This window comes from Desulfothermus okinawensis JCM 13304 (genome assembly GCF_054654515.1).
Map to the genome: position 1 here is coordinate 1 of NZ_BAAIEW010000020.1, position 57,671 is coordinate 57,671.

46 protein-coding genes (1 of these 46 running past the window's edge) are annotated in these 57,671 nt (G+C 35.7%); 23 read left to right on the forward strand and 23 right to left on the reverse strand.

Annotation, left to right across the window (positions count from 1 at the left end; genetic code table 11):
- Both ACYQ0O_RS08625 and ACYQ0O_RS08630 read right to left on the reverse strand, forming a co-directional pair.
- On the reverse strand, window positions 1–1,449 hold a 1,449-nt coding region (locus ACYQ0O_RS08625; protein WP_459892142.1), incomplete at its 3' end, for a hypothetical protein.
- Window positions 1,450–1,519: 70 nt separating this feature from the next.
- Window positions 1,520–1,858: a hypothetical protein gene (locus ACYQ0O_RS08630; RefSeq protein WP_459892144.1), complete on the reverse strand. Its 339-nt coding sequence runs from the start codon at window positions 1,856–1,858 to the stop codon at window positions 1,520–1,522.
- A 129-nt stretch (window positions 1,859–1,987) separates the two neighbouring features.
- Between ACYQ0O_RS08630 and cooS the strand changes: the two genes are divergently transcribed.
- From cooS to ACYQ0O_RS08675, 9 genes are all read left to right on the forward strand, one after another.
- Window positions 1,988–4,009 carry an anaerobic carbon-monoxide dehydrogenase catalytic subunit gene (gene cooS / locus ACYQ0O_RS08635; RefSeq protein ID WP_459892146.1) on the forward strand — a complete coding sequence of 674 codons (2,022 nt, stop codon included), beginning with the start codon at window positions 1,988–1,990 and terminating at the stop codon, window positions 4,007–4,009.
- A gap of 171 nt (window positions 4,010–4,180) precedes the next feature.
- Window positions 4,181–5,539: a sulfate adenylyltransferase gene (sat, locus tag ACYQ0O_RS08640; RefSeq protein WP_459892148.1), complete on the forward strand. Its 1,359-nt coding sequence runs from the start codon at window positions 4,181–4,183 to the stop codon at window positions 5,537–5,539.
- A gap of 25 nt (window positions 5,540–5,564) precedes the next feature.
- Window positions 5,565–5,921 carry a DUF6955 family protein gene (locus ACYQ0O_RS08645; RefSeq protein ID WP_075069658.1) on the forward strand — a complete coding sequence of 119 codons (357 nt, stop codon included), beginning with the start codon at window positions 5,565–5,567 and terminating at the stop codon, window positions 5,919–5,921.
- A gap of 233 nt (window positions 5,922–6,154) precedes the next feature.
- A complete protein-coding gene (aprB, locus tag ACYQ0O_RS08650) occupies window positions 6,155–6,640 on the forward strand; it encodes an adenylyl-sulfate reductase subunit beta (RefSeq protein ID WP_075069657.1) in 486 nt (161 codons plus the stop codon).
- Between the two features lie 66 nt (window positions 6,641–6,706).
- Window positions 6,707–8,704 carry an adenylyl-sulfate reductase subunit alpha gene (aprA, locus tag ACYQ0O_RS08655; protein WP_459892150.1) on the forward strand — a complete coding sequence of 666 codons (1,998 nt, stop codon included), beginning with the start codon at window positions 6,707–6,709 and terminating at the stop codon, window positions 8,702–8,704.
- 279 nt (window positions 8,705–8,983) lie between these two features.
- Window positions 8,984–10,222 carry a CoB--CoM heterodisulfide reductase iron-sulfur subunit A family protein gene (locus tag ACYQ0O_RS08660; RefSeq protein WP_459892152.1) on the forward strand — a complete coding sequence of 413 codons (1,239 nt, stop codon included), beginning with the start codon at window positions 8,984–8,986 and terminating at the stop codon, window positions 10,220–10,222.
- A 2-nt stretch (window positions 10,223–10,224) separates the two neighbouring features.
- The gene (locus tag ACYQ0O_RS08665; protein ID WP_075069656.1) at window positions 10,225–12,531 is read left to right on the forward strand and encodes a hydrogenase iron-sulfur subunit; all 2,307 of its coding nucleotides are present in this window, start codon (window positions 10,225–10,227) and stop codon (window positions 12,529–12,531) included.
- A 12-nt stretch (window positions 12,532–12,543) separates the two neighbouring features.
- Window positions 12,544–13,755: a quinone-interacting membrane-bound oxidoreductase complex subunit QmoC gene (qmoC, locus tag ACYQ0O_RS08670; protein WP_075069655.1), complete on the forward strand. Its 1,212-nt coding sequence runs from the start codon at window positions 12,544–12,546 to the stop codon at window positions 13,753–13,755.
- Between the two features lie 14 nt (window positions 13,756–13,769).
- Entirely contained in the window at window positions 13,770–14,438 is a 669-nt protein-coding gene (locus tag ACYQ0O_RS08675; protein ID WP_459892154.1) for a hypothetical protein, read from the forward strand.
- Between the two features lie 60 nt (window positions 14,439–14,498).
- Here the strand turns inward: ACYQ0O_RS08675 and ahbA are convergent, their stop codons facing one another.
- From ahbA to ACYQ0O_RS08710, 7 genes are read right to left on the reverse strand one after another with little or no spacing between them, the layout of a single operon-like run.
- Window positions 14,499–14,954 carry a siroheme decarboxylase subunit alpha gene (gene ahbA / locus ACYQ0O_RS08680; RefSeq protein ID WP_459892156.1) on the reverse strand — a complete coding sequence of 152 codons (456 nt, stop codon included), beginning with the start codon at window positions 14,952–14,954 and terminating at the stop codon, window positions 14,499–14,501.
- A 1-nt stretch (window position 14,955) separates the two neighbouring features.
- Window positions 14,956–16,017, reverse strand: coding sequence for a heme b synthase (gene ahbD, locus ACYQ0O_RS08685; protein WP_459892158.1), 1,062 nt, complete (start codon window positions 16,015–16,017; stop codon window positions 14,956–14,958).
- Window positions 16,018–16,019: 2 nt separating this feature from the next.
- Complete coding sequence (hemB, locus tag ACYQ0O_RS08690; RefSeq protein ID WP_459892160.1) at window positions 16,020–16,988, reverse strand: porphobilinogen synthase; 969 nt, start codon at window positions 16,986–16,988, stop codon at window positions 16,020–16,022.
- A gap of 10 nt (window positions 16,989–16,998) precedes the next feature.
- The gene (gene ahbC / locus ACYQ0O_RS08695; protein ID WP_459892162.1) at window positions 16,999–18,180 is read right to left on the reverse strand and encodes a 12,18-didecarboxysiroheme deacetylase; all 1,182 of its coding nucleotides are present in this window, start codon (window positions 18,178–18,180) and stop codon (window positions 16,999–17,001) included.
- Between the two features lie 25 nt (window positions 18,181–18,205).
- A complete protein-coding gene (locus ACYQ0O_RS08700) occupies window positions 18,206–18,853 on the reverse strand; it encodes a hypothetical protein (RefSeq protein ID WP_459892164.1) in 648 nt (215 codons plus the stop codon).
- A 1-nt stretch (window position 18,854) separates the two neighbouring features.
- Window positions 18,855–19,193: a hypothetical protein gene (locus tag ACYQ0O_RS08705; RefSeq protein WP_459892166.1), complete on the reverse strand. Its 339-nt coding sequence runs from the start codon at window positions 19,191–19,193 to the stop codon at window positions 18,855–18,857.
- Between the two features lies 1 nt (window position 19,194).
- Window positions 19,195–20,076: a YIP1 family protein gene (locus tag ACYQ0O_RS08710; protein WP_459892168.1), complete on the reverse strand. Its 882-nt coding sequence runs from the start codon at window positions 20,074–20,076 to the stop codon at window positions 19,195–19,197.
- Window positions 20,077–20,196: 120 nt separating this feature from the next.
- Between ACYQ0O_RS08710 and ACYQ0O_RS08715 the strand changes: the two genes are divergently transcribed.
- Window positions 20,197–20,679 (forward strand): hypothetical protein, encoded by a 483-nt coding sequence (locus tag ACYQ0O_RS08715; RefSeq protein ID WP_075069649.1) that lies wholly within the window; start codon window positions 20,197–20,199, stop codon window positions 20,677–20,679.
- Here the strand turns inward: ACYQ0O_RS08715 and ACYQ0O_RS08720 are convergent.
- Window positions 20,654–22,003: a M23 family metallopeptidase gene (locus ACYQ0O_RS08720; RefSeq protein WP_459892170.1), complete on the reverse strand. Its 1,350-nt coding sequence runs from the start codon at window positions 22,001–22,003 to the stop codon at window positions 20,654–20,656. The two genes, ACYQ0O_RS08715 and ACYQ0O_RS08720, sit on opposite strands and share 26 nt — an antisense overlap.
- 217 nt (window positions 22,004–22,220) lie before the next feature.
- Between ACYQ0O_RS08720 and ACYQ0O_RS08725 the strand changes: the two genes are divergently transcribed.
- The 5 genes from ACYQ0O_RS08725 to ACYQ0O_RS08745 are packed head-to-tail and all read left to right on the forward strand — an operon-like array spanning window position 22,221 to window position 29,658.
- Complete coding sequence (locus ACYQ0O_RS08725; protein ID WP_459892172.1) at window positions 22,221–23,114, forward strand: N-acyl amino acid synthase FeeM domain-containing protein; 894 nt, start codon at window positions 22,221–22,223, stop codon at window positions 23,112–23,114.
- Window positions 23,114–23,890, forward strand: coding sequence for an outer membrane lipoprotein-sorting protein (locus tag ACYQ0O_RS08730; protein ID WP_459892174.1), 777 nt, complete (start codon window positions 23,114–23,116; stop codon window positions 23,888–23,890). Before ACYQ0O_RS08725 ends, ACYQ0O_RS08730 begins: the two co-directional genes overlap by 1 nt.
- Window positions 23,853–25,337: a DUF1302 family protein gene (locus ACYQ0O_RS08735; RefSeq protein WP_459892176.1), complete on the forward strand. Its 1,485-nt coding sequence runs from the start codon at window positions 23,853–23,855 to the stop codon at window positions 25,335–25,337. Before ACYQ0O_RS08730 ends, ACYQ0O_RS08735 begins: the two co-directional genes overlap by 38 nt.
- Before the next feature lie 23 nt (window positions 25,338–25,360).
- Window positions 25,361–27,601, forward strand: a complete 2,241-nt coding sequence (locus tag ACYQ0O_RS08740) for an efflux RND transporter permease subunit (RefSeq protein ID WP_459892178.1) — start codon at window positions 25,361–25,363, stop codon at window positions 27,599–27,601.
- A 17-nt stretch (window positions 27,602–27,618) separates the two neighbouring features.
- A complete protein-coding gene (locus ACYQ0O_RS08745) occupies window positions 27,619–29,658 on the forward strand; it encodes a ThiF family adenylyltransferase (protein WP_459892180.1) in 2,040 nt (679 codons plus the stop codon).
- Between the two features lie 72 nt (window positions 29,659–29,730).
- Here ACYQ0O_RS08745 and ACYQ0O_RS08750 read toward each other — a convergent pair whose 3' ends face one another.
- The 13 genes from ACYQ0O_RS08750 to ACYQ0O_RS08810 all read right to left on the reverse strand — a co-directional run bounded on the left by ACYQ0O_RS08750 (window position 29,731) and on the right by ACYQ0O_RS08810 (window position 41,966).
- Window positions 29,731–30,558: a hypothetical protein gene (locus ACYQ0O_RS08750; RefSeq protein WP_459892182.1), complete on the reverse strand. Its 828-nt coding sequence runs from the start codon at window positions 30,556–30,558 to the stop codon at window positions 29,731–29,733.
- Window positions 30,559–30,563: 5 nt separating this feature from the next.
- Window positions 30,564–30,944: a hypothetical protein gene (locus tag ACYQ0O_RS08755; RefSeq protein ID WP_459892184.1), complete on the reverse strand. Its 381-nt coding sequence runs from the start codon at window positions 30,942–30,944 to the stop codon at window positions 30,564–30,566.
- Between the two features lie 137 nt (window positions 30,945–31,081).
- Complete coding sequence (locus tag ACYQ0O_RS08760; protein WP_459892186.1) at window positions 31,082–32,479, reverse strand: hypothetical protein; 1,398 nt, start codon at window positions 32,477–32,479, stop codon at window positions 31,082–31,084.
- A gap of 1 nt (window position 32,480) precedes the next feature.
- Window positions 32,481–33,467 carry a hypothetical protein gene (locus ACYQ0O_RS08765; RefSeq protein WP_459892188.1) on the reverse strand — a complete coding sequence of 329 codons (987 nt, stop codon included), beginning with the start codon at window positions 33,465–33,467 and terminating at the stop codon, window positions 32,481–32,483.
- The gene (locus tag ACYQ0O_RS08770; RefSeq protein WP_459892190.1) at window positions 33,457–34,092 is read right to left on the reverse strand and encodes a PulJ/GspJ family protein; all 636 of its coding nucleotides are present in this window, start codon (window positions 34,090–34,092) and stop codon (window positions 33,457–33,459) included. The genes ACYQ0O_RS08765 and ACYQ0O_RS08770 overlap by 11 nt, the downstream gene beginning before the upstream one ends.
- Window positions 34,070–34,411, reverse strand: a complete 342-nt coding sequence (locus tag ACYQ0O_RS08775; RefSeq protein WP_459892192.1) for a prepilin-type N-terminal cleavage/methylation domain-containing protein — start codon at window positions 34,409–34,411, stop codon at window positions 34,070–34,072. Before ACYQ0O_RS08775 ends, ACYQ0O_RS08770 begins: the two co-directional genes overlap by 23 nt.
- A 1-nt stretch (window position 34,412) precedes the next feature.
- Window positions 34,413–34,898, reverse strand: coding sequence for a prepilin-type N-terminal cleavage/methylation domain-containing protein (locus ACYQ0O_RS08780; RefSeq protein WP_459892194.1), 486 nt, complete (start codon window positions 34,896–34,898; stop codon window positions 34,413–34,415).
- Window positions 34,864–35,292, reverse strand: coding sequence for a type II secretion system major pseudopilin GspG (gene gspG / locus ACYQ0O_RS08785; RefSeq protein ID WP_075069790.1), 429 nt, complete (start codon window positions 35,290–35,292; stop codon window positions 34,864–34,866). The genes ACYQ0O_RS08780 and gspG overlap by 35 nt, the downstream gene beginning before the upstream one ends.
- Window positions 35,293–35,314: 22 nt before the next feature.
- Window positions 35,315–36,547, reverse strand: a complete 1,233-nt coding sequence (locus tag ACYQ0O_RS08790; protein WP_459892196.1) for a type II secretion system F family protein — start codon at window positions 36,545–36,547, stop codon at window positions 35,315–35,317.
- Between the two features lie 2 nt (window positions 36,548–36,549).
- Window positions 36,550–38,235, reverse strand: coding sequence for a type II secretion system ATPase GspE (gspE, locus tag ACYQ0O_RS08795; RefSeq protein WP_459892199.1), 1,686 nt, complete (start codon window positions 38,233–38,235; stop codon window positions 36,550–36,552).
- A 26-nt stretch (window positions 38,236–38,261) separates the two neighbouring features.
- The gene (gene gspD / locus ACYQ0O_RS08800) at window positions 38,262–40,220 is read right to left on the reverse strand and encodes a type II secretion system secretin GspD (protein ID WP_459892201.1); all 1,959 of its coding nucleotides are present in this window, start codon (window positions 40,218–40,220) and stop codon (window positions 38,262–38,264) included.
- Between the two features lie 22 nt (window positions 40,221–40,242).
- The gene (locus tag ACYQ0O_RS08805; RefSeq protein WP_459892203.1) at window positions 40,243–40,989 is read right to left on the reverse strand and encodes a type II secretion system protein N; all 747 of its coding nucleotides are present in this window, start codon (window positions 40,987–40,989) and stop codon (window positions 40,243–40,245) included.
- Between the two features lie 113 nt (window positions 40,990–41,102).
- The gene (locus ACYQ0O_RS08810) at window positions 41,103–41,966 is read right to left on the reverse strand and encodes a tetratricopeptide repeat protein (RefSeq protein ID WP_459892205.1); all 864 of its coding nucleotides are present in this window, start codon (window positions 41,964–41,966) and stop codon (window positions 41,103–41,105) included.
- Window positions 41,967–42,395: 429 nt separating this feature from the next.
- Between ACYQ0O_RS08810 and ACYQ0O_RS08815 the strand changes: the two genes are divergently transcribed.
- The 8 genes from ACYQ0O_RS08815 to ACYQ0O_RS08850 form a co-directional block, all read left to right on the forward strand.
- On the forward strand, window positions 42,396–43,199 hold the full coding sequence (locus ACYQ0O_RS08815) for a hypothetical protein (protein ID WP_459892207.1): 804 nt from the start codon (window positions 42,396–42,398) through the stop codon (window positions 43,197–43,199).
- Window positions 43,196–43,717, forward strand: coding sequence for a hypothetical protein (locus ACYQ0O_RS08820; RefSeq protein WP_459892209.1), 522 nt, complete (start codon window positions 43,196–43,198; stop codon window positions 43,715–43,717). Before ACYQ0O_RS08815 ends, ACYQ0O_RS08820 begins: the two co-directional genes overlap by 4 nt.
- Window positions 43,718–43,847: 130 nt before the next feature.
- Entirely contained in the window at window positions 43,848–46,211 is a 2,364-nt protein-coding gene (locus ACYQ0O_RS08825) for an Ig-like domain-containing protein (RefSeq protein ID WP_459892211.1), read from the forward strand.
- Window positions 46,212–46,285: 74 nt separating this feature from the next.
- A complete protein-coding gene (locus ACYQ0O_RS08830; RefSeq protein ID WP_459892213.1) occupies window positions 46,286–51,823 on the forward strand; it encodes a PKD domain-containing protein in 5,538 nt (1,845 codons plus the stop codon).
- A gap of 87 nt (window positions 51,824–51,910) precedes the next feature.
- Window positions 51,911–53,608, forward strand: coding sequence for a hypothetical protein (locus ACYQ0O_RS08835; RefSeq protein ID WP_459892215.1), 1,698 nt, complete (start codon window positions 51,911–51,913; stop codon window positions 53,606–53,608).
- Window positions 53,609–53,626: 18 nt separating this feature from the next.
- Window positions 53,627–55,330 (forward strand): right-handed parallel beta-helix repeat-containing protein, encoded by a 1,704-nt coding sequence (locus ACYQ0O_RS08840; protein ID WP_459892217.1) that lies wholly within the window; start codon window positions 53,627–53,629, stop codon window positions 55,328–55,330.
- 19 nt (window positions 55,331–55,349) lie between these two features.
- Window positions 55,350–56,402 carry a hypothetical protein gene (locus tag ACYQ0O_RS08845; RefSeq protein WP_459892219.1) on the forward strand — a complete coding sequence of 351 codons (1,053 nt, stop codon included), beginning with the start codon at window positions 55,350–55,352 and terminating at the stop codon, window positions 56,400–56,402.
- A 131-nt stretch (window positions 56,403–56,533) separates the two neighbouring features.
- Window positions 56,534–57,671: the 5' portion of a hypothetical protein gene (locus tag ACYQ0O_RS08850; protein ID WP_459892221.1), read on the forward strand. 242 nt of this gene lie beyond the right edge of the window; the window shows 1,138 of its 1,380 coding nt (coding positions 1–1,138); the start codon lies at window positions 56,534–56,536; its stop codon lies off the right edge, out of view.

Below are 57,671 nucleotides of genomic sequence, written 5' to 3' on the forward strand. Positions count from 1 at the left end.
ACCGTCTGGGTCTTCTCTTGGAATTACCCTTACTTTACCAAGGTCAAATGCATTTAGAAGTTTTGACCTTAATCTTTGTGCAACAACCGCTGGGAAAGTTCCCTCTTTTACCTGACCATTGGTCACCATGTAGACTATTCTGGTGCCATCAGAGAAAAATCCCTTTTCTTCTGAAAATCCCATGCCAGATGGAACCAGTTGTATCCCCTTTTTCTTAAAGTAATCAAAGTCTATTTCAACTGGTTCAAATTTGGTAACACTCCATGGATATCCCTTTTGTCCATCAGGACCGCCTGGTCCTGTGACCAGTGCAATACAAATGCATACTTGATCTTCTCTGACTTCAGGTTCTACCTCATCCAATGTACCTTTAAACATGGCCTCAATGAGTTGACCCAGATTTCTCACCCTCTTTACCACTGCCTGAAATTCAGGCTCACCAGGCCTTATATTTATCTCGCATACCCGTATTTTTGTGGGTCTTAATTTCCCCTGTGCATCCAATTTAAAGGACACAAAACATCCAGGATACAATATGCAGGGTCTTAGTCCTCCATTTTCTTTTAAGTATTTTACAATTGGAGCTGCTATTGTCTCAGATGCCAGATCTATTAGTTCTTTTGTTTCAAAGGGATGGGGTGATATTGCCCCCATTCCACCTGTTATAGGATTGGTTTTATCTGAGGTACCTTCAAATCTCTCTGGGTAATCCATTGCTGTTGGAAGGATCCTGAAATTTCCATTTTTGTCCACAAATATAGTAAAACTGATCTCAACTCCAGACATACGGGATTCTATTAAAAGGGGCCACATTGCTTTTCTGAACATGGACTTGTATGATTTTTTATAGTCCTTGATCAAAGTGGAATATACCTCTTCTATTTCCCATGTGCTCAGGATGACCCTTGCTCCTTTACCTCCTGCACTGTATGGGTATTTAAGCACTGCCCCTCCAAATTGGTGTATGTACTCAAGACAGGTGGACAGGACATCTTTGTAAGACTTACCATCTACAATGGTCCACTTATCTGCCACAGGCACTGCTATGTCTTTTAATACTTGTTTGCATCGTGCTTTATCCCCCTCTAAAAAGGCAAATTCTTTGGTCAGCCCAGCTATTTTTCCTCCAAGTCCTTTTTTGTCCATCTCATCCACAAGGCCTTCAAATAAAAGGGCCTCAGGTAAGGGGACTACATAATCTAATTTACCTTTTTTTATTCCTTGCTCTATTGCCTGGGTATAGCTTGCAACACTGTTATCTTTGGTCTCAATGAATTCAATGGGTATATGTAAGATCCTTGCAAATTCAGGCATTGAGGATGTTCCCCTAATGACAACTCCTTGGTAAGATCCTTTGTATAGATCACTGGTAGCTGTGGATACAGTGTACGCAGCAAGATAAGTCCTCCCATCTGTTCCAGCAAAGCCGATTTTTTTTCTCTGGTCCATATCACATATACCTCTCTTTCTTGTTTTTGAAAGCTCGTCAATTTATATGAATGGGCTTTAAAAGTAAACCTTAACTGTTTAACACAGATGGGATTTCTTCTATGCTTTTTAGTACAATAACAGATGAATCAAGGAGATTATTTGATTTTAAATATTCATACTTGCCAATAGTAATAAGTTTTGGTCTGGGCTGTTTTTTTAGCCCCCTTGAAATAATATCTAATTTAGGTTCAATTGGCATTGATAGGTCTGCAACAATTACCTTTATTTCATCAATTTCCACTGCCTTTTGATAGGCAAATATATTTGGATACCATACAGGGAAAAATCCCAATTTTTTAAGTTCATTAAATAAATATTCTTTTCTTGACTGATCGTCTGAAATAACCAGGGCCCTTTGTTTTTTCATATCTATTTTCCTCCATAAAATTACACATGATACTTTACGAAATCCATGTTCACTGATATAGTCTCTGTAAATTTTTAGTCTATCTGGATAGTTTTGTAAAGACGTTTAAAAATTAGGGAGGTAGGGCATATGGAGAAGAAGACAAATGAAAAAGGTGAGCATGTGGATATTAAAAGAAGGGATGTATTAAAGCTCACTGCAAGTGGATGCCTTGCAGGTCTGCTCCTTAAAAACAAAAAGGCAGTTGCAAAATCTGTTGAAACCAAAAATACCTGTCCTGATTTTGTTCCAGATGAGATTACTTCTGCCATGATAAAAAGGGCAAAGAAAATGGGTGTTGATCTGGTATTTGATAGGGAAGTTCACTGCGCAATCTCCTATGCTGGTTACGGTGGTATAACAGGTGTTTGTTGCTTCCACTGTCAGATGGGTCCATGCACAGTGGATGATTCAACAGGTTTTAAAAAAGGTGCATGCGGTGCAACTGCTGATATGATTGTTGCCAAGAACTTGCTTACCAGGGTGCTTGGTGGAGCAGCTGCTCACGTGGAACACATGAGGGCGGTTGCCAAGACCATTGAAGGGGTGGCAAAGGGAAAAATAAAAGGGTACAAGATTCATGATAAGAAAAAATTGGAGAAGGTGTATAAGGGCCTTAGGTGTCGGGGCAGAAATAAGCCCCTATCAGTAGCAAAAAAGAGCTTATATGACTTAAATAGGGATAAGGGGACTCCAAACTGGCTTTATTTTAAGGCAAATAAGGAGAGAATTAATACCTGGAAAAAACTTGGTATCCTGCCAACAGGCGCTGGTGCAGAATTTTCAGAAGCAGCCCATAAGACCCACCTTGGAGTTGACAATGATATGACTCACCTGGCCTTGGGTTCCCTAAAACTTGCCCTTGTTGATGGGTATATGGGCCTTCATGGTGCGTGTGATCTCCAGGACATTTTATTTGGCACCCCGAAGCTGGTAGAAGGTGAGGCAAATCTAACTGTAATTAAAAAAGATTGCATAAATATAATAGTACATGGACATGAGCCCATCCTGTCTGAAAAAATAGTTGAATATGCAAGAAAATATAAAAATCCGCCTAAAAAGATAAATGTGGTTGGAATGTGTTGTACAGGTAATGAAGTTTTAATGAGGCGGGGTGTGCCCCTGGCTGGATCTATGGTGCAGCAGGAGTTGGCAATACTCACAGGTGCAGTTGAGGCCATGGTGGTAGATGTTCAGTGTATTATGCCAAATATAGTAGAGGTTGCAAAACACTTCCACACAAAGATAATTTCAACTAATCCACAGGCAAAGTTTACTGGTGCAATTCACATGGAATTTGAACCAGAAAATGCAGATGAAATGGCTTTAAAAATAGTTGATGTTGCAGTAAAAAATTACAAAAACAGGGATCCATCAAAGGTATATATACCAGATAAGTCCCCAGAAAAACTTATGGCTGGGTTTTCTGTTGAACAAATAATAGATGCCCTAAAGGCAGTAAACAGAAAAGATCCACTGAAACCCCTTGTAGATGCAATAAAGAAAAATAAAATTAGAGGGGTAGTGGCAATAGTTGGATGTGTAAGTCCCAGGGTTGAATATGGATACAGACATACAATCCTTACTAAGAGACTAATTGAAAATGATATATTGGTTGTGGGAACAGGATGTTGGTCCCATGTTGCTGCCCAAAGGGGTTTCATGAAACCTGATCCTGAATACAGAGGGGTTGGAGAAGGCTTAAAATCAGTCCTTAAAGTCATTGCCAGGGCCAATAACCTGCTTGCCCTTCCACCTTGCTGGCATATGGGCTCATGTGTGGACAATGGAAGAATAGAGGATTTGCTAAATCCTCTGGCAGATTATCTGAAAGTGGATATAAAGGACCTGCCAGTTGCAGCCTCAGCACCAGAATTTATAACAGAAAAGGCAGTGTCCATAGGCACATGGGCAGTATGTATGGGGGTATTGACCCATATTGGGGGACAACCCTATGTATCAGGTAGTAAAAACATGGTGAAGCTACTGACAAATGATCTAGAAAAGATCATTGGTGCGAGATTTTATGTTGAAGAGGACCCAGAAAAAACAGCCAGGTATTTAATTGGTTATATAAATCAAAAGAGAAAAAAACTGGGTCTTCCAGTTTAACTAATGGGTTGTTTTAAAAAGATTATAAGGAGGGAATTGTCCTTACTTTTTAGTTGCATAACGTGAATTTTTTCACAAATCTTTTCTTGACAAATCTAACAATTCATATAAGCTGCCCAAAAAAGCACCATTAGAATGTGAACATAATATCAAAAAACAGGAGGTGTATGGATGTCTAGTTTACTTATTCAAAGGCCTTTGCCCCATGGTGGTAGGCTTGTAGAGAGAGTGATTAGAGACAAAGAAGCTGCAAAGAAGATGATCAAAGGTTGCCCCACTTATGAAATAAAGCCCACATTGCATTATGAGACTGGGGTGCCTGTTCGTAATGTGTACCGTGAGATCATGTCTATTTGTTATGGCTTTTTTAGCCCAGTAGAGGGCTCAATGAAAAAAGCAGAAGTTGAGAGAGTTTTAAAAGAGCGTCGCCTTTTAAATGACTGGATTTTTCCATATCCACTGGTCTTTGACATCAGCAAAGAGGAATATAAAGACCTTGGTGTTGGTGCTGGTGATCGTTTGGTGTTAAATCTCAAGGGAAAACCATTTGCAATTCTGGATATTGAAGAAGTTTGGGAGATTGAAGACCCAGAAGAATTGGCACATAAGACCTTTGGAACTCCAGAGGACAATCCAGAGGTAGTGAAGGAGCCCTTTAATAAAAAGCATCCTGGATGGGTAATTTATCGCAGTCTCCAACCTGTGGTTCTTGCGGGAAAATACACCATTATCAATGAACCTAAGTTTAAACCACCTTTTGATCGTTTTTGGTTTCCACCAAGAAAATGTCGTGAAGAATTTGATAAGAGAAACTGGAGAACAGTAATTTGTCACCAGACAAGGAATGTTCCCCATGTTGGTCATGAATTTTTAATGAAAAATGCTGCGTACACTGGTGACACAGAGCCATGTCATGGCATTTTAGTAAATGCTATAATTGGTGTGAAGCGTCGTGGTGATTATCCAGACGAGGCAATTTTGGAAGGTCAAGAGGCAGTAACAACTGCTGGATATATAAAGGAAGAAAGACGTCTTACCTCAATGTGTCTTTGGGACATGCGTTATGGTAATCCACTTGAGTCTCTGCTCCATGGTATAATTCGTCAGAATATGGGATGTACACACCATATGTTTGGTCGTGACCATGCTGCAGTTGGTGAATACTATGACAAGTGGTCAACTCAGATTCTATGGACAGAAGGTATTCCCAGCTTTGGATTTCCAGCTCCACCAACTGATGTTCCTTATGGTCTCCAGATCAGACCTCAAAATATGCGTGAGTTCTCCTACTGTCCAACATGTAAAGAGATGGCTTACAGTGAGAGTTGTGGTCACAAGCGCGAAAAATTAAGTGGAAGTTTCCTTAGGGGAATGGTTGCTGAAGGAGTACAGCCACCAGCAATTATTATGCGTCCAGAAGTCTACAAGATGGTTGTAAAATGGTGGAAGCACTTTAATTATCCATTCTGCAATGAAAAATACGTCATCAACAAAGAAAAAGAGTTGGAAGTGGATTTGGAAGACCTTTAAACTAAATATTTTAGGAGGTTAAAAAATGGCCTATTTTATAGTAGTGCTTTTAGATGATAACCGGTTTGCCAAGATAAAGGGCACCGAGCTAGAAGATAAAGTGCAGTATATGTTTGGTGGTGAGCTTCGTTGTCTGAATGTTGAAGTATCTGAAGAATTAAAGGAAAAGATCTTAAAGGAATTTGATACTGCCCGTATTGACTCCCGTGGAGCTATCACAGACGTTCCTGTAGCCTTTTTAAGGGAACTCTTTAATCAGGTTGCTGAGAAAAAGAATCTTGGAGCAGAGGCAATTGAAGGCGTGCTTGCCAAGGTTAATGAAATTAAAGAGCTTGCAGCAAAAGAGTCTGAGTTTCTGCCTGCACCAGAAATAGAGGTGTAACCTTGTTAAAATAGGGGCAGTCATGAATGGGCTGGCCCTGAAAAGCAGGATTGTTCGGAGGGAGACGGATTTTTTTGAAGCAAATAATAAAATCATAATATGTTGGAATTTAAAGAAAATTCGTTATAATTTAATGCTTGACAACCACAGTTGTGATTGATACTTTTTTCACAATCTTTTTTGAAGGGCTTTAAGGTCAAGCTAATTAGAAATTAAAAACAGGAGGTATGAGTATGCCAACCTACGTAAACCCAGAAAAATGCGACGGTTGCAAAGGTGGAGAGAAGACTGCATGTATGTACATTTGTCCAAATGATTTGATGATTTTGGATGAGAAGGAGATGAAGGCTTACAATCAGGAACCAGATCAGTGCTGGGAGTGTTACTCTTGCATTAAGATTTGTCCTCAAGGTGCAATTACTGCTAGGCCATATGCTGACTTTGCTCCAATGGGAGGAACCAGTATTCCTCTAAGGAGTGCAGAGGACATTATGTGGACCATTCAGTTCAGGAATGGTGAGGTTAAAAGGTTTAAGTTCCCAATTAGAACTACTCCTGAAGGTTCAATCAAGCCCTATGAGGGGAAACCAGAAGCAGGTGACTTAGAGGACAACTTGTACTTTAATGAGACCGAGCTCAAGCAGCCAAAAGAGGTTCTCAATAAGAAGTATGAGGTTCAGGAGGCTGATCTCACCAAGACATGGAAGATTGCAGGGTAATTTAATTTGTTAGGGTCTGGTTTTTGAAGATTATTTAAACTAATAGATAAAAAAAGGAGTAGAAATATGGCACAACTACCAATCAAAGATGAGCCAAAAGGTATACCTCTAGCCGAACCTGAGGTAGTAGAGTTAGAGACCGACGCATTAATCGTTGGTGGTGGTATGGGTGCTTGTGGTGCAGCTTTTGAGGCTGTACGTTGGGCTGACAAGTATGGCGTAAAGGTGTTGTTGGTTGACAAGGCCGCAATGGAGAGGTCTGGTGCTGTTGCTCCTGGTCTTTCTGCTATTAATACCTATCTTGGTGAAAATGAGCCTGATGATTACGTAAGAATGGTCAGAAACGACCTCATGGGAATTGTTCGTGAAGACTTGATTTTTGATTTGGGCCGTCACGTTGACAATTCTGTTCATCTATTTGAAGAATGGGGTCTTCCAATCTGGGTACTCAAAGATGGGAAAAGACTAGACGGTGCAAAGGCAAAGGCTGAAGGTCTTGCCATTAGAAAGGGTGATAAACCTGTTCGCTCTGGTCGTTGGCAGATCATGATCAATGGTGAATCCTATAAGGTAATTGTTGCTGAAGCAGCAAAGAACGCACTTGGTGAAGATAGATATATTGAGAGGCTTTTTATTGTTAAGTTGCTTCTGGATGCAAAAGAGCCAAACAGGATTGCTGGTGCTGTTGGTTTCTCCACAAGGGAAAACAAAGTTTACGTCATTAAGGCAAATGGTGTCCTGGTGGCCTGCGGTGGTGCAGTAAATGTTTACAGGCCAAGGTCCACTGGTGAAGGTATGGGTCGTGCTTGGTATCCAGTATGGAATGCAGGTTCCACATATGCCCTCTGCTCCCAGGCTGGTGCTGAGATGACAATGATGGAAAATAGGTTCGTACCAGCAAGGTTTAAAGATGGTTACGGTCCTGTTGGTGCCTGGTTCTTGCTCTTCAAAGCAAAGGCAACCAACTATAAGGGTGAAGATTACTGTCAGACCAATGCTGCAATGTTAAAGCCCTATCAGGATCGTGGTTATGCCACTGGTGCTGTTATCCCAACATGTCTAAGAAACCACATGATGATAAGGGAAATGAGGGAAGGCCGTGGTCCTATTTACATGGACACAGCAACTGCCCTTCAGACCACTTTTAAGGAACTCTCCAAGGCTGAGCAAAAGCACTTAGAGGCAGAGGCTTGGGAAGACTTCCTTGACATGTGTCCTGGTCAGGCAAACCTCTGGGCATGTATGAACATCAAACCAGAGGAGAAGGGATCTGAGATTATGCCAACGGAGCCTTATCTTTTGGGTTCCCACTCTGGTTGCTGTGGTATCTGGGTATCTGGACCTGATGAGGATTGGGTACCTGAAGAGTACAAGATCAAGGCAGACAATGGAAAGGTATATAACAGGATGACCACAGTAAATGGTCTGTTTACTGCTGCTGATGGTGTTGGTGCATCTGGTCATAAGTTTTCATCTGGTTCCCATGCTGAAGGTAGAATTGCTGGTAAACAGCTTATTCGTTGGTGTGTAGATCACAAGGATTTCAAACCAACCCTTAATGTGTCAGCAGAAGATCTAAAGAAAGAGATTTATCAGCCTTGGTACACATACATGGAACACAAGGATGAATCCACTGATCCAAATGTAAATCCAAGTTTCATCACCCCAAGAAACTTCATGTTCAGGCTCATTAAGCACACTGACGAATATGGTGGTGGTTGTGCCACTTACTATATGACTTCTGAGGCAATGTTAAAGGTTGGATTTGAGCTCTTGGATATGCTGGAAGAAGACTCCAAGAAGCTGGCAGCAAGAGACCTACACGAACTTATGAGGTGTTGGGAACAGTATCATAGGCTCTGGACTGTAAGGCTCCACATGCTCCATATTGACTTCAGGAAAGAGAGCCGTTATCCTGGTTTCTACTACAGGGCTGACTTCATGGGTATAGATGATTCCAAATGGAGATGTTTTGTAAACTCCAAATATGATCCTGAGAAGAAAGAACTTACTCTGTTCAAGAGACCTTACATCCAGATCATTCCTGATCCATATGCCCCATAGTGGATATATGAACAATAGAGGGCAGGATCTAAATTAGGTCCTGCCCTTTTTTTCATATTTTTCTTGAGGTGATCTTAAGGGAATTTTATTCCAGTGGATAAAGTTCCCTCAAGGGCACAATCAAAGCACAATATCTTATGGTTTTTAGGTTGCCTAACTAAAGGGGATAGGATAAGAATTATTTAAATCTTTTTATCTAGGTAGGTGAAGGTACGATATGGTGTATTGTGGGGGTGTTAAGGCGATTATTGGTATAAGCTCTGTTATAGGGAGGATGAAATGTCAAAAAGTATTTTAGTGATTGGGGGTGGCTTCAGCGGCATAACTGCAGCCCTGGAAGCGGCTGAAGTGGGCCATGAAGTCTATCTCGTTGAAAAACGGCCTTTTTTAGGCGGTAGGGTGATGCAACTTAATAAGTATTTCCCTAAGTTGTGTCCCCCATCCTGTGGTCTGGAGATACAATTTCAGAGGATTAAAAGAAATCCAAATGTGAAGGTATTTACATTGGCAGAGGTTGTATCTGTTAGTGGTAGTCCTGGTAATTATGAAGTAGCAGTTAGGATTAAGCCAAGGTATACAGCACCTAGAAGTTGTGACCTATCAGAAATTGCAGCAAAGCTCTCTGCCAATGTAAAAAATGAGTTTGAATTTGGCTTGAGCTCCAGAAAGCCGCTGTACATGGATGCTCCTTTTGCATACCCTGGAAGGTATGTGCTTGAGTTAGATCGTGTAACAGAGGAAGAAAAGAAGTTACTATCCAAGAGCCCTTTTATTAATCTTAAAGATGAAGAAAAGACCATCACACTTAATGTTGGATCAATTGTCATTGCAACTGGTTGGAAGCCATATGATGTAACCAAACTTACAAATTTAGGGGCTGGTCAAATTGCAAATTGTATATCCAACATGCAGATGGAGAGACTTGCATCTCCATTTGGTCCCACAAATGGGAGAATCTTGAGGCCATCAGACGGGACTGCTCCAAAAAGGGTAGCATTTGTCCAGTGTGCAGGATCAAGGGACGAAAATCACCTGTCCTATTGTTCTTATATCTGTTGCATGGCATCTTTAAAACAGGCAACTTATGTCAGGGAACAATATCCTGACTGTGAAGTGACAATCTTCTACATTGACCTGAGGACACCTGGTAGATATGAGAAGTTTGCCAAGAAGGTCTTAGCAGACGAAAAGGTTAAGGCCATTAAAGGTAAGGTTGCAAAGGTAGAAGAAGACATTGCTACATCAGGTGTCTGGCTAACAGCAGAGGACGCAATATCAGGTAACAAGATTACCGAGAAATTTGATCTAGTGGTGCTGGCAACTGGTATGCAGCCATCACTTTCAGGGGAAAGATTGCCCTTTGATGTTGAAATGGATGCAGAGGGTTTTGTATTTGATTCTCAGGACAAGGGTATATTTGTAGCAGGTTGTGCAGCCGAGCCTCTAGATGTTATGAAATCAGCTCAATCAGGTACTGCTGCAGCTATGAAAGCCATACAAACGGTAAGAGGGAGGTAAATATGGCCGAGAAGATCGGTATATACATAGACAAAGCAACCTTTGATCCATATTTAGATGTGGATCAATTGGTGGAAAAGATAAAAAATAGATGGGGAGATGCAACACCTGTAATAAAGGTATTTCCTCTGGTAGCCAGTGACGAGGCTCGTAAGGAGATTCAGAAGGACCTAGACTCTGGTGCCATTGATGGGGTGTCCATTGTTGGACCATCTCCAAGGGAAGATACAGAATATTTTGATTTTGGTCCAAAGGTTGTTGTAGATAGGGTAAACTTAAGGGAACAAGGGATAATGGCCTTTAAGAATCCAGATGGCACTCCCTTAAGACCTGGAGATGAAACTCCTCAGCTTCTTTGGGACATGGTAATGGATTACATAAACATGTCCGTTATCAAACTCCAGAAGAGTGTCCCACCAGAAGGTGAACCAATTGAGAGTGTAAAGAGAATCCTGGTGTTAGGTGGTGGGTGGACTGGTATCCATGCAGCAATGGCAGTTGCTGAAGCAGGTTATGAGGCTGTATTGGTTGAAAAGGAATCAGAACTTGGTGGATATGCTGCTAAATTATATAAAAGTTTTCCCATAAATCCTCCTTACACACAGGCAGAAGATCCAAAAATCCAGGAAAAGATTCAGGCCGTTAAAAGTAACAGCAAGATCAAGGTATATGTAGCAACTCAGCTAGAGAAACTGGTTGGTCAACCTGGCCAGTACACTGCTCACTTGAAGACAGCTAAAGGTGAAGAAGAGGTTCAGGTGGGATCAGTTGTTGTGGCCACTGGATGGAAACCCATTGAGCCAAAATACTTGGAACCACTGGGCTATGGATCACTTAAAAATGTGGTTACAAATGTGGAATTTGAAGAAATGGCAAAGAAAGGTGAGATCAAAAGGCCCAGTGATGGATCTGTTCCAAAGAACGTCCTTTTTGTTTTGGGTGCCTCAGATCTTTATGAAGACATGGCCAAACAGGAAGAAGAGGAAAGGCAAAAGAAGTTAGAACAGGCAGAGGCAAAGGATGAGGAATCATCAAATGAAGAGGCAGAAGAGGTAAAATTTGAGCCAATCAAGACCTACAGACATTTAGAATACACCTCAGAGGTTACCTCTCTCACAGCTTTAAAACAGGCAGGATATGTGAGGGAGATGATAGAGGATTCCATTGCCTATATTATATATGAACACATGATGACCCCTGGTGTGTATGAACTTTACTATAAATCTGCCCAGGATGATCCTGGTATAATGCTAACCAAAGGAAAGGTCACCTCTTTTTATGCAGGTACCAATGAAAATGTGATTGTGAGGATAGAGGATAACCTCTTAGGTGAGACCATAGAGGTTGAAGCAGACCTTGTTGTTGTACCAACGGGATTTGTACCAACCACTGCCCTTGAACCTGTGATTAACTTAGAGTATAGACAGGGTCCAGCATTTCCTGATTTGGATCTCTTTGATGGTTATGCAGATTCAAATTATATCTGTTTCCCATATGAGACCAGGAGAACAGGGATCTATGCAGCAGGGCCAGTGAGACAGCCAATGACACTTTCCAGGTCAGCATCTGACGCATATGGCGCAGCACTTAAAGCAATTCAGTGTATTGAATCTGTAAACAGGGGTGTCGCAGTACATCCAAGATCTGGCGACCTCTCTTATCCAAAGTTTAATTTTGTAAGGTGTACCCAGTGTAAGAGGTGTACAGAGGAGTGTCCATTTGGTGCACTGGATGACGATGAAAAGGGAACACCAAAGCCCAATACTGGTAGATGTAGAAGGTGTGGTACATGTATGGGTGCATGTCCTGAAAGGGTTATTTCCTTTGACAACTACAGTGTTGGCCAGATTGGCTCCATGATAACATCCATCAAGGTTCCAGATAATATGGAAAAAGAAGGGCCAAGGATTGTGATACTTGCATGTGAGAACGATGCATACCCGGCACTTGATATGGCAGCAAAGAGAGGACATAGATGGAGTCCATATGTGAGGATTATACCAGTTCGCTGTCTTGGATCTGTGAACACCATATGGATTGCAGATGCAATGAGTAAGGGCAATGACGGATGTCTGCTTCTTGGTTGTAAGTATGGCGAAGACTATCAGTGTCACTTTGTGAAGGGATCAGAGCTCTGCAGTCGAAGGATGCAAAATATTGGTGAGACCCTGGACAGGCTTGGAGTAGAGTTAGAGAGGGTTAGACAGGAACAGGTTGCTATTGATGACTATGACAAGCTTCCTGAGATAATTGATAGTTTTGTTGAAGATATTATAAAACTGGGTCCCAATCCTTTTAAGGGATATTAGTAGGAGGGAAATATGACTATGGTAAGTCGAGTAAAACCTGACCTTGAGTTTATAAAAGAACTCCAGCAGGTGGGCGGAGAAAATGTGAAGAAGTGTTTTCAGTGTGCCACCTGTAGTGTTGTTTGTCCTCTATCTCCAATGGACAAGTCCTTTCCACGTAAGGAGATGGTCTGGGCCCAATGGGGACTGAAAGACAAACTTGTGAATGATATTGATATGTGGCTGTGTCATAAGTGTGGACAATGCAGCGAGATGTGTCCAAGGGGAGCAAAACCAGGTGAGCTTATGGCGGCCTTGAGAAATATGGCATATAGAAACTTAACTGGACCATCCTTTCTGGGAAAATGGATGAGTTCTGTAAAACACCTGCCAAAATTGATTGCTATTCCAGCGATTATATATCTCATAATCTGGTTTATTACAGGGAGTATGAATGGTTCTGCATTCCCTCTATTAGATGGTCATGTGGATTATAGTTTGCTGTTTCCTGGAGATTATACCATTGACCCAATTTTCGGTCTTGCTTCTGTTTTTGTTATCTGGTCCTTTTATAAGGGGATTATGAAACTAAAAGAGGTTTTTGATGCTCAACCTAAGACATTTGTAATTGGTTATGAAAAACCAAAGACAATCTGGCATGCACTATATGATGTTATAAAAGATGAGGTCCTCACCCATAAAAAGTTTAAAGATTGTGGTGAAGAAGAGACTGATGAGGTAAAATTTAAAGGTCACCTTATGCTCTTCTATGGATTTGTTGCACTGTTTATTGTAACAGGTGTTGTGGCGTTTACCCACTGGGGAGGTAAGGTATTGCCATTTTTACATATGAAATATCCAATGCCAATCTATAATCCAATAAAATTGCTTGCAAACGTGGGCGCTGTTCTCCTGATTGTTGGGCTTGTATATTTGACAAAGAGAAGATTAAATGAGACCAAAAAGGATGCCTCAACATATTATGATTGGTACCTGCTTGGTCTTATATGGGTAATTGGTCTTAGTGGAATTTTAAGTGAGGTACTCAGGTGGGCAAATATAGCAGGACTGGCCTATCCAATTTACTTTATTCATTTGGTCTCAGTGTTTATGCTTATTGCATATCTGCCCTGGTCAAAGTTAGGGCATTTAGTATATAGGGTCTTTGCCCTTGCATATGCAAGGATGATTGGAAGGGTATCCACTGAGGTGGATGAGCAGAAAAATAAACTTTTTGTTATATAAATAAGGAGGCTGTCATGGCAGAAGCTCGGAAAGTTTTCCCCATGCAGACATTTGTGTCTTATCTTAGGGGCAAGGCAGGCAACTACAATCAGGATGTTCTCGAGTTGCTAAGTTTCGTAACCCAAAAACAGGTGGACAAGGAATTGGCTCCATTTGCCTCTGCAATGTCCAAGGCCTGGATCTATGAACAACATCCAGAGCTTGCAAGGCTCGGAAAGGAAGAGGTGAGAGAACTTGGTGAGAATGTATCCATTTTGTCTCTTCCAGCTGATGTGCAAGAAGAGGTAGATGCACTTTTTGACAAAATAGCTGAATACAAAAAGACAATTGAAGAGCAGAAGGCTAAATTGGCTGAATATGAGGGTATTATTGAAGAAAACAAGAAGAAAATAGCTGCATTGGAATCAAAGGTAGCAGATTATGAAGCACAGATGAAGGACGAGGGAGAAAAGAAAATAATAGCATCTGCTGCTAAGGTGGACGAGTACATCAAGAAAGTTGATGATCTTCTTGCCAAGATCGAGGAAGTGAAAAAACATGGAGTGGTAACAGTATCTGGTGAAGGTGCTCAGGCAGCAGAATCTGAAGGTGCTGCAACTGAGACTGCTGGGTCAACAACATCTGAAGCCAAACCAGAATTTGGATTTGGCGGTGATGTCTCTGATGGAGAATTTGGATTCTAGAGATTAGAATGAAGATGATTTTTAAAACGCCTATCCCTGATTTGGGGTAGGCGTTTTTTTTTATTCATGGGAATTCATTTTAAAGTCCACTTTTACCTTGAGCATTTTTGTTGCAGGAAGACTTAAGATTTCAATACCTGTTATACTTTCCATTTCCTTTAGGTCCTTCTCTATGTCTTCCCAACTGGGTGCAATGTATGTAAACCACACATTGTACTCATGTTTTCTCAAATAATTGTGTGTAACCCCTGGGTATTTATTCACTGTTTTTACAAACTTATCTAATTTATCTTTGGGCACCTTTGCACAACAAAGTGTTGATTTCCATCCCAATTTTCTGGACTGGAAGTTGGCTCCTATTCTACGAATAATTCCCTTTTGCTTTAATTTTCTTACCCTGGCTAATACCTCTGCCTCTGTTAATTCAACTATCTTTCCAAGTTCATGGTATGGCCTTTCACATATGGGAAATTCAGATTGGATAATATCCAAGATTGCCCTGTCCTTTTGATCCATATTATTTCATCCTCTTTGGTTTATAGCTACACAGGGGCTCTTCATCAAGATAGTCCCCTAACATGGTATATGACCTTGCCCTGCAACCACCACACACTTTAAAGTATTCGCAAATAGAACATTTTCCTTTGTAACACTCTGGATTTCTAAGTTTTTCAAAAACTGGGGATTTTTGCCATATTGTCTTAAAGTCCTGTTCCCGAACATTCCCGCAATTTATTTTTAAATATCCACATGGCTGAACTATGCCATTATTAGATACAAAACAAAAACCAATCCCTCCTAGACATCCCCTTGTAACTGCATCAAGACCAAAATTTTCAAAATTAACCTTCAAACCCTCTTGTTTTGCCCTTTGCCTTAATATCCTGTAGTAATGGGGCGCGCAGGTAGCCTTTAGGTGAATGTCCTTTGCGATTTTCCTGAAATCGTAGAACCAGTTTAATACCCTTTCATATTCCTGAGCTGATATTATTTGATCCTTAATCTCATTTGCCCTGCCAGTTGGAACCAGTAAAAATATATGCCATGCCACAGCCCCAAGATCTTTCACAAGGTCAAATATATCTTTGAAACTGTTTAGGTTTGATTTTGTGACAGTTGTGTTTATCTGAAATTCTATGTTGTTTTCCTTTAAATAGGATATGGCATCCATTGTCTTTTCAAATGCACCATCAACCCCCCTGAATTCATTGTGGGACTTTGCATCTGGTCCATCAATGGATAAAGATACTCTTTGAATGGATAACTCCTTAATCTTTTTGGCGACTTGTCTTGTTATAAGTGTTCCATTTGGTGAGAGTACAGGTTTTAGCCCAAGGCTCTTGGTATAGGCTATTAAATCAAATATATCTTCTCTCATAATGGGCTCGCCACCTGTAAATATCACTATGGGATTTCCCACCTGCGCTATGGACTCAAGGAGTTCTTTTCCTTCTTTATTGGTGAGTTCATCTTCGTTTGGGGTGAGTTTTGCCTCTGCCCTGCAATGTTTACATGCAAGGTTGCAGGCAGATGTCACCTCCCATGCAACCAATCGTAAATTTGGTTTTAATTTATCCATAACTACAGCCAATTTTTTAATAGTTGTTCTGTGAAATAACTAAGTATCAGGTCTGCACCAGCCCTCTTAATGCTGATTAGACTCTCAATGGCAACCATTTTTTCATCCAGCCATCCCATTTTTGTAGCAGCCTTTATCTGGGAGTATTCCCCTGATACCTGGTATGCAGCAATTGGATGTGCAATTTTTTGTCTCAAGGTTGAGATGATATCGAGATAGGCAAGGGCAGGTTTTACCATTATAATGTCTGCACCTTCTTTTATATCAGCCATGGCCTCCCTCAATGCCTCCCTCTTATTTGGGGGATCCATTTGATAGGATCTCCTGTCCCCAAATTTTGGGGCGCTTTCTGCTGCTTCCCTAAAAGGTCCATAAAAGCTTGATGCATATTTTACTGCGTATGACATAATGGGAAGGTTGTAAAATCCATTTTCGTCCAATACTTCCCTGATTTTCTTTATCCTTCCGTCCATCATATCAGATGGTGCCACCATATCTGCCCCAGATCTGGCGTGTGACAGGGCTGTTTTAGCAAGTAAATCCAGGGTTGGGTCATTTAATACCTCTGAGTTTTTAACAATTCCACAATGTCCATGGGATGTGTATTCACAAAGGCATACATCAGTTATAACTATTAGCTCTGGAAATTTATCCTTTATTTCCTTTACTGCCCTTTGAACAATACCATCTGGATCATAGGCAGATGATGCTATTTCGTCTTTTTCCTCTGGTATGCCAAAGAGTATTATTGCCCTTAGTCCAAGGGGATATATTTCACTGATTTTTTTTAGTACTTTATCTATACTAAGCTGGAATTGACCTGGCATTGATGGTATTTCTCTGGAAAAATCTTTATCACTGGTCTCAACTACAAAATATGGTTGAATTAAGTCCTCTGGACAAAGATGTGTCTCCCTCACCATGTCCCTTAAATATGTTTTGCTTCTAAGTCTTCTTCCCCTGTAAAACATAGCTTACTCCCTATTTTATTCCAATTTCTTCATCTGTTAGATAACACGCAGGATCTTGTGCCCAGATATCTCCATAAACTGCCTCAGCCCTGGCCCTAAAGTTCCCTGCACAAATATTTAAAAACCTGCATTTTGCACATCTCCCCTTAACGTATTTCTTCTTGTCTTTGAGTTTACTTAGCAATTCAATTGAAGGATCGTCCCAGATTTGAGAAAATGGTCTTTTAAGGACATTTCCAAAGGAGTGATTTCTCCAAAACTGGTCTGCATACACTTCTCCATCCCATGAAATGCAGCCAATGCCACGTCCTGAATTGTTTCCCTCATTGTATTTTAATAGCTCCATGACTTCCTGTGCCCTTTTTGGGTCTTCTTTCAAGAGCTTTAAATAGATATATGGACCATCTGCATGGTTATCCACTGTGAGTACCTCTGGTTTGAAACCTGAATCAAATAATTCTTTGGTCTTGTGCAGAATTAGATCCATGAGTTTTCTGGTTTCAAGGTGGGATAGGTCCTCATCTATTAATTTTGACCCCCTGCCACTGTAAACCAAGTGATAGAAACAGATTCTAGGAATTGATCTTTCCTTAATTAGATCAAAAATTTTGGGAACTTCCATATAATTTCTCTTATTTATGGTAAATCTGAGTCCTACCTTAAGACCCTCTTGTTGACAGTTATAGACTCCTTCCATTGCCTTTTTAAAGGCACCTGGGACCCCCCTAAAAAGGTCGTGGACTTCTTCAAGACCATCTATTGATATGCCAACGTAAGATAGCCCCACCTCCTTTAGTTCCTTAGCCTTTTCCCTGGTTATTAATGTACCATTTGTGGATATAACAGCCCTCATGCCTAGCTCCACAGAATATTTTGCCAGTTCCACAAGGTCTTCCCTCATAATGGGCTCTCCACCAGAAAATAGGACAACAGGCACACCAAAGTCCGCAAGGTCCTTTAAAATCTCCTTTGCCTTGTTAGTGTTTATGGGATCATTGGCATTTAATTTTGCCTGGGCATAGCAATGGACACACTTTAAATTACACCTTTTGGTTATATTCCAGACAATAACTGGCTTTTTGTCCTTTGAAAATTGCAACAAATGTGATGGGAGCTTTTTGGAATCCCTGCCATACCTAAGTGCATCTGATGGTTCAACATTGGAACAATATAACTTTGATATTCCAATCATTGGTTTCTCCTTAAATTTTAGATAGTTATTTTTTAGGAAAAATTGGTTGCTTGTGATTTGCCCATCTTTTTATGGGCACATAAATATCGTCTAAAAGGGAACTTAGTAAGGTGGCCAATGGAAATGGCGGATAGTTGTATTTTGTCTTCCAAAACACATAGTCTTTATCATTAAATGATTTAATTTCACCCATATGGGTAATAGACCAGATTAAATAGTTAGTCTTTGTGTCATAGATGTCAATTTTTATGGCCATCCTGGTTGGAGATACTCCACCCCCTAAAAATATATAGGTTATTTCAGGAGTTATAACAATATTGCATTTCCTTTCTCTGGCCTTTTTCATGGCAATTTCTAAATCTTGGATTTCATCTTTGGACATTACAAGTCTATTGAATACCCGGTTTTTTAGGAAGTTACTGTATAAAATTTTTGTGAGTTCCTTCTTAAAAAAAGGCTTATCTTTATCAATTCTAACCATTATTTTAAAGGGTATTAAAAATCCAGATGGAGGGTGGTCTGGTAGGTTTAATGGATATATCAGGAAGTTGGGTTCAGATTTAACTATTTTGGGCTGTCTTCTAATGGTAACGGAAGTGTAGTCAACCTCTACATTGTTAGTAGTACATGATGTGATTAATAAAATTAATATTAATAAAGCTTTTTTTTTCACTTTATTGTTTCCTTTCTGTTGGACAAGGAGCTTCCTGGATACATTTAATAAGCTCTTGTTTGGAAATAATCAGACTTCTTTTAAGTTCCTGTTTCTTTTTCTCAGGTAGGGTGGAAAAATATTTTTTTTCTAATATCCTATCTAGATTATCCATCTCTATTTGAATTTTTTTTATTTTTCTCTGGAAATCACCATTGGAAATCCATATTTTACCAATTAGTTCTGTAAGTTCTCTGATTTCACTGGTTAATTTTTTTAATTGTTCAGGGGTGAGCTTAGGTGCTTTAGGTGCTGTTTTATTCTTTTTTAAAAATTTAAAAAAGTTTTTTACATTAAACATACTACATGCCTTTTATTTTCATTGCCATGGGCAGTGATAGTATGAATATTATTATAACTGGGATTAACATTGCTATTGCTACTTTAAGCCCAGATGTTTTGTGAACATATTTGTAACCCAAAAAATTACATACACTAGACCATATTATACCAATAATTGGGCCCAGGAATGGAAATATGCTCATGACCATAGGTGCAGAAGAATAGCACAATACTTTGAATGTCCCCTTAAATCCCCTTGAACCGTCTTTTACTAATAACAGGCATAGGTGGTTTATTCCTGCTGCCATAAATAATAGTATTGTTAGTAGAACTGGATATAGAAGGAGCCAGAGCAAAGATGCCATGCCGTGAAGCCCCAGGTTTAAAAAGTCCATTTCATGGGCTGGATTGGACATACCGATTCCAGCTATAGACCATATCATCCTAAAGGCAGTATAGAATTCAGAAATGAGTAGATAGAATATAAGGGGTCTTGTATATCCACCCCTGGTGGACATGGATTTAAAAAATTCTTTTGGACTAAGGCATACCATTTTTATTGTATCAAAAAAACCAGCAAAAAAACCTTTTTGTTCGAGCTCCTCCCATGGAATGGAAAAGGTTTTCCTTGTATATCCTGTGTCTTCTTCCCCTTGTTCAAGCTCTGATAGGTCATATTTTTCGTTTTCATAGTTGAGTTTTTCAAGGCTTTCCCATAGATCTTTGGATTCTTGCGTATCTTGAGCACCATCTATATTGGGTTCACTTCCATTTTCTTCTTCAATGGTCCTGAATCTAAATTTGTGTTTACATTTTGGGCAGGTGGCAATTTGTGCATTTTTTGGTATTTTGTCTTCAGGAATATCCTTGGAAAATCCGCATTGTGGACATGTTATTTCCATTTTAAGGTTCCTTTTTTTATAATTGACAATTTTTAATTGAAGATAAAAAATAAAATTAACTGGGTCAAGTTTTGAATATTTCTGTCATAAATATTTAAATAAGTATATTGGGAACCCACTATGTCACCACTTATAGACTATTCAAACATTATCAACCTGGTGCAAAGGGAATTGGCCAAAAGATACGATTTAGATAAAAGCATAATAAATGTACCAGGAAAGTCCATTGCGTGTAAAGTTGATGAAAATTACTATATGATGTTGCATCCATCTTTTATTGAATATCTATGTAAGCTCTGTGGAATCCTACCAAACTCCCTAACACAAACACTGATAAAAACAGGAAATTTGATTGCGGATCCAGTGACAAGGGATTTTTATCGTCTGGTAGAAGTGAGATGGACCGCTAACATGGCACCAATCAAGGTGAAGGCAGGATTTGTTTTAAGTAGCCTGATTGACAACAGTATTAGATTTTATAGCAAAACTATTAAGAAAAGTTTAGATGTGTCAGATCTAAAGATATCTCTTAGGTCAAAATCAAATATTCAGTCCCTTTTTGTGAACAAGACACCACTTAATTCAACTGTTTTTTTTGATTAGGATCTTGGTGAAAGGCAATTAATTTTATATCGTTTTTTTTAAGAGCCATGATGTAAGGTGAAATTTTTTGTTTAAAGAGGGCGAGCTCGTCTTTTGGTAGTGGCTTTAGGGGGGTTGATTTGATTTTTAATGGATTTATATATTTGCCATAGTGCTTTACCCTAAAGTCCAGATGGGGACCAGTTGCATATCCAGTGGCTCCAACATATCCAATCACGTCACCCTGAAATACCCTTTTACCCACCCTTAGTCCTCTAGCAAATTTGCACATGTGGTTGTATATGGTAACATATCCATTGGGATGCCTGATTTTTACATAATTTCCAGCAGCCCTGTCATGGGCCTTTTTTATTACTATTCCGTCGGCAACTGTCTTTATTGGTGTGCCCCTTGGAGCCGCATAATCCACCCCTAGATGTGGCCTCACTATTTTTAGAATGGGATGGTATCTATGGTATGAAAATCTGGATGATATTCTGGTAAATTTCAGGGGGGCCTTTAAAAAGGATTTTCTAAGTGGTATGCCATTTTCATTAAAATAGTCTGTTCTCCCAGAGCTGGTAGTGTATAAAAATGCATTATATACTGTCCCCTGATTTATAAATTGAGCAGCCAGTATCTTTCCATAACCTTTAAACCTACCTTTTCTGTATCTCTTTTCTACAATAATCTTAAATGAATCACCTACCCTTACATCTCTAATAAAGTCTATATCCCATGCAAAGATTTCTGATAATTTTAATGCCAGAAAATCTCCTTCCCCTGTTTTTTCCACTGCTTCAAAAAGGCTGGATTCAATTGTTCCCTGCACTATGGTTGGTTTAATGTAATATTTTATACGTAATTTTTCTATATTAAAATCACCATTTTTTATATTAACTTTAATTTTTTCTGTAGCATTTATTTCATATTCAAAGGAGATAAGATTGTTATCCTTCAGATATAGGGTGTATGGCTGGCCCACAACTAGTCTGTTTAAGGGATAAATTTCCTTTGCTTTTTTTGTTAAATATATTATATCAGATACATTAAGGTAATTTTTTAGAATTGAGACCAGATTTTCTCCTGTTTTAACTCTATTTTTAATTGATTTTATTTTTGGTTTGCCAAGATTATTGGAGGGTAGTGTTGCAGTTTGTAAATCAAGTTTTTTATTTTTCTGGTAATTCGGTGTGCGTACATTTTCCTTTGTGGAAAAGTCTATAAAATACAGCACTAGAAACGTCAGAAAGGTTAAAAATCCAATTGTAATTGTAAATAATTTTTTCTTTTTACCGGCAACTATCTTTTTTCTATTCAGGTTGTAGTAGATATATTTATCCATAATTTTTACTGTGTAAGGTTGACTAATTTTTATATTTTTATAACTAAATAATTTCAAATTAAAAGTCAATTTTTGATAGAGGAATTGACTAGTCGTCTTAGTAGTAAAGATTGACATAGAGGTTGCCGCATGATTAAGTGAATTTTTATATGGGTATAGACATAACATGAAAAAAAATAAGGGAGCAAAAGATATGTTTAGGGAGGGAGGGGTCAACGTGTCTGAATCCCGAGAAAAGGGCATTGATAGACGTAGGACTTTAAGGATAAGGTACTCTGGTCTAAAAAGATTGGGCCTAGATGATTTAGAAAAGCCTTCTATTAAATTTGCTGAAACCAAGGATGAGCTAGAACAGGCATTTGCTCTGGTGTATCAAGTGTATTCAGAAAAAAAGTATATAACAGACCCAAAGGAGCACAAACTATATTTTTCCATATATTCTCTCTTGCCTGAGACTGTACATATTATAGCTAAGAGGTATTTAACAGTAATATCCACATTAACTGAGATTTTTGATACAGAAGACTTTGGTCTGCCAATGGATGTGATATACAAAGATGAGCTAGATGAGTTAAGGGAAAAAAATCGCAACGTGGTGGAATTATCAGCCTTGGCAACACCTAGGGAATATAGGTGGAAGAATATTTTTTTATATCAAGTTCAGGTTATGTATTGGTATTCACTTTATAAAGGTGTTGACGATATATGTATTGCAGTAAATCCCAGGCATGTTAGATATTATATGAATTTATTCCCGTTTGAAAAGTTGGGGGAAGAAAAGATGTATCCAAGGGTTAATGCTCCTGCAATAGGTCTACGTGGCAGAGTTGAAGACTCTATCGAGGAAATGATAGAGATATTTCAGGCATTGGATATGGAAACTCCACTGGATTACTATTTTTACTTAATGACAGGGTCAAGGCCAATAAAAGCCTCTTCCATATTTAGACATGATTTAGAGAAGGTAAAACCTAGGCCTAAACAGATTACTGCAGATACAATTGCATATTTTTTGGAAAAAGATCCCTCAATAAAAGAGAAGCTTACACCAAGGCAAAGGGAAAAGTTATTGTCTGCATATAAGGGTCTGGATAGAAAAGGAGTTTTATAATGGTGAAGATAAAAACTTTACTTTTATTGCTTCTGCTTTTTTTCGTTGCCTTTGTTTGTTATGGGCAAGAACTAACTGGTAGGGAGCTGGCTAAGAAGATACACGATAGATATCTAGGAGATAATTCCAGGGCCGTTGTCTCTATGATATTAATAGATAAAAGGGGAAGAAAAAGGGAAAGGAAGTTTGTAAGTGTATTCATGGAAAAAGACTCCATTAGAAAGAATTTTATGAGATTTTTGGAGCCCCAAGACATCGCTGGTACAGGTTTTTTGTCAATTGAAGATAAGGACGGTAAAACCACCCAATATTTATATCTGCCCTCACTCAGACGCTCTAGGAGGATAGTCTCATCACAAAAGGGCAGTTCCTTTGTAAATAGTGATTTTACTTATGAAGATATGGAAAGACGAAGTGTAGATGAATTTGAACACAAAATCGTTGGAAAGGAAAAAATAGACCATAAAGTCTGTTATATTTTGGAGTCTACTCCAAAGCCAGGTACCAACACAAAGTATTCATTGATTAGGAGTTATGTACCAGAAAATATTTATTTAAGTATAAAGACAGAATTTTATGATAAACACAATGAATTATTTAAAATATTAAACGTAGAAAAATTGGAAAAGATTCAGGGTATATGGACTCCCATGGTCATGGTCATGGAGAATTTAAAGCGAAAACATAAGACCATATTGAAAGTTGAGGATATAAAGTACAACATAGCGGGGATTGGAGATGATATCTTCACAAAGAGAAATCTGGAGAACTGGTAATTTATTTTTACTGACACTAATTTTTGTATTTATTTTGCAAAGTATATGTGTTGCTGGTAACAGTTATACATTAAATAAAAAAGATTTTTCCCTTTATAAAGATTTCAAAGACAATTTATCCATATCAGGTATAATAAAATCAACATTTGCAAATCAATTTGACTATGATAAATTTGAAGACAATAGATATGCAAACCCCCTTGTTAGGACAAGCCTAAAATATGATCTCTCTCCAAGGGACCAACTATTTGTTTTATCAAGAAGAAAATCCTATATTAAGTTATCCCTTCAGTGGAATCTGCTGTATATAGATAACGTAGATGATACACGGGATGAAGACTTTGGTTTATATGAAGGCTATTTGGTGTTAAACAAAGGGCCATTTAGATTTAGGATAGGAAAGCAGATTATTAGATGGGGAAAGACCGATGAAATAAGTCCTGTGGACAATGTAAATTCTCAAGATCTCAGGCTTTTTATTATCCCAACTTATGAAGATAGAAAGATCCCAAATTGGATAGCAGATGTTGAATTTTTTAAAAAAAATATACGCATCGAGGGGGTGATTATTCCCTTTGTGGAACCAGATGAGGTCTATTTTTTTGACAGAAACTTTTCTGTATTTAAACAGCTAAAAATGAGCTCCAAGTACTATTTAGATAGATATCCACTTAATCCAGTAATGACGGCATATCTTAAAAATTACGTTAATAATCTCCAGGTGGATAAGGATATTCCCTCAAAATCCCTAAAAAATATTCAAGCAGGCGCAAGGGTTGGGTTTACCTTTGACAGGGTAGATTTGGCATTTAGTTATTTGAACAATTTTGATCAAAGTCCTTATATAAAGTATTTCCCTGTATCTGGGCTTAGGATAAAAGAAGATTTTTCTGGAGAAAATCTACTTTCTCAACTACCTCTTTTGAAGATGGAGGAAAAGGATATTCGAGCAACATATATTCGTAGAAATATATTTGGTTTTGAATTTGAAGGAGGTGCTGGAGATTTTGGTATAAGGGGAGAGGCTGCTTATTTTGACAAAACTGGTTATTTAACTGAGACTTTAACTTCCATTCATAGGGAAAGCTTGTGGTATGTAGTGGGTATAGATTACAATGGAGAAAATGATCTATATTTAAATGTTCAGTTTTCTCATAATCATATTTTTAATTATAAAGATGAAATTCTTTATTTTAAAGAGGACAATGTGTCCTTACTTGGGGAGTTATCTAAAGGTTTTTTTGCAGGGGACTGGAAAGTAGGTGTTAAATCTTCATATTTTCTTTCAGATTATTCATATTTAATAAATCCATATATTGAATGTAAAGCCATTCCCAATTTTCATATTGAAGTTGGGAGTTTTTTCTTTGGTGGTGATAATGATACATTGCTAGGTCAATATGATTTAATGGACCAATTCTACATAAAACTTAAGTACTACTTTTAGCAAGGTTGTTTAAGAAAGATAATATGGACATATCACTGAAATATCCCCGTCTGTTTCTTGTAATATGTTTCATTGTTTTATCTTTTTTTTCTTCATACCTACCAAAGGTAAAGACTGTAAATAACGTTGATTATTTTGATTTAAAGGATAATTCTGCCAGAAAGTTTTATGATAAATTTAGAAAGACCTTTGGAAGCGATGAATTTTTTGTAATAGCCTTTAAAGACGAGCATTTATTTACCCCTAACAAACTCAATATCTTAAAGAAACTAACTGAGGATCTAGAGTCCATCAAATTGGCAAAAGATGTAATATCACTTGCCAATGTGGATGATATAAAAGGCGGTGAGGATTTTTTTGAAGTAAGGGATTTTTTAGAAAAAATACCAAATTCTGTTAAAGAATGTGAAAAGTTAAAAAAAGAGGCTATACAAAATCCCCTATATAGGGATAATTTGATATCAAAAGATGGATCTACAACTGCTATAGTAGTTGTTACTTATATAAGACACGATGATCCAGACTACAGGGAAAAATTGTTAAAACGAGTGGATAAGGTCCTTGATAAATACTCTAAGTATTTTTCCTTTCATATGGCTGGTTGGACAATTACTGATTTTGCTTTAAGTCAATATATGAAAAGGGATTTAAAGGTATTTATACCCATTACATATATCCTGGTGCTTTTTGTTATATGGATTTTTTTTAGAAAGCCATATCTTGTACTCATCGCAGTTATAAATATTTCTGCATGTATGATGTCCACTATGGGGCTTTTTGGTTTAACTGGAACTTACCTTCACAATGTTACTTCTATAGTTCCTCCTCTTATTATGTCCATGTCCCTGGCAGATACTGTCCACATCTTTTCCCATTTGGACTCAACCCTTTTTCAGACCATGTCCAAGATAGATGCTCTAAAACACATAATAAGACGACTATTTCTCCCTTGTTTTTTAACCACCCTTACAACAGCAGTGGGATTCTTATCCCTAATTAGCAGCGAGTTATCTCCCATAAGGGATTTTGCATTGATGTCATCTGGTGGAATGGTATTTGAATTTTTTTATGCATTTATGTTTATTCCCCCTATACTAATATATTCTCCCAGTAGATGGGTCTTTAGGGATTTTTCAAAAAAAGATGATTTTATAAATAGGTTTGTAGAAAAAATTTATAGATTGACCAGTAGCCATGGAATGAAGCTATTAATTTTATTTTTGGTTATTTGTATATTTTCCTTATGGGGTGCATCTAAAGTTAGGGTTGAGACAGATCTAAATAAATTTTTTATGCCATCAACAAAGGAATATAAGGACCTAATGTTTGTGGAAAAAAATCTATCAGGTACAGGTTCTTTAGATGTATATTTAAAAACAGATATAGATGGATTTAAAGATCCCAAAAAACTCTATTTTATAGAGAAATTACAAGATTTTATAAATAAAATTCATGGTGTTGATAAAGTCATTAGCTTAAATGACTATTTGAAAGAAATGAATAAATCCTTTCACAACGAAGATCCAAAATGGTATAAAATACCTGATTCAAGAAATATGATATCTCAGTATCTACTGCTTTTTGATATATCAACCCTAGATGATTTTGTAACAGAGTCATTTGATGAAACAAGATTGTCCATTAGATTATCAGAACATGCATCATCAAAACAAAAGATCATTATTCAAAAAATAGAAAATTTTTTAAAAAAGTATACTCCCCATGATATTACCGCCAGGGTTACTGGTAGGGCCCTACAACAGGTGATAATAATAGATGCATTGGTAAACAGTCAGATAAAGAGCCTATTATATGCAGGTATAACCATAGGTTTAATTATGATTCTGGTTTTAAGGTCTTTGTCTATTGGCCTTATAAGCTTGATCCCCAATATTTTCCCTATCCTTTTGAATTTCGCAATTATGGGTCTTTTTGGAATTACTTTGAATACAGCTACTTCTCTTATCTCTGCAGTTGCCATAGGAATAGCCGTAGATGACACAATTCATTTTTTGTCAGAATATTTAAAATTAAGAAAAAAAGAAAATTTGTCTTCTCAAAATTCTGTATATGAAACAATAAAAAATAAAGGCAGGGCAATTATTAGTTCATCTATAATTTTATTTTTTGGATTTGCAGTACTTATTACAAGTAAATTCCATCCCACCTTTGATTTTGGATTGCTTACATCTATAATTATGTTAACGGCTTTAATAGGTGATTTGATATTGCTTCCATGTATATTGATGATAAGAAAGGACTAAAATAGGAGAGATATTTTATGATAGAGAATATAAAAGAATCATTAAAGGAATGTGGTATATCTAGTAAAGAAGAATATATAAACAATGCCTTTTCAAGAACAATTGGTATTCTCTCAGAAAAAGAAATAATGACACTTTCAAATAGTAGGGTTGCAATACCTGGGATGGGTGGAGTTGGTGGGATTCATTTAATTACTTTAACCAGGCTAGGAGTTGGTAAATTCAATCTAGCTGATTTTGATAGATTCGATGTTGTAAACATCAATAGACAATATGGTGCCAAAGTATCTAATTTTGGGAAACCAAAGATAGAGTGCATGGCAGAAGAGGCCCTGGATATAAATCCCTATTTAGAAATAACTCTTTACAAAGATGGGCTTTCCAAGGAGAACATAGATAATTTTTTAAATGGTGTAGACGTGGTTGTGGATGGTCTGGATTTTTTTGAGTTTGACATAAGAAGGGAGCTGTTTAATAGGGCAAGGGATAAAGGAATATATGTCATAACAGCAGCACCTCTTGGTTTTGGGTCTGCAGTTTTGGTTTTTTCTCCAGATAGAGGTATGTCCTTTGATGAGTACTTTGATGTTTATGATGGTATGCCTGAGATAGAGAAATACATAAATTTTGCCCTTGGCCTTGCACCAAAAGGTCTTCATATAAAATACATTGATAAAAATAAAGTTGATTTAAAGGAAAAAAAAGGGCCATCAACAATTGTTGCGTGTAATATGTGCGCTGCAATGGCAGGGGTGGAAGTTGTTAAGATTCTGCTAAACAGGGGAAAGATTAGGCCTGTACCATATTACCACCAATTTGATCCATATAGGGGGAAATTTGTAAAGGGATATTTAATTGGAGGTAATAGGAATTATATTCAACAACTAAAAAAGATTGTGGTCAAAAGGTTTATTTTAAAAATGGAAATAGATGAGGGTGAAATAAAAGTCCCCCAGGTTCCGGATCAAAATGAGGTGAAATCTTTTTCACAAGGACTAGTTAATTATTTAATTGGAGCTGGTATATGCGCTCCATCTGGAGACAATGCACAACCCTGGAAATTTAAGGCCCAGGAAAAAAAGATTTTTGTCTACTTAGATGATCAAAGGGACAAATCTTTTTTTAATGTGGATCAAATAGCATCTATTATCTCCTGTGGTGCTGTAATTGAGAATATGAAAATCGCAGCCAGTTCTTTGAATATAATGCCTAAAGTTGAGCTTCTTCCATATGTTGATAATTCTAATTTAATGGGAGTCTTGGATTTTAAAAATGCAGTTAAATGTGAAAAAGACCCTTTAAGTGAATTTATATGGATAAGACATACAAATAGAAAATTTTATAAAAGGATTCAAATTGAGGATTCAGTATTAAATTCAATAAGAGAACAGGGAGAGAAAATTGATGGAGCAAAGGTCAAATTAATTTGCGATCGTTCAAAAATAAAGAATATAGCTAAGATAGTGTATAATGTGGATAAGATCAGGGTAGAATTCCGCCCCCTTCATGAGCATTTGATGGAAATGATAAGATTTAATCAGCGGGAAATGTATAGCACCAGAGATGGACTTCCATTAAAGAACCTGGAAGCAGGAGTGGCTGGGGAAATATTTTTGAGAATAACAAAACCATGGGCGGTTATGGAATTATTTAACAAATTAGGGATTGGGAAATTAGTTGCATATCACTCATATAGAGCTCTTATATCTTCCTCAGCTGTGGGGCTTATAATAGTGTCAGGAAACAGTAGGAAATCGTTTTTAAAAGGCGGAATGTCCATGCAAAGGGTGTGGCTTGAGAGTTGTAAAAATGGCCTTCACTTCCAGCCAATGACTGCAATTACCCTTTTTTGGGAAAGATGGAAAAGAGAAAAGAATAGTTTTCTTGATAGACATAGAGAGATGTTAGCACAAATTTGGCCTCAATATGAACATCTTTTTGAGCTAGATTTAAGGGCTAATGAGTCTCATATTATGCTCTTTAGGTTGGGATATGCAAAATCAGATGTAAAGGTGAGAACCCTTAGAAGGAATATAAATCAAAAAATTTTATATTAGTGCTTCAGACTATAGTTGGGTAGATATTGTAGCCTATGATCATATTGAAGCAGCCTTTAACATATTGGCATATCATCTAATTTTGTATTTCAATGAGCCAAGGGTTCCATGGATGGAATATTTTACACGAGATTTATTATTAAATGGAAATGAGATGAGGTCTTTTTTTATATTTTTTAGATTTAAATTTATTGAACCAGTTAGTGAGATTATAGAATCCATAATATTTTTTTTGAGATATATATTCCCCCTTCCATCCAAAATAAAATAAGGAGATGTTAGTTTTAATTTACTTATATTAATTTTAGTAGATTTTATATCTCCATCTATCCTATCCACTGTAATTGGGATTTCCCTTTTTAAACCATATGCATCCACCAACACTCTAATGCCTTTGAGATTTCCCTGTAAAGTATAGGTGTTTTGTTTGCCCTTTTTTAATTTAATTAATCCCTGTATCTTCCCTTTTATAAAAATATTGCTGTTATATATGGGTATGGAAGCTATTTTTAGTCCATATAAATCTACATATATATCTTTCATAACAGGTTTGTGAAAAAGATTATCAAGAAATATCCTAGATTTTATTATTTTATCATTTGGAGCATACAAATATATATTGAATGCCCCAATTTTTAATAGATCTGGATTAATACTTACATAAATATTTTTTTCTGTATTTATATATTTTATTGAATTATCAATATCTGTATATATATTAAATCTAAGTGGGAATTTATATTTTATAGATTTAACTTTTATATGGCCTGAAGTATATCCTTGTAAGAAATAGTTTATATAGGTAGTCAAAGTGTCATATGGAAAGGTGTATAAGAAACAAATAATAGTGAATAGGAAAAAATAAAGAAATAATGTAATTGCTAGTATAAATTTTTTCATGACAGTTAAGATATGGTTTTAGATTTTAAAAGAATACGAAGAGTTATTGTAGCTTGTTCACCATTTTTTCTCACAATATTTAATCTGGTTATGTGTATTTGATTAATTTTATGTAATCTTTCTAAAAAACTAACTGCTTCCTTTAATCCAAGACCTTCTAATTTAATGTCCACAAATTGCTCGTTGTTTTTGTTATCCAGCCTTCTAGTAGATGGGACAATTGATATAAGATTTTCCTCTATGCCTGTTTGTTTTAATATTTTTTGAACAATACTAACCAAGCTATCAGATCCAATGTCCTTGGAACTGGTTCTAAATCCATTATGTATTAATGACCTATAGGTATTTTCTAATAATGTAATTTTTCCTAATTTTTCGTAAAGCATTTTGCTTTCATGTTCCATGTGTGTTATTTTTTTGTGTAATGGGAGGTATATAATTAGAAGAAATAAAACAAATAATACAAAAATAAAAATGAACTGAAATTTAAAAATATCCTGTTTGGCTACTGAGTTTATATTCATTACTTTTCTATCTCCACAATAAAATGAACGCTCTTTTTATTTTTATCCCAATTAGCCTGTTTTAAAGAGACCTTATAGTTGGCGTGTTTATTAATATTTTTTCTAAAACTAGTTAATGTATCCAGAGAATCGGTTTTGCCTTTTAATATCACCTTATTTACATTAAAGGAAAATTCTTCAATAATTAAATTTATATTGTCTGGTTTGTATAATGAAATATCTCTAAGTACAAGAAGGGGATCCATACCCTTATAAGTGGTCTTTTCTGTATTTTGCAACTCATTTATTTTACCTCTAAATACACTTAAGATTTGTTCAATTGTAAGTTCTCTGTTTATTTCTGGAAAGTTTCTTTTAAAAATCAGTTGAATTTTTTTTCTAATTTCCTGGTCAAATTTGTTTATAAAATAGATTTTTGTTCCAAGATAAGTTGATATAAATATAAAAACCATGATTATTGGAACTAGATAGTAGAGAAAGGTTTTATTTAGTAAAATTTCCTTTAATGTTACATACCCTTTTTTGTCAAAGTCAATTATCTTGTCCTTGTGTTTCTTTATGTAGAGGGAAAGTAAACAAATGATGTGTGATGAGGAGGAAAAATCAATATTACCTGTGAGTTTTATATCTTTTTCTATTAACGTGGCAGGTTCTATTACTTTATACTTTTTTATTGAGTTAAATCTTGATATTAATTCATCATCTATATAACTTGATGGTATAACAATTAAATTAATTTCCTCTTGTTTTAATCCTATATAATCCCTTATAAAATTTTCTATAATTTCAATTTTTTTATTGGTATTGGTAATATTTTTTAAGTTGGAGTAGAATTTGTGGTATTTAAATGTATCTTTGTCTTTTAGTATTAAAGTTAGGTAGTCCCCATCTTCATACAGACATACTGCACTGTTTAATTCGATTGAATTTAATGAGCTAATGATGCACTGAATATCCAGTGTAAATGTAGAAATTGTATTTGAATTTTTTGTTGAGAATTTATTAAAAATTCCCTCAATAAAGGATTTTTGTCCACCAATTCCCAATACATTAGATTTGTTTTTTGATTTATCTAAAAAAATAAAATCATATATGAGATTGTTCTCCTTAATTGGAAGTTCTGGGCCCATTTCAAGGTATATGGCCTGTTTTATATTATCAATGTTTTTAAAGGGAAAGCTAAGTTCCCTTGTTATGAAATAGTTGCTGGATAAAATGGTTATAAATTCAGCTATATTTCCAAAATTTTCCTGGCACAATTCTGTCACATTAGTTTGATCATTGTCAATTGACCATTCTAATTCGTTTATTGCCTTGTAGTAGTTTTTTTCTTGTTCCATTAAAATGGATACAACATTTCCATCTGATCTAATATAACTAATTAGAATTTTTTTCATATTAATATTCTGTTTGAAAAATGGTTTTTATTTTTGAATTTTTCCTTTTTACAAACCTTATTATTGTGCAGTTATATGATCCAGCAATTCCTGTAGATATTATTTTAAAATAGGTACTTTTGGTAGTAAGTATATTGTACGGTATATCTATATCTTTGTATTCTAGATTATTCTTTTTTATCCAATTAATGTTACATAAAGCTTCCTTATAAAAGGGATCAGATCTTTTCTTTAAAATATTATTAATGTATTCATTTATCTTATCTAAATCAATATCATTTAAGATAAGGGATTTGAGTACAAACTTTTTACATGTATTAATGTTAATTTTCCCATCATCAGAATATACTGTAAACAGGTCTTTTAAGCCTGGTTTGTCTGCATTACCATAGTATATTGTACTATTAACAGATGGTAAAAGGAGCATCTCCCCCAGTGTTTCAAAGGTACCATTTTTAGATGTATATTGTCTATCATTATAATATGGATTTATAACTTCAACTTCTTCTAAAGGATATTTTTTAGGGTTTATCCAATTTTTAATCTCCTTTATTATATTTTCAGACATATTCTCTGTCATACCTAATTCATCCATAAGCAAATTTTTGACTACTTTAGCATAGGTTTTCCCCTTTTGTTTATCAACCATATAATTTATAGGTATTTTTGATTGCTCATCTTCAATTTTTATATCTAAATATTCAGGACCTATATCTTCTGGTAGATATTCCTGGGAGGCATACAAATTATTCCAGATATCCAATAGGGTATCACAATCTGATTTTGTCTTTTCCTTATCAAAAATAAGTACTGCTTCTCCAAAATTAATGCCTGATATGGCCCTATGTTTTGCAATAAAAAATTCTCTAAGCATCTGAGTTGTATTTAGTTCTATATCTGCCACTTTTACCATTTGGTATAACACAATTATTAAAATAAAGATTATGATTAATACAGATATTAGAACAATGCCACTATTATGTTTCATTTGATACTATAGAAAATAGATGCTTTAATTTATGTGTTTTACCCTTTAAATTAAATGAAATTTCCAGCAAAATGGCATAAGGTGTAGTTTTCATATCATCCATATCCCAATAATCGTACTTAGACCCATTTTTATCAAAAAAAAATATATTTAAATTCTCTATATAATCTGCAACCTTAATTTTCATAGGGCTATTTTTAATTTCATCTATACTACCAAAGGGTATTTCTGATCTAATCAAGGAGTAATCCTCACCCTCTTCATTTTTTTTTAGATAATATTCAACTTTATTTATAGAGTAGCTATCTGGTCTGTTAATCAATGAGTTGGTTGTATAGAGTGTAAGTAATCTGGACCCATTGTAAGCTTCATTTTTTCCCGTGATTTTGAATTTGCCCATCTCCTTTTTGTCCATATAGATGGATGAGACATCCCTATCAAGTAATATGGTGAGCATGTTATCCATATTTATTAGAGTAGTCTCAGTATCAATAGACTTTGAAAAATCCATTATATTAATAAATGATATATAGAGACCAACCAGAAGTATTGAACAGATAGCAAGGGATACTAAAATTTCTATTAATGTAAATCCCTTGTATTTACATTTTTGCTTTGTATTCATATAACTCTAATAACTTGTAATCACTTTGTTTGTTATTTACAACAATAGATGTCCTTACAATATTGTAGAGACCAATATCATCTTCAATATAACTCCATACATAGTCTTTCTCATCTACATCTCCTGAAAAGGAGTACACATTCGTTTCAATGGATTTAAATTTATTGAACTCTGATTCACTGAAATGTATTAAATAATTCATATCATTACATTTTACTATTGTATCACTTATACTATTTATTGATTCAAAAATAGCTAAAATTCCTATAGCAATTATGGCCATTGAAACTATGACTTCTATTAAGGTAAATCCTTTCATATCAACTGTTATATATAATTTTGTTTTGAAGCAAAAAAGGTGCAACTTCTATTATAATATTATTATGTCCTTCTTTTTGTAGGAAAATCTTTAAAGGGCTTATATAACCAAAATTAGATATTACGACCTTTACTTGTCCATTAAATATATCTTTGTTTTGATATTCTATTCTCATTTCTATGTCATTGGGTATATTTATTTTTTTTTCTCTTACTTTATTATCTAACCCTGGTGTGGATATTCTATTTTTTGTTATGTCAAAGAGTATATATGTATCCTTTTTTTTTAAAATACAATTAGTTCTTGTTTGCTCAATAAAGAGGGATATATCCCTTGCAGCCTTTGATATATTGGACTCAGCAAAAGATTCCAATACCTTTGGGAGTCCCAGTCCCAGAAATAGGGAGATTATAACCAGTACTATGATAATTTCTATTAAGGTAAATCCAGACCTATTCCAATTCATAACTTTTAATATCTGCGTCAAAACCTTCTCCACCCTCTTTTCCATCTGCTCCATAGGATATTATTTCAAAGTCAGCGTGTTCTCCAGGGCATATATAGATATAGTCATTTCCCCAGGGGTCCTTTGGAATCTTTGACAAATAACCCCTTTCAGGATAATTTTTGGGGATGCGTCCAATTACTGGTTTTTTTACCAGGGCATCTAATCCTTGCTCAGTGGAAGGATAGAATCCATTATCCATCTTAAATTTCTTAAGTGCCATGGACAGGTTCTGTATCTGTAGTTTGGCCTTTACTACCCTGGCCTTATCTGGCTCATTCATTATCCGCGGAACAATGAGCCCTGCAAGTATTCCCAAAATAACAATAACAATCATAATTTCTATTAATGTAAATCCCCTTTGACCTGATCTCATAATAATAATTCCTCCTTATAATTTATCTTACCAACTTACTCATCTCAAATATTGGCAGTAGAATTGATATTACTACAAATCCCACAATTCCCCCCAACATGAGTATAAGTATAGGTTCAAGCAGGGAAGTAGCAATGGTTAATCTGGAACTAATTTCCTTTTCCAATCTATCTCCAATTTTTAGTAAAAGTTCATCAAGCCTGCCTGATTCCTCACCTGCACTTATCATCTGTATAAGGTGTGAAGGAAATAGAATACTATTTTCCATTGAACTTTTTAGATCTTTACCCTGGCTTACATCTTCAATGATTCTGTCAATTGAATGTTGATATATTGTATTTTGGGATATACCTTTAACTATTTTTAATGAATTAATAAGCGTAATTCCATTTTTTAATAGCATGCCCAATATATTAGAAAAACGTGCTAATATTATTTTTTTATATATATCTCCAATTATCCAGATGGAGAATAAATATTTATCTATTTTTGCCCTAAATTTGGTTCTCAGGTATATAAATCTAAACAAAAGTATTATTGAGATAATAAAAAGAACCATAATTATCCAGAATGACCTAAAAAAAGAACTAATAAATAATAGTATCCTGGTGGGCAGTGGCAATACCTGATTGAGCTCTCCGAAGATCATTGTTATCTTTGGCACAACAAAACTAAGTAAAAAGATAACCACCATAATGCCAACCACAAGGATAAACATTGGATATACTGTAGCTGTAATTATTTTCCTCTTAAAATCAGCAGAGTTTTCAAGTAAATTTGCAATTTCCTCAAGTACTATGTCCAGGGAACCCGATGATTCTCCAGCCTCTATCATGGCAATAATGGAGGGTGGAAAGAGCTTTGGGAATTTTGACGCTGCCCTGGCAAAGGACATGCCCCCTTTTATGTCTTCCAGGATTTGCATCATGGATTTTCTCAAATAGCTATTTTTTATCTGGGAAATAGTGGATTTTAAAGACAAGTCCAGGGTAAGTCCTGAAGAGAGTAGGGTAGATAGGTGTCTCATGGAATAGACAAACTCTGTACCACCCCTTTTTGAAAAAATCCCCTTAAAAAAGAAAGATTTTTTGCCTCCTGTCTGTTTTGTCTCCTCCCCATTTGTCCTGTATATTGCAGTTGGATAAAGACCTTCACCTTTAATATAATCCCTGGCCACCTTTAGATTAGATGCACTTATCACCCCTTTTTTGACCCTACCTCTTTTATCTATTGCTCTGTATTCATACAGGGGCATACTTAGATCCTGCTGACCCGGATAACCTCGTTTAAAGAGGTTTTACCCTTTAAAAGTAGATTTTCTATTGCATATTCTTTTAAGGTTTTCATACCTAACTTTCGTGCCTTTTGAGAGATAATATTACTATCATATGTGGTGAGGAGGAGGGACCTGATCTCTTTTGTCATAGTCAATACTTCAAAAACACCAGTCCTCCCTTTAAATCCAGTCTTTATACACTCATCACACCCAACGGGTCTAAATAACCTGACACCTTTTTGTTCATTTAGTCCAATTTGTTGGAATTCTTCTGGAGGAGGAGAATACTCTTGTTTGCAGTTTTCACACAATGTCCTGATTAATCTTTGTGCTATAATTGCCCTCACTGCAGAGGAGACCAAAAATGGCTCAATGCCCATATCCACTAGCCTTGTTATTGCAGAGGGGGCATCATTGGTGTGCAGGGTAGATAGCACAAGGTGACCAGTTAAGGCTGCCTGGATAGCTATTTTTGCTGTTTCACTGTCCCTTATCTCCCCCACTAAAATTACGTCAGGGTCCTGCCTCACCATGGTCCTAAGTCCCCTGGCAAATGTCAGTCCAATCTTTGGATTTACCTGGGTCTGACTGATTCCATTTATCTGATATTCAATTGGGTCCTCTATAGTGAGGATGTTTTTATCAGGGGTGTTTATTTCCTGAAGGGCAGCATATAAGGTTGTGGTCTTTCCGCTCCCTGTTGGCCCTGTTACCAGGATTATTCCATGTGTGATTGTTATTAGGTCCCTAATGTGGGCAAGTAGTTCTTTATTTAATCCTATTTCATCTAGACCAAGTAATCTTTTTCCTTTTTCAAGTAGCCTTAAGACCACCCTTTCTCCAAAGGCAGTGGGCATGGTAGAAACCCTGAGATCAACTGTCCTGTCGCCTACCTTTATTTCTATTCTACCGTCCTGGGGCAGCCTTTTTTCAGCGATATTTAACTTTGCCATGACCTTTATTCTTGAAATAACAAGTGGATGAAGCTTTTGAGAGAGTTTTAGCTGATTATATAGTACACCATCTAACCTGTACCTTACGCTGGTATATGTCTTAAATGGTTCAAAATGAACATCACTTGCACCAAATCTAACTGCCTGGGTGAGTATTTGATTTACCAGCCTGACTATTGGTGCCTGGTCGTAGTCTTCTAGGAGGTCAGCTGTCTCCTCAAGTTCCCTTAAAATGTCCACAGGATCCTCTTGAACAATGTTCTCAAGGGTGTTTTCAAGGTTTTCTTCCAGTTCTCCATAGATGTAATTTATTGTATTCAAAATCTCATTTGATTCACACAATATTGGAACAATCTGTTTATTAAAAAGTGCAGACAAGTCAGTTAATGGTTCATGGTTGAAAGGATCACTTATATATACTTTTATGTAGGAGTTATCTTCAATTAAAAAAATAGGATATTTTTTTAAATATTGGATGGGGATTTTTTTAATGATATCCTTGGCATTATCTTTATCCTCAATTTCTTCTACGTAATCTATATCCAATAAAAATGACATTATCTTCAAGTATTCTCTCTCTGATATCTCCTCTTCTTTGTAGAGGTGCTTTACTTGAGAGATTATTTTATTTAAATCGCTCCAATTAATATCTGTTTGATTTTCAATTATCTTTTTTCTGTGCAAGATTTCAAATGAATAATTTACATAACCCATGCTAAAGCTAAGTCCCCTTTGATTTATTATTTTAGCTTAAGTAGCACCGGTGGATATATTTTGAAATCTCTTTTTATTGGAGCCACTTTTCCATCCAGATCGTATTTCATTCCATTTATATACTTTATTTTTTCCTCACTGAGTCTCTTTAGATCATTATTTGTTTCCACTATATGTGGGGTAATAAATATCATTAAATTCTTTTTGGACTTTTTTCTGTCAATATTTTTAAATAAATAACCTAGTATGGGTATATCTCCTAAAAGGGGTACCTTTGTGTTGTTGTCATTGTCCTGCTCTTCAATTAGACCTGCTATGACCACTGTATCTCCACTTTTTACTTCAACAGTTGTCTCTGCTGCCCTTTTTTTGGTAATGGGTCTTAAACTAAATGTGGAAGAAGTGGTCAGTGTTTCATCAACTCTGCTAACCTCTTGGTAGATCTTCATCTTAACGAATCCAGAGTCGTTTATTTGAGGTGTGACCTTTAAGGTAATTCCAATGTCTTTATATTCAAAATTGGCGTAATCTTGGGTGTCAGTTGTCTCAATTTTTGTTTGAAAAGGCCTGTTTTCAGCAACTATAACGCTTGCATCTTCATTTTCCATTACCGTTAATTGGGGACGGGAGATGATGTTCACATTGTTTTTAGTAGAAGCTGCATGGATAAGTGAACCTGCATTGTAAAACCTCTCGTCAGATGAAATTATTCCATCGTTATTTGCGTCATAGGTAAAGGGAAAGGATATTATTCCAAAGGTAAAAGGAGCCAGGGAAGACACATTGGTAATAGTCTGTTTTACCTCGTCAAAAGTGGTGCCAATGCCTCCGTTTATATTGCCCATTAAAAAACTCTCATGCCCCTTAGATCCTATTTTTCCCATTGCCTGCCAATTTATTCCAAAACTAAAATTATTTTCTCCACTCACCTCCACTATCATTGCTTCAATAAAGACCTGTTTTCTTGGAACATCTAATTTTTCTATGATCTTTGATATGGTCTTAAACTCTTCAGGAGTGGAGGTAATAATGAGGGAATTGGTGGCCTTGTCAGCTACCACTTTGGTCTCTCTGGATATTATCTGTTTGGAAACATTTGCCTTCCCAGATATTTTGGTACCCGCAAGCTGGACTAGCACCTTTGCAAGGTCCACTGCATTTGCATTTTTAAGCTTAACTACATGTATGTTTCCAGAACCCTCAGGGGCTGGTTTGTCCAATTTTACTATTAAACCTTCTACCTTGGCTATTACATTTTCAGGGGCCACAACAACAACACTGTTCAATCTGTTGTATGGTATGGCCAGAAAGGAAGCTATGTTTCCCTTTTTATTTTCAATACGCATTATGGATGAAAATAATTTACCCAAAACCTGAGCTATATCTTTACAGGACGTGTATTTTAGACTAAAAGTCTTTATTACTACCTCTCCTTTGGGAATATCCATACTGTTAACAATTTTTAGAACTTTGTGTATATTGGATTCAAAATCGCAAATAATTAACAGGTTGGTTGGCCTGTATGTGACAACTAAACCTTCCCGTGAAACCATATTGACGATGGTTCGTCTAACTTCTTCAGCAGGGGCATATTTTAGCGGTATTACCTGTGTAATGAATTTGTCTTCTCGCCTGGCTGCCCCTCTTTCAACAGGATTATAATGTCTCCTTGCTTGTACACTTGGTACTATTTTGATCACATATTTACCTGGAATGGTGGTAAAACCATACACCTGGAGTACTGACTCAAAGACCTTGTATACTTCCTCCAAAGACATTGGTCTGGGGCATATGATAGATATTTTTTTGGTTCCAACATTTGGGTCCAGGACAAAATTTTTATTTGTAACCTTGCCAATGTACTCAATAAAATTTTTAAGCTGCACCTCTTTAAAGTTGATACTGATTTTAGCATCAGAACCAAAACTAACCAGGGGAACCAAAACTAACGTCAATACAAAATAGCATGTTAATCTAAAATTCATTCCTTTTGACATGTTTTATACCCTATTTTATTGAATAAGATAAGATTTTTCTCTCACCATTTCTTAAGATTTCAAGTTCCACATGATCAATATTTTGAATTTTTCCATAGAGCTGCATTATATTGGCCATATCCACCACCTGTTTTCCGTTCACCCCCAGAATTATATCTCCTCTTCTAAGTCCCAACCTGTTTCTTATAAATCTGTCTCTAATAGAAACAACCCTAAATCCTTTAATCCCATTAGATGTATATGGAACAACCCTCATTGAGCGAAGTAGTGAAGGCATATTGGATAATTTTGATTTTAGCACATCCTTTGAAACCACATATATTGATTCTTTGGAAAAGCTCACCCCTTTTTCCAATTCTGTATAATCTGTTAGAGGAATTCTACTGTCTTTATTATTAATTGTAACAATAATTTGATTTTTAAGTATATCCTTTAGCATTCCTCCACTTAATTTGTCTCCAATACTGTAGAGACCTTCAAGTCTTATTTTTTTATCATATATAACAGCAATTCTTTTTTCTTTTTCATTAGACCATATGATGCCCCTTAACTCAAGGTCTTTTATATTGGCTACTGGAATATCCTCTATACTATTTTCAATGTTTTTATTACTATCTTTTATTTTTATAGACTTTATCACGTTAAATATGTTTTTTTTCACTATATTATCTAACTTAAGATTATACCTTTTATTAATATTTTTTATATACTTTAACTCTGGATTTTTATTTTGTACTTTAAGTAAATCTAGGCTCATATTGTAAGAGAAATAACTATTTATTGTTAAAATAGTAAAAAAAATTATAATATTTGCAATAAGAAAATAAAACAATGAATAAAATTTTTTTATTGCCATATAGAATCCACTGATTAGTGACAAACCATTATATCTTTTAATTGGTTATATTTTTCACATTCTCCAAGACTACAAGCCTTTTTAAAATCAGAACATGCCAGTTCATTTTTCCCAAGGGATAAAAATAATATACCTCTATTTATGTAGCCACTAATAAATATAGGATCTATCTCAGTGGCCTTAGAATAGAAAGAGATTGCATTGTCATAATCATGCAATTTTTCATAGGCAAGCGCTATATTGAAAAAGATGTCAGGGTCATTTTTGTCCAATAGTGTTGCTTTATCTAAATTTCCAATTGCCTCTTTATATTTACCTAAATAGAACATAGAATATGCTAAGTTTATGTAAGCATCTTTAAAGTCCGGTTGTATATTTATGGCTTGTTTAAATTTTTTAACCGCTAGTTCAAAGTTTGATTTTTCAATATAGAGACAACCTAAGTTGTATTTAATCATTGGATCACTTGGAGCAATTTTTTCTGCCATTTTCAAGTCTGAGATGGATTTATCAACCTTTCCAATTATCTTGAAAATATACGCCCTAAGTACATAACTTTTGGAATTTTTAGGATAAGCTGAGATGAATTTATTTAACACTTTTATTGCGTCATTATATCTCTTTTGGCCTATTAAACAATATGCCTCATTTAGTAAAATATGGACCATTAAAGTCGGATTGTTCCTAATACTCCTTGATTCCTCTAATTCGCTTAACATCATGTGGGCGCCCACAAAATCCCTTTCCAAAATAGCCTTGTTCACCTGGGAAAATTTAGCCTCCAAGCCTAGAGATTTATTTGAAATACTTGGTTTAACGCACCCAAGTTGAAACAATAAAACCGGAAATAGAATATAAATTAAAGCTAATTTTTTCATAAGTCCTACCAATTAAAATTCATTTGTTACTTATTGGAGTTATCCTATTAAAATATTGTTGTTACTACAATGTTGGGTAAGAAAGTGTCATAACTTACATGTTTAGTCAAGGAGTAGGTTTTGTTAGTAAAGATTATTTTTATCTTTGCCTCCCTCCTTGTCGTGAATAAACTTATCAATGCATCTTGAGATCTACCATATAAGGTTTTTAAAATGAATGAAAGAGATGCCCGGATAATTACTATATCTGCCTATTTCTTATAGCTTCGATTTCTATTCACGGTTCACGATTCACGGTGTTAATGGAATAAACAAATTACTATATTGTGATATTTATCACAGAGTTTTTTTTCTTCTTTTATTGACAAGATTTTAATGATATGTTTAGATAAATTTGAACATTAAAGTTATTGATTTTAGAGGGTTGGAGTGAAATATTTACTGCACATATTTGTTCTTTTTTTCACTATTTTTTTGATAATTCCCTTTGTGTTAATTATGGGGGATTATTCTGGTGTTGCATTTGCTGATGGTCCCCCATCAATTCCATCGCTGCCACTACCTACGCAGGAAAAAATGCAGCATCCAGTAAATAATCAGCAGCAACAAAAGGTAGATAGGTATGGATCTTCATTAATTGAACAAGAAAAAAGTGAGCAGATGGTTACCCCTCCACCTATCATAAATCTGAAACTGAGTTCACCTAAAAATGAGAGTGATGCTATAAAAAGGATAAAAAACTATAAACTATTACTTAAAATAATACCACCTGGTACCTCAAAAGAAGAAATCAAGAAACAAATCTTTGGAAAGTATAAAGATTTTGTGGAACCATACCTTGACAAGGAAAATGGTGATATATCCTTCGAAACTAAGCAAGAGACTCACTATGATGTAGGAGACATTTTTTACCGTCGTGTTGTTTCAAAAGAAGGAGGATTTGAAGTAAGGGGTGGATATGGTATTAATAAAAAAATAAAAAAAAGTAAGGCACACCACGAAAACAGAAGAATAGATAAAACTTTTATAGAGAAAAATAAGGAACATAAAAATTTATTGGTGGGATTAAAAGGGGGAAATGGGGAGTCCAAGGACAATTTGTTGAGATTAAATTTTTTTAAATATAGTAAATTTTCGATTCCTATTTGGCCTTTTATTGTTGTTGTAGTAATAATTTTTACCCTGGTTTTGTTATACTTTAAAACTCTACAAAATATCGGGAGACACCAATGAGGAAAAATCTTGTGAGCTATTTAATTTTTCTTTTCTCTTTCTTTTGTATGGCTCAGGTATTTGCTTCAAACACGATTTCTTCTCCCCCATCTTCCATAGATATAAAACTTCCTGAACCAAAAAGTAAGGAAGAGGCCATTAAACGGATTTCTGATTATATTATTTTAAATCTAATCTTGCCTCCAGTCATTTCCAGAAATAAATTAAAGGATAAAATTTATGGCAATTACAAAAACTACGTTGAAGATATTATAAAGAAAAAAAAGATAAATCTTCAGGAAATGACAGCTCTTGCACAAAAAGAAATGCAAGATGGGGGTTTTTCTTTAAAAAAGCTTAAACAAGATTTAAATGCAAGACTAGACTTATATTTAAACTCACCACATGGTGATAATTCGATTTTTAAGTTTATATTTAGATTTTGGAAGTTAGCTACAATATTACTGGCTTTGATTATTTCTGTATTGCTATTTTGTTATATACATAAAAAAAAAGAGAAACTGGGAAGCGAAATTTGAAAAAGAAGCAGAATCCTTCTATATGTGGAGGGATTTTTTTAAAACTATTTATTTTTGGTGATAAACTTCTAATTTACAGGAAGTAACAGCTCGTCAAATAAATAAACTAAATAAAAAAAGGAGGTTTTTCATGTGGAGACGAAAAAAAGAACTTAAATGGAAGACGCAGTTTTTGACCCTAATGTTATTCATTGGGTTGATAGCTGTGTTGGCAGGATGTGGAGATAATGATCATCACACATCCCTCACATCTGGTGGAGAAAATATCACCATTGAAGGTGCAGCAGTTGATCCGCCAATTATTGGTGCAGATGTTTATGTATGTAATGCAACTGTTGCTAGTTGTAATGCTTCAACTGCCATTGTAACTGGTAAAACTGGAGGTTTTGGTAAATATAGTGTAGATTTGCCCGATACCTATAGTCCTCCTTTTGTTATTAAAGTTGAGGGAGGGGAGGAAGATACTAATGGTGATAATGTAGGTGATAAGACTAATAATGCAACCTTGTATTCATTTATTTATGATTCAAATTATAATGCAACAACTAAAAAAGTTGTAGCTCATGCTACTCCAGTTACAACAATGATATATGCTATTGTTAAGAGTAAGAATGCAACCAACAATTCCACAGAAATTGAAAATGCCCAAAATATGGTTAAAGAAATTTTGGGCTTAAATTCTACGGATTATAAAGATATTGATCTTCTTAAAACCCCACCATCACCAGCACTGCTGGATAAAGATTCACTTGGACAATATAACGCCACTATTTTTTATCGTGCTATATGTGAAAGTGTAGGTAGTAATTTGATTGATTTTGGAAAGGATTCTATTTTAAATAATTCAACGGCCATTGAACAGGCTCTTGATGAACTAGATGGAGTTGAAAAGCTAACTTTAACTTTGAATGCAACAGATGGTCTTGAAAAAGAGATAGACTATTTAAAATCAAAATTTGAGGTTCAGAATGTAGAAAATGCTACTGATATTATTAATAATATTCCTACTCTAACTATTACAAATCCATTAAAGATTCCCAATAAAATTACACTGACAGCATCACCCAAGGAAGTTGTTTTGCTAGAATCAGACAATTCTAAAACAGTTAATTTTACTGCCAAGGTACTTAATTTTTATGGTGACCCAATAAGTAATGCAACTGTTACTTTGAAGTGTAGTAAGCTTGATTATGAACAAACCAAAAAGACAGATGTTAATGGAGCAGTTAGTTTTTCATATAATGCAACAAAAGGCAATCTGGGTATCTTTACATTTAAAGCAAGTAGCGGTAGCCATAGTGCTACTTTAAAAATAACAGTTACACAGGATCAACCTCCAAGTGTTAAAAATATTGAAAAGACACTCAAAACAAATGATACTATTACTATTAAACTATCTGAATTTGCCACGGATAATGACCAGTCTAACTTAGAGATAGTGGATGTTAAACCTGATTCCAACAATTTAAACTGGAATACAACCACATTAACCTATACAGCGCCAAATGAGGTTACCACTGAGAGCTTCAATTGTACTGTTCAGGACAGTTATGGTCAAAAGAAAACAGCTGTAATTACTTTCAAAGTAGTTGAGAATCCAGCGCCTGAGATTACCTTAAGCAAGGATAATATTTCTGTAAACGAAGAGGATACATATAATGTTACAGTGAATGCCACTGATGATGATGGTATTAATCAAATTAATGCTACCTCATCAAATTCTTCTGTGGCAGAGGTAGAGCCTTCATCATCTATGGATAGTTCCGTTACCCTTAAGATTACTGGTGTTAAAGAAGGAACAGCAATTATCACAGTCACTGCTACAGATAATTTAGGTGCATCTGCAAGCAAAACAATTAACGTAACGGTTAATAAGAAACCTCCAACTCCAAACTCCATTGAGATTTCCCCAAATGGCGCCAGTCTCACAACAGGAGAACAAAAGACCTTTGTTGTGAAGGTGATGTCCTCATTAAATGAGCCAGTTCCCAATACAACTGTATCGTTTACTACAACTGGTGGTAATATTAATCCTGCAACTGGTACTACTAATTCCACCGGTGAGGTAGAAGTGACATATACTGCGCCTGATACAGAGGGGAACTATACCATTACGGCCAAGGTTGGTGAGATCCAACAGACTATAAATGTTGTAGTGAAGAAAGGGGAGACTATACCTGATGGGGCGATTAAATATACCATTAAAGAGTCTGATAATGTGAATGACATTTGTTATAACCAAGATAATGTGACAGTATATAAAGTGACAGATAATGCAAATGGCATTACAATAGCATATATTCCTGTAATTCACGATCCTTCAAATTCAAGTAAAACAATAATAGTAAAGAAAAATAATGAGGTAATACTAACAATTTCACCGGATGATAGTTATAATGGTGAAAAATTTTATATAGAAGATAATGGAAAGGTATATAGTGTTAAATATGATACGAATGTACCTAGTGATGAGATAGAATTAACTCTTGATTAATTTTTGGTGTCTTTCCATCCATCATTCAATGATGGATGGAACATGATTAAAAAAGGAAAAGGGGGTTATGGGAAATGAAGTGTAAAATACCTATTATAATGTCTTTAATTTTTGCCTTTCTCATTATATCAGGCGCAAATGCTGAGCAGACGTTGCAGCTTAGAGAAGGATGGAATTTAATAGGGATTACAGAAAAAGCCAGTAACATGAAGGTTTCTGATTTAATCGATAAGAACAGTATAGACTTGATAGTAACAAATGAGAACGGAGCCTGGAAGAAATTTGACCCAGATAAGTCATATTTGCAGCAATTCAAAGAATTTAAGGCTGGACAGGGGTATTGGGTCAAAGCAAATAACTCTACCACAATTAAAATTTATGGTATAGAAAAATCTACAATACCACAAATGCGGGCTGGCTGGAATTTAGTTGCTTTTAGTAGTGCAACTCAAGTCAGTAATTTGATTAATTCCCTACAACAAAGCGGTTATAAATTGGAGTTGATAGTAACAAATGAGAACGGAGCCTGGAAGAAATTTGATCCAGATAAGTCATATTTGCAGCAGTTTGCTGTTTTAAACACAAACCTAGGTTACTGGGTGAAAACACTTAAGGCCCTTGAGACCACCGAAATAGGCAATAGTGGTAAAAAGGTAGTTGCCTATGTAGATAAAGACCTTACAGATCAAAGCAAAGTAACACCTGTTAACCTAACCATAGGCAATGGCGATAATGCGGAATCTGTGACAATTAATGTCCCTGAAGGTGCCACTAAAGTGGATATCAGGATTGTCAATGAATATGGTGAGGAAATAAAAGGCGGGATTGTGCTGGATGAGAATGATATTCAAAATGGTAGTTATGCAATTAACGATGTTGATCTAAATGAAATTCAAAGTGTTGCATATTATGTGCTTTCAGCCAATCCAGCAGGTGTTCCTCAACCACTTAGTGATGTAGTGGTTAAAGATGCTGAGGGCAACGAGTTGGGTACAACTGATCCCAATGGTATTGTTTCAATAGATGTTGATGATGGTACAACACTGGTGTTTGAGAAAGATGGATATTCTGTTTACTCAACAGAATTTTTCAGAGATAGGTCAGTTAAGTACATTTTTCTTTCACCAGCTAATGAGCTCAGTGGTGACGAGCTAAATTGTGAGGATGAGGGTCCTCAGGGTGCTGATAGGATTTTGAATAGAGTTACCTCTTTGAAGAAATTTTATGCAGTTAAGAGTGCCACTGGTGAAAATACAGGTATTGTTGAGGTCTTAAATTTTTCAGTAGATCATAATAATTTTGGTTCGGCAAAATTTAGGTTTTCTCCTCTAGGTGGTAGCACATCCTTTGATGGTCTTGATAAACTAAAAAGGCAGTATCTTAAAGAATACGAAGACAATGCCACCAAATGGGTTCCAAAAGTCATTACAGGAATGCAAATCAGTGTGTATGATAAAGGAGTTAGGCAACAAGGCGATAAAACTTACTTTGATTATATAGACAAGGGTGCTAATGTTCAGAGTAAGTTTATTTTTACCAAGATGTATGATCAGCCTGATCTCATTAAGACTGCATTGGACAGAGGTGCAATTTTAAGATTCTATGCTTATGATGGAGAAAAGTGGATAGAGTTGACAAATGGTACCATGTCTTTGACCAATTCTACCCACGATTTAACTGCCACTCCACTGACTTATGAGTTTGGCTTAATAAAAGATCTAAATGACACATTGGGTAAATTAAATGTAAAAAGGCTAAAGAAATATGGGTTTACAGAAGATGATTATGTTGCACTGCTTCAAAATGCACCTGGATTTCAAACAATAGTAGGTGTAATATGGAATAAAGAGGATTCAGTTGTCAGGAAGTCAAATATCCAAGTTAAAGTAAGAGAAGAGGATGGGGTATCACCCATAAAAAATGCAAATGTTAAAATACTGGATCAGGTTGCTACCACAGATGAAAATGGCACAGCTTACTTTGATGAGATTGTAATACCAAAAGGACTGATTAACCTGACCATAGAGGTAACAGAACCCAATCATTACAGGAATATTACTAGAAGGAGAGTTTCTCAATTACAAGACGGAGATATAATAAATTTGACCATGGAACGTCCCGCTGAGTATGGAACCATAAATGTTACAACTGTTGACACAGAGGGGTACCCTGTGTCTAAAGCAATGGTTGACATAATTACTCCTGCTGTGTTGTCTGATGTTTCCTATAAAGACGGTGTTATAAGTGTTGGATTGGAAAGCACTGCTGAGTATTGTTGGTATATCAAACCAAACACAGATGATTCAGCAGGGCCAGGCAGGGTTTATAGACCGCTACGTAATAATAAATTGTATAAACTGGCTACTGATAGTTGGACTGAACTTAAGTGTGCTACAGGAACAAATTCCATTACTGTATCTGATATTATGAAAAAGCTAATAGAGGAAACAGATCCTGCTGTTGGTTCACTGAAGATAGGGGTGTATGTTAAACACAAGAATGGACTGGAAGATGGAAATGCTACAGATCCAATAGTAATAGGTGAAGCTGATATCCTGTTTAATAAGGAATTGCTGGAGAAGATGGGATTGGAGAAGCATGTGGATTCGAACAATGATGCAATATCATACTGGAAAGAGGAAAACAGTACCTTGGAAAAAGGCTCTGTTTCCATCTCTGGACGAGCAGATTTGGAGAATCCTTACATAACTGTATCAGTCCCTCAAACAGCTGTTAAGGATACGCTTAATATCAAGTGGTATGGGGTTTTTGTTTATGAAAATGAAGAAGGCAAGGCCTATTATTGGAATGGTTCAAAATGGACTGACTGGGATGATACAATAGCTGAGGATGAACAGGATTTAATCACCTATTTAAAAGATACTGTAATTAAGGACTTAGAAGGAGCAGGCATATCACCCATATCTTCAAATTCAAATTACCTGACTTTCTCAGAGCTGGCTGAGTATTTGACAAATCCTCAAATGCTAAAGGCACTGTTTGTGAAAGAGTATGATGGAGCCAATTGGGATGGTTCAACCCTGGCTGATTATGGTGAGGAGACGGTTCTAGACGGGACTGTAAGGCTATATGTGGTACCACAGGTTACCTTCAAGAATAAACATGAGGGTCAAATCAGTGATGAGGAATATTGGCTGGTTGCAAGTACTCAACTGGAACATGTTGTCAATGTTTTAAGTGTAAAGGATATCGCAGTTAAGCCTGCTTCTATTTTGCCCCATCACATTTACTCCAAAACCAATGATGATGGTATGTTAAGGGTGGTTAATGTGCCTCTAACCTTTGGTAATAATGGAGAAGATAAATCATTTCTGGATATAAGGGCAAGTAAGGCTGGTTATCTTGATTCTCAGAGAAAGACTGTTCCAGGGTTTACTAAAGATGATCCAACTACTCCTGAGTTTGAAGATGTAGCAAGTGTAAGCCTTTCTTTAGAGAAGAGGGGCAGAGGTAATGTCATCTTTAGGATTAAAGATGAGAACAATGCCACAATTACTGGAGCCAAAGTTATTATTCCTTCGGCAACTACTGATGGGGAACAGGTAATTCCTGCAGTAGCAGTGGATAATGGCGATGGTGATGAAAATAGTGCTGAGGGTGAAATAAGCTTAAGCAATATTTTTGTTGGAGGATATAGCGCAACTGTATTCAAAGATGGTTATAAACCTGCGGTAAAACCTGTTATTATTAAGAAAGGTGAAACAGTGACTGTAGATGTGACTCTAGAACCATTATCATCAGGTGTGGCTTTGATCTCCCCTCGTGTTGATGATTTGATCTTTTCGCAAAGTGGGGAATTTTTAACAGTACAAGGAAAAGTTGTTGATACTGAGGATGGTACATATTCAAATGCCTCAAGCGTAACCCTGTTTTTTAATGATAAATCCATTGATATCACACCAGAGAGTAGCGGTGACTTTACCAAATCATTAAAGTTGGAAAGGGGTGTGAATTTTGTCCAGTTATATGTTGCTAATGCAAAGGGCAAGTTTGAGACTACCACTAAGAGTTTTATTTACATTGGTGAGACTGCTTATTTCCATGGCAAGGTAACAGACAAACAAAGTGGAACTGGATTAGCTGATGTCATTTTAGAGATAACCACTGGGAACGGTGATACCATTTACAGGACCACTGACAGCGATGGAAAATATGAGGTATCTGACATGCCTCTTGGTAGTGGTATAATTAATGCTGTATATGTAGATGACAATGGATATATCTTTTCCACCTCCAAGAAGTATGCTATTACATCAGGACAGAAAGAAGTAGTGGTAAATGTAGTAATAGATACTCAAAACAGTGCTTCTATTAGTGAGCCAGCTGAGGTATATGTGGATAGATATAATGGTGCTGATGACATGCCCGATGAGGTATCTACTGATAGCCTTAAATTAGAAGGTAGGGTTGTAAATTATGATAAGCAAAATGGTAACATCCGTATAGATGTTACCTATAGTGATGGAACCTCCACAAGTATGAATGTGGCAAATGATAATCTAGTAAGTCAGTCTCAAAATGAAAATACATACATTTTTAAAGTAAATGTTCCTCTCAAGGATGGTGACAACTACATCTTTGTGAGCGCCGAGAATCCGGTTTATGGCGGAGCTACTTTAAATTTTATTGCACATAAGATAGAGCCAGAAAATGTTCAGGTTATTTCTCTACAAGCCTTGATAACAGATACTTCTGGTTTGCCTGTATATGCAAATGTGGCAGTTTCCAAATTGGACGGATCTCCTATAGGAGTGTTTGGTGCAGATGAAGAAGAAGTAATGACCCATAATGGTGAGAATGCTACAGTTGCCATAGCTACTGTTACTGGACTTATACCTGAGAGGTTCTATATTTTTGAACTTACAGCACCTGGATATGGGACATTGAAACAGGTCAAGAAAGTTACTGCTGACACAAAGTCCCTATGGTTTGTTATGACGTCAACAGAAAGTGATATGAGCAATGGACAGCCGACTAATTCAGCACCCCAGGTAAGCCTTGATTACAACAATAATGACCAATACTATGAATTTACTGCCAATGCCTATGATCCTGATGGTGATCCACTTACCTATAAATGGTTAATTGATCAAAACTCTGTAACGGACTGTAAGGATTCGGCTTATTGTTCTTATGAGTTTGAATCTGAAGGTAACCATACAGTATCAGTTACTGTTAGTGATGGAACCCATAACGCAACAGCAACTAAAACCATTAGCGTAATCAATAGTACCAATAATCCCCCGCAGATTCAGTCCAGTGAAACATCAGTAACATTGCAAGTAGGTGATTCTAAGGAAGTTCAACTCACAGCATCAGATCCTGATGGAGATGTTGTTAATATAACAGTTAAATCCAGTGATGAAAGCATTGCCACAGCGACATATGATGATAATTCAGGTATTATAACTATAACGGGAATAGGCGAAGGAACAGCTACTATTACCATAACAGCTGATGATAACAATGGTGGTACAGATGAGGCCACAATTACTGTTAATGTCGAGTCATCGGGTAATGAGGGTATAGAATATCCACCTTCTCCTGGCGGTGATTCTGGATTGGATTACCCACCAAGTCCTGGTAACTAAACTAATCTGATCTCCCTCTCTTCATGTAGGTAATTAGGATGGAGAGAGGGAGATTTTTTAATATTTGTTTTAGGGGCATAATTATAGATGAGAATCTTTGTTTTATGCTGCATCTTTTATAATGTTTTCTTTTTATCATCTGCCTTTGCCATAAAGGATTTTATTTTACGTCACCATAAACAGGTTTCCTATTCTAGATTTTATTTCAGGTCATACGAGAATGCAAATTACCCATATCCGCTTCAATCAATACAAATAGACAGCGATGAATACAATTTTTTTTACTATACTGATCATTTTAGGATAATCGCAGGTAATTATTATCAAGGGTATATTTCTGTACAGGACCTTTTGAAAACTATAGGCAATATTGCTGAAACCGTATGGCAAAAAGAGGTAGAAGAACTGGGATTTAAACACCCTAAGAATAGTAATAAATTCTACATTGATATTTATATAGCCAACAAAGATGCTTATAATCCTGCAGAGGGTGAATATATCTCTATTTCTAGTAACTATGCAGGTTATGCTGCAACATATTTTGACGGTACTCCCTATTTTGTTATCAACCCAACAATTTCAACAAATATCTTAAAAATTACCTTGGCACATGAGTTTTTCCATACAATTCAGTTTTCATATTATGATTTTCTCTCTTTAAATGATTCAATTTATAATACTAATGTATGGTGGCTTGAGGCAACAGCAGTATGGATGGAAAGAGTGGTTTTTCCTGAAATTGATGATTATGTTACTTTTATAAATAGTTGGGTGAGGACGTGTAATTATGACATTACCACTTATAATGGAGACCATGAGTATGGAGAGTCTGTAATACCCATTTATCTATATTCTCAAAACGCTACCGCAACCCTAGAAATGATAAAACAAATCTTTAAAAATTTCGCCAATTCCCAAAATTTTGTTGAATTATTAAATAAATATTTACCAAAATTTTTTAATGAAAAAACATTAGCTCAACTTATTGGAAAAATTGCTTCTTGCATTGCAAATAGAAAGTGTTTCGATTTTGCCAACAATTTAAGCCAATTTCCAATTTATGAAGAGGACAACCTTACAATAAAAGGTTATTATGCATTGTATCCATTTTATTTTTTAGGCAACAATGTATTTGCTGAAAATCCATTTTATGCCCTTTATTTAAGTGACTCCCAGCTATCATTTTTGATCAGTGAAATTCCCCAAAATAAAAATCTCATTTATAGACACTTACCTTTAAAAAACTCCCTTGATTGGATTTTAGAAAATTCAATACAATTTAGCGAAAAGTGGAATCTTCTCTCAAATCCCTGTGAATATGATATAGACCCTACTACTTACTTTGATCTGCCTTCTAATTATGTGATATGGACTTACCATAATGGGAACTGGCTTGCCTGGTCAGATAATGAAAAAATAAACTCTCTGTTGCAAGAGATGGGAATTTTGTCTGAGGAAAAGGTGGTTAAAGCTAATTCAGGTTTTTGGCTCCTGCTGTTATATGAGACTACCTATAATTGGTCCTTTGAGAACCACCAATTTATATTTAAAACAATAAATGCAAATCAAAACTGGAACCTAGTAAGCCTTGGTGTTATATCAATTCACCCCATTGATTTGAAGGAAATCCTACAGCACGACTTTATAATTTGGACATATGAAGCGGGAAAGTGGAAGTTCTTTTCCTCAAACAGCATATATAATTCCATAGCAGAAAATTATCAAATTGATATAGTAGATTGGGTTGGTAGATTTAAAGGCTATTGGCTAAAAATCTTAAACTAAAAAAAAGGAGGTTGATCAATGAAAAAACTGCTATTTTTTGTATTGATTATTGTTGTGATTTCTTCTTTTTCCTACGCTAAACAATTAACTGTCTGTCCTGAGCAAGGGGATGGATGTGATTATACAAGTATACAAGCAGCAATAGACGCTTCTGAAAATGGTGATGAAATTATTGTAAGAAAAAGTGTTTACAATGAACACGACATAAAGATTGAGGATAAATGTCTAACTATAAATGGGGAGGGTGCTGAGACCACAATCATAAATGCAGCAGGGCTTGGTAGAGGCATTTATGTTTCACTTAATTATCCACCTGATACTTGTAATATAAATTTATCTAACTTGCAGATTAGAGGCGGTGTATCTGATCAAGGAGGAGGTATATACCTATATAACCATTCAAATGTTAAAGTAAACGTTGTAATGGACAACTTATATATTGTTGGAAATTCAGCTAGTCAAAAAGGTGGTGGAATCTACCTATATAGTTATAGAGATAATGCGTTAAATGTTTTGATAACTCATTCAAATATTGAAAGAAACTCTGCTACGCAAGAAGGTGGAGGGGTGTACCTGGGTGGGGGTACAATTGGAACTATAAAGGAATCTAAGATCTATGGTAATACTTCAGGAATAGGAGGTGGTGGCATTGTTAGTGGGGGAAAACTAACAGTGGTGTCATCTGTTATAAGAGCAAATAAAAGTGGTGATGGTGGTGGATTGTTATTATCTGGTGAAGCTACATTAATAAAGGATTGGATAATAGATAATATCTCATCAGAAGAAGGTGGAGGAATTGATTTACATGATCAAAATAATGCGAATTTAAATATATATTCATCGATATTTGCCTTTAATAAGGCTGGTACAAAGGGTGGTGCAATGTGTTTAGGACCCAGACACCTTTATAGCTCTCATTCTGTATTAATTAGAAATATAACTGTTTATGGAAACGATGCAACAGCTGGTAATGGATTTTTTCTGGCTACCAAATCATCAAGCTCTCCCTTGACTTTGCAGATTTATAATTCAGTTTTCTCAAATGGAGAAGATGATATTTTCTTTGAAAAAGATGATAGTGGTAATGCTTATGGGGATTTTATTTTAAACTACAATGTATTTTCAAAAGAAGTGGATTATCCAACTGGGAGTATTACAAAAGAGGGTAATACAGTTATTGAAAACATTGGATTTGTAGATCCAGAGGCATATGATTTTTCTTTGCTCGAATCTTCTCCTTTAATTAATATTGGCGATGATTCTAGTGCGTATTTAGAGGATATTGCTGGATCCCTTAGAGCCACTGACGTGGATGTAGGTGCGTGTGAATATCCTTCTACCTGTAGTTTAGAAAAATTAGAACCTGGTACACCACAATTTGCCATATATCCAAATGCAGATTTTGTGGAAAAAACAGCAAAGGTGTCATTTGTTGAAGACTGGAATCTAGCTGGACTTGCTTCATTAAAAGCTAAGACCATTTCTGCAATTTTTAAAGATAACCTAGCTTCAGTATTCACCCTTTGGAAATGGGATAGTGTTTACAAGAGATGGAAACTTTATACTGCAGATGAAGAGATAAAAAATTATCTACAGACATTTCCAACTTCAATTGAGCTTTTAAATGAAAACGCTACCCTAAATCCTGGTGAAGGTTTTTGGGTAAAGGCAACTGAACCTTTCACTCTTGAATTTAAAGGCTATGTAAAGAGTGGAGAATAATTTTCAGAGGAGGAGAGAGATGAAAAGATTAAAGATTTTATTAATTGTTTTACTTGGTGTCTTCATATGTTTAATGACAAAGACCTTGCGTGCAGAGACAGTTTTATTGGAAAAAGGTTGGTCACTCAGTGGAACATCATGTTACATGGATACAGCTAATTTTCAAAAAGGTGGTATTCAAATTTTATGGAAGTATAAAGATGGGCAGTGGTTAGCATGGAGCCCGAATAATGTTATTATGGGTCTAATCACTAATTATGGAATTGCCACCTTTAGTTCCATAAAACCCTTTGATGGATTTTGGGTAAAAACCACTGATCCTGTTAATGTGGAATTTTGCAGCGAAGCTAACAATACTACATTTAGCGTGGATACATTGAGATATTTGTTACAAGAGCAACTTTTAAGATCAGTGTCCAGTTTTATTTCCAATGCAAATGGCAAAACTATAACCATTTTTGAGGATAAAGAAGTTACATGTGATTTAACCTTTAACAATTCAACATCTACAGTTACCTTAAGTAGTTGCTCAGATCCAGAATATGACGATGAATTAAACTTAGATTTTCAAAATCTAAAATTAACTGATTCTGATAATGAAATAGAAAAAATAGTTTTTGCAGACAACAATACTCTATGTGTAAATAGCCAATTCGATAATAGCACATACCTAACTTCATGTGCAGTTATAAATAAGGACCAGCCCAGTGACGATGATATCCTAAACTATGTTCTTAATGGTAGTAATTTAACTATGATTTATTATGGTGATAATTGGTATCCTTATCTATGCAGTACATATCATGATAATGGAACAGTAACTTATAAGAGCACAAAAGGAGAAACGGTCTGTAATTATCAAGTACAGAACGGAGAGGTTATTGTTACATGTGACAATATAGAAGCGCATTCAAAAGAAGTTAGTAGTCTATTAATAAATGATCCTGATACTGGAAAAATATTACATGGTGGCATATTTACTTCTAATAGATATTCTGATGGTCAATTAGTATATTGGAACAATTTAATTTCATTTAAAGTAGAGAATTGTGATGAATTCTTTAATAATTAATTAACTATAAATTAATTTAAATTCGAGACTGGTTACCATGAAATTAATTGATTATCATCCTGATAATTATGGTGATTTGCATATAGAAATATATAAAATATATAATTGTTTTAAACACGAAAGGAGAGATTATGCAAAATAAGAGAATATGTTTGTTTGTATGCATTTTTTTGTGTGTTGGTTTAATTACTAAATATACCTTTGCAACCACATATAACCTGGTTCAGGGATGGAATTTATTGGGAGCTTCGGAAAAAATTGAAGTAACTGAATTTAACAATTCAGAGATAAGAACTGTGTGGAAGTGGGATAGGGCAAATAAGAAGTGGCAGGTGTGGAGCCCCAATGCAGAGATAAGGCAGTTACTTGAAGTTGTGGGACTTGATTTGTTAAATGAGATAGATCCATTGGAGGGATTTTGGATAAATGCCAAAACTCCCATAGAGCTGAGTTTAGGTGGTAATGGAACAGTCTCCTTACCTAAACAAGTTGCAGACTCAAAGATTGTTGCCTACGCTAAACTACCTGAGCAATCCCTTGATCTTTCCCAAATAAGCCAACTTTACTATTTTACACAAAAAGAAGCTACAATTGAAAATGGTTTTTTGATCTGGACTGATACATTAAAAAATATACTGGAAAATGAGTTTGGCTGGGATTGGGATTGTGATAGTGACGATGCGCCAGATGATGAGATTCCCTCTGATGTAGAGATCACTTTTGCCCTAGATGCAAACGGTAATATGTTGGCAGGTGTAAAAGGGGATGATTCACACATCTTGTTTGTACTAGCATATCGACATGGTTATGCTTATGTTGATTCAAACAATAAGGATAAAGTTTGGAGTGCTGAGGTTGATTCATCATTAAAATCATCTTTAATATTTGGCATGATGTGTGATCTTTTTTACATGAAAGGATTTTGTATTGATAAAGATAATTTGAATGACTATCGCAACAAGTATTACGACCAGGGCAAATTTGGTTTAAAAAACAATTTTTCTCAGAATATAATTAGGGTTAATTCCGAAATCTGCCATCAACAAGGAGATTATGGATGGTATGACAATGATCGTTTTGAGTTTGACGAAATGATAAGGAAAATGTGGTCACCAGCAATAACCAGGGATGCAAATATGAGACTGGGAAGAGAATTTAATCTTAAATATAACAATATAAAACAGGGGTTAGTAGTTGTATTAGGGGGAAATGACAATGGGAATTGGTCAAAGGCATGGTTAGATGATGAGCTTATTTTGGAACAATATG

Excerpts from the sequence above, each read along its gene's own strand:
- ACYQ0O_RS08630 (WP_459892144.1), bottom strand. The coding sequence starts at position 1,858 with ATGAAAAAACAAAGGGCCCTGGTTATTTCAGACGATCAGTCAAGAAAA.
- cooS (WP_459892146.1), top strand. The coding sequence starts at position 1,988 with ATGGAGAAGAAGACAAATGAAAAAGGTGAGCATGTGGATATTAAAAGA.
- sat (WP_459892148.1), top strand. The coding sequence starts at position 4,181 with ATGTCTAGTTTACTTATTCAAAGGCCTTTGCCCCATGGTGGTAGGCTT.
- ACYQ0O_RS08645 (WP_075069658.1), top strand. The coding sequence starts at position 5,565 with ATGGCCTATTTTATAGTAGTGCTTTTAGATGATAACCGGTTTGCCAAG.
- aprB (WP_075069657.1), top strand. The coding sequence starts at position 6,155 with ATGCCAACCTACGTAAACCCAGAAAAATGCGACGGTTGCAAAGGTGGA.
- aprA (WP_459892150.1), top strand. The coding sequence starts at position 6,707 with ATGGCACAACTACCAATCAAAGATGAGCCAAAAGGTATACCTCTAGCC.
- ACYQ0O_RS08660 (WP_459892152.1), top strand. The coding sequence starts at position 8,984 with ATGTCAAAAAGTATTTTAGTGATTGGGGGTGGCTTCAGCGGCATAACT.
- ACYQ0O_RS08665 (WP_075069656.1), top strand. The coding sequence starts at position 10,225 with ATGGCCGAGAAGATCGGTATATACATAGACAAAGCAACCTTTGATCCA.
- qmoC (WP_075069655.1), top strand. The coding sequence starts at position 12,544 with ATGACTATGGTAAGTCGAGTAAAACCTGACCTTGAGTTTATAAAAGAA.
- ACYQ0O_RS08675 (WP_459892154.1), top strand. The coding sequence starts at position 13,770 with ATGGCAGAAGCTCGGAAAGTTTTCCCCATGCAGACATTTGTGTCTTAT.
- ahbA (WP_459892156.1), bottom strand. The coding sequence starts at position 14,954 with ATGGATCAAAAGGACAGGGCAATCTTGGATATTATCCAATCTGAATTT.
- ahbD (WP_459892158.1), bottom strand. The coding sequence starts at position 16,017 with ATGGATAAATTAAAACCAAATTTACGATTGGTTGCATGGGAGGTGACA.
- hemB (WP_459892160.1), bottom strand. The coding sequence starts at position 16,988 with ATGTTTTACAGGGGAAGAAGACTTAGAAGCAAAACATATTTAAGGGAC.
- ahbC (WP_459892162.1), bottom strand. The coding sequence starts at position 18,180 with ATGATTGGAATATCAAAGTTATATTGTTCCAATGTTGAACCATCAGAT.
- ACYQ0O_RS08705 (WP_459892166.1), bottom strand. The coding sequence starts at position 19,193 with ATGTTTAATGTAAAAAACTTTTTTAAATTTTTAAAAAAGAATAAAACA.
- ACYQ0O_RS08710 (WP_459892168.1), bottom strand. The coding sequence starts at position 20,076 with ATGGAAATAACATGTCCACAATGCGGATTTTCCAAGGATATTCCTGAA.
- ACYQ0O_RS08715 (WP_075069649.1), top strand. The coding sequence starts at position 20,197 with ATGTCACCACTTATAGACTATTCAAACATTATCAACCTGGTGCAAAGG.
- ACYQ0O_RS08720 (WP_459892170.1), bottom strand. The coding sequence starts at position 22,003 with ATGGATAAATATATCTACTACAACCTGAATAGAAAAAAGATAGTTGCC.
- ACYQ0O_RS08730 (WP_459892174.1), top strand. The coding sequence starts at position 23,114 with ATGGTGAAGATAAAAACTTTACTTTTATTGCTTCTGCTTTTTTTCGTT.
- ACYQ0O_RS08735 (WP_459892176.1), top strand. The coding sequence starts at position 23,853 with ATGATATCTTCACAAAGAGAAATCTGGAGAACTGGTAATTTATTTTTA.
- ACYQ0O_RS08740 (WP_459892178.1), top strand. The coding sequence starts at position 25,361 with ATGGACATATCACTGAAATATCCCCGTCTGTTTCTTGTAATATGTTTC.
- ACYQ0O_RS08745 (WP_459892180.1), top strand. The coding sequence starts at position 27,619 with ATGATAGAGAATATAAAAGAATCATTAAAGGAATGTGGTATATCTAGT.
- ACYQ0O_RS08750 (WP_459892182.1), bottom strand. The coding sequence starts at position 30,558 with ATGAAAAAATTTATACTAGCAATTACATTATTTCTTTATTTTTTCCTA.
- ACYQ0O_RS08755 (WP_459892184.1), bottom strand. The coding sequence starts at position 30,944 with ATGCTTTACGAAAAATTAGGAAAAATTACATTATTAGAAAATACCTAT.
- ACYQ0O_RS08760 (WP_459892186.1), bottom strand. The coding sequence starts at position 32,479 with ATGAAAAAAATTCTAATTAGTTATATTAGATCAGATGGAAATGTTGTA.
- ACYQ0O_RS08765 (WP_459892188.1), bottom strand. The coding sequence starts at position 33,467 with ATGAAACATAATAGTGGCATTGTTCTAATATCTGTATTAATCATAATC.
- ACYQ0O_RS08770 (WP_459892190.1), bottom strand. The coding sequence starts at position 34,092 with ATGAATACAAAGCAAAAATGTAAATACAAGGGATTTACATTAATAGAA.
- ACYQ0O_RS08775 (WP_459892192.1), bottom strand. The coding sequence starts at position 34,411 with ATGAAAGGATTTACCTTAATAGAAGTCATAGTTTCAATGGCCATAATT.
- gspG (WP_075069790.1), bottom strand. The coding sequence starts at position 35,292 with ATGAGATCAGGTCAAAGGGGATTTACATTAATAGAAATTATGATTGTT.
- ACYQ0O_RS08790 (WP_459892196.1), bottom strand. The coding sequence starts at position 36,547 with ATGCCCCTGTATGAATACAGAGCAATAGATAAAAGAGGTAGGGTCAAA.
- gspE (WP_459892199.1), bottom strand. The coding sequence starts at position 38,235 with ATGGGTTATGTAAATTATTCATTTGAAATCTTGCACAGAAAAAAGATA.
- gspD (WP_459892201.1), bottom strand. The coding sequence starts at position 40,220 with ATGAATTTTAGATTAACATGCTATTTTGTATTGACGTTAGTTTTGGTT.
- ACYQ0O_RS08805 (WP_459892203.1), bottom strand. The coding sequence starts at position 40,989 with ATGAGCCTAGATTTACTTAAAGTACAAAATAAAAATCCAGAGTTAAAG.
- ACYQ0O_RS08810 (WP_459892205.1), bottom strand. The coding sequence starts at position 41,966 with ATGAAAAAATTAGCTTTAATTTATATTCTATTTCCGGTTTTATTGTTT.
- ACYQ0O_RS08820 (WP_459892209.1), top strand. The coding sequence starts at position 43,196 with ATGAGGAAAAATCTTGTGAGCTATTTAATTTTTCTTTTCTCTTTCTTT.
- ACYQ0O_RS08825 (WP_459892211.1), top strand. The coding sequence starts at position 43,848 with ATGTGGAGACGAAAAAAAGAACTTAAATGGAAGACGCAGTTTTTGACC.
- ACYQ0O_RS08830 (WP_459892213.1), top strand. The coding sequence starts at position 46,286 with ATGAAGTGTAAAATACCTATTATAATGTCTTTAATTTTTGCCTTTCTC.
- ACYQ0O_RS08835 (WP_459892215.1), top strand. The coding sequence starts at position 51,911 with ATGAGAATCTTTGTTTTATGCTGCATCTTTTATAATGTTTTCTTTTTA.
- ACYQ0O_RS08840 (WP_459892217.1), top strand. The coding sequence starts at position 53,627 with ATGAAAAAACTGCTATTTTTTGTATTGATTATTGTTGTGATTTCTTCT.
- ACYQ0O_RS08845 (WP_459892219.1), top strand. The coding sequence starts at position 55,350 with ATGAAAAGATTAAAGATTTTATTAATTGTTTTACTTGGTGTCTTCATA.